General features: G+C 65.9%; 53 protein-coding genes and 1 pseudogene (2 of these 54 cut by a window edge). 28 read left to right on the top strand and 26 right to left on the bottom strand.

What is annotated here, in order from left to right:
• Window positions 1-1,788, top strand: partial view of an MMPL family transporter gene (locus tag NI2_RS04815; RefSeq protein ID WP_084475911.1) — the 3' portion only. It extends 474 nt beyond the left edge of the window; the window shows 1,788 of its 2,262 coding nt (coding positions 475-2,262); the start codon falls outside the window, past its left edge; the stop codon is at window positions 1,786-1,788.
• Window positions 1,789-1,796: 8 nt separating this feature from the next.
• Here NI2_RS04815 and NI2_RS04810 read toward each other — a convergent pair whose 3' ends face one another.
• The 3 genes from NI2_RS04810 to NI2_RS04800 all read right to left on the bottom strand — a co-directional run bounded on the left by NI2_RS04810 (window position 1,797) and on the right by NI2_RS04800 (window position 10,853).
• The gene (locus NI2_RS04810; protein ID WP_084475982.1) at window positions 1,797-2,948 is read right to left on the bottom strand and encodes a sensor histidine kinase; all 1,152 of its coding nucleotides are present in this window, start codon (window positions 2,946-2,948) and stop codon (window positions 1,797-1,799) included.
• Window positions 2,949-3,687: 739 nt separating this feature from the next.
• The gene (locus NI2_RS04805) at window positions 3,688-10,275 is read right to left on the bottom strand and encodes a helicase-like domain-containing protein (RefSeq protein WP_067486358.1); all 6,588 of its coding nucleotides are present in this window, start codon (window positions 10,273-10,275) and stop codon (window positions 3,688-3,690) included.
• Between the two features lie 65 nt (window positions 10,276-10,340).
• Entirely contained in the window at window positions 10,341-10,853 is a 513-nt protein-coding gene (locus NI2_RS04800) for a hypothetical protein (RefSeq protein ID WP_067486356.1), read from the bottom strand.
• A gap of 412 nt (window positions 10,854-11,265) precedes the next feature.
• On the opposite strand from NI2_RS04800, the gene NI2_RS04795 reads away from it, so the two are divergent.
• From NI2_RS04795 to NI2_RS04760, 8 genes are all read left to right on the top strand, one after another.
• Window positions 11,266-11,715, top strand: coding sequence for a hypothetical protein (locus tag NI2_RS04795; protein ID WP_067486353.1), 450 nt, complete (start codon window positions 11,266-11,268; stop codon window positions 11,713-11,715).
• Between the two features lie 386 nt (window positions 11,716-12,101).
• On the top strand, window positions 12,102-12,629 hold the full coding sequence (locus NI2_RS04790) for a hypothetical protein (protein WP_067486351.1): 528 nt from the start codon (window positions 12,102-12,104) through the stop codon (window positions 12,627-12,629).
• A complete protein-coding gene (locus NI2_RS04785) occupies window positions 12,626-13,045 on the top strand; it encodes a hypothetical protein (protein WP_067486349.1) in 420 nt (139 codons plus the stop codon). The genes NI2_RS04790 and NI2_RS04785 overlap by 4 nt, the downstream gene beginning before the upstream one ends.
• Before the next feature lie 108 nt (window positions 13,046-13,153).
• A complete protein-coding gene (locus tag NI2_RS04780; protein ID WP_067486346.1) occupies window positions 13,154-13,357 on the top strand; it encodes a hypothetical protein in 204 nt (67 codons plus the stop codon).
• Window positions 13,358-13,455: 98 nt separating this feature from the next.
• Window positions 13,456-15,327 carry a glutaredoxin domain-containing protein gene (locus NI2_RS35590; protein ID WP_067486344.1) on the top strand — a complete coding sequence of 624 codons (1,872 nt, stop codon included), beginning with the start codon at window positions 13,456-13,458 and terminating at the stop codon, window positions 15,325-15,327.
• A 17-nt stretch (window positions 15,328-15,344) separates the two neighbouring features.
• A complete protein-coding gene (locus NI2_RS34915) occupies window positions 15,345-16,049 on the top strand; it encodes a DUF8176 domain-containing protein (protein WP_067486342.1) in 705 nt (234 codons plus the stop codon).
• A gap of 80 nt (window positions 16,050-16,129) precedes the next feature.
• Window positions 16,130-16,405, top strand: a complete 276-nt coding sequence (locus NI2_RS04765) for a hypothetical protein (protein ID WP_133734023.1) — start codon at window positions 16,130-16,132, stop codon at window positions 16,403-16,405.
• Between the two features lie 196 nt (window positions 16,406-16,601).
• Window positions 16,602-17,315: a hypothetical protein gene (locus tag NI2_RS04760; protein ID WP_067486339.1), complete on the top strand. Its 714-nt coding sequence runs from the start codon at window positions 16,602-16,604 to the stop codon at window positions 17,313-17,315.
• 109 nt (window positions 17,316-17,424) lie between these two features.
• On the opposite strand, the gene NI2_RS04755 is transcribed toward NI2_RS04760, so the two are convergent.
• The 16 genes from NI2_RS04755 to NI2_RS04680 form a co-directional block, all read right to left on the bottom strand.
• Complete coding sequence (locus NI2_RS04755; protein ID WP_067486337.1) at window positions 17,425-19,479, bottom strand: PhoX family protein; 2,055 nt, start codon at window positions 19,477-19,479, stop codon at window positions 17,425-17,427.
• 226 nt (window positions 19,480-19,705) lie between these two features.
• Window positions 19,706-20,431: an aquaporin gene (locus tag NI2_RS04750; RefSeq protein ID WP_067486335.1), complete on the bottom strand. Its 726-nt coding sequence runs from the start codon at window positions 20,429-20,431 to the stop codon at window positions 19,706-19,708.
• A 77-nt stretch (window positions 20,432-20,508) separates the two neighbouring features.
• The gene (locus tag NI2_RS32755) at window positions 20,509-20,883 is read right to left on the bottom strand and encodes an ArsR/SmtB family transcription factor (RefSeq protein WP_084475909.1); all 375 of its coding nucleotides are present in this window, start codon (window positions 20,881-20,883) and stop codon (window positions 20,509-20,511) included.
• A 13-nt stretch (window positions 20,884-20,896) separates the two neighbouring features.
• Window positions 20,897-21,709 carry a response regulator transcription factor gene (locus NI2_RS04740; RefSeq protein ID WP_067486333.1) on the bottom strand — a complete coding sequence of 271 codons (813 nt, stop codon included), beginning with the start codon at window positions 21,707-21,709 and terminating at the stop codon, window positions 20,897-20,899.
• Complete coding sequence (gene pstB, locus NI2_RS04735; protein ID WP_067487034.1) at window positions 21,693-22,571, bottom strand: phosphate ABC transporter ATP-binding protein PstB; 879 nt, start codon at window positions 22,569-22,571, stop codon at window positions 21,693-21,695. The genes NI2_RS04740 and pstB overlap by 17 nt, the downstream gene beginning before the upstream one ends.
• Before the next feature lie 22 nt (window positions 22,572-22,593).
• A complete protein-coding gene (pstA, locus tag NI2_RS04730) occupies window positions 22,594-23,484 on the bottom strand; it encodes a phosphate ABC transporter permease PstA (protein ID WP_067486331.1) in 891 nt (296 codons plus the stop codon).
• Window positions 23,484-24,413 (bottom strand): phosphate ABC transporter permease subunit PstC, encoded by a 930-nt coding sequence (pstC, locus tag NI2_RS04725; RefSeq protein WP_243749895.1) that lies wholly within the window; start codon window positions 24,411-24,413, stop codon window positions 23,484-23,486. The genes pstA and pstC overlap by 1 nt, the downstream gene beginning before the upstream one ends.
• A 53-nt stretch (window positions 24,414-24,466) precedes the next feature.
• Window positions 24,467-25,423 (bottom strand): PstS family phosphate ABC transporter substrate-binding protein, encoded by a 957-nt coding sequence (locus tag NI2_RS04720; protein WP_067486329.1) that lies wholly within the window; start codon window positions 25,421-25,423, stop codon window positions 24,467-24,469.
• A 159-nt stretch (window positions 25,424-25,582) separates the two neighbouring features.
• On the bottom strand, window positions 25,583-27,361 hold the full coding sequence (gene arsA / locus NI2_RS04715) for an arsenical pump-driving ATPase (RefSeq protein ID WP_067486327.1): 1,779 nt from the start codon (window positions 27,359-27,361) through the stop codon (window positions 25,583-25,585).
• 5 nt (window positions 27,362-27,366) lie between these two features.
• A complete protein-coding gene (gene arsD, locus NI2_RS04710) occupies window positions 27,367-27,747 on the bottom strand; it encodes an arsenite efflux transporter metallochaperone ArsD (protein ID WP_067487028.1) in 381 nt (126 codons plus the stop codon).
• A 31-nt stretch (window positions 27,748-27,778) separates the two neighbouring features.
• Window positions 27,779-28,189 carry an arsenate reductase ArsC gene (locus NI2_RS04705; RefSeq protein ID WP_067486325.1) on the bottom strand — a complete coding sequence of 137 codons (411 nt, stop codon included), beginning with the start codon at window positions 28,187-28,189 and terminating at the stop codon, window positions 27,779-27,781.
• A 30-nt stretch (window positions 28,190-28,219) separates the two neighbouring features.
• The gene (locus NI2_RS04700; RefSeq protein ID WP_067486323.1) at window positions 28,220-28,891 is read right to left on the bottom strand and encodes an arsenate reductase ArsC; all 672 of its coding nucleotides are present in this window, start codon (window positions 28,889-28,891) and stop codon (window positions 28,220-28,222) included.
• Window positions 28,892-28,917: 26 nt separating this feature from the next.
• On the bottom strand, window positions 28,918-29,328 hold the full coding sequence (locus tag NI2_RS04695; protein ID WP_067486321.1) for an arsenate-mycothiol transferase ArsC: 411 nt from the start codon (window positions 29,326-29,328) through the stop codon (window positions 28,918-28,920).
• Window positions 29,325-30,425, bottom strand: a complete 1,101-nt coding sequence (gene arsB / locus NI2_RS04690) for an ACR3 family arsenite efflux transporter (RefSeq protein WP_067486319.1) — start codon at window positions 30,423-30,425, stop codon at window positions 29,325-29,327. The genes NI2_RS04695 and arsB overlap by 4 nt, the downstream gene beginning before the upstream one ends.
• Window positions 30,422-30,784: an ArsR/SmtB family transcription factor gene (locus NI2_RS04685; RefSeq protein WP_067486318.1), complete on the bottom strand. Its 363-nt coding sequence runs from the start codon at window positions 30,782-30,784 to the stop codon at window positions 30,422-30,424. Before NI2_RS04685 ends, arsB begins: the two co-directional genes overlap by 4 nt.
• 123 nt (window positions 30,785-30,907) lie before the next feature.
• Window positions 30,908-31,774: a helix-turn-helix domain-containing GNAT family N-acetyltransferase gene (locus NI2_RS04680; protein WP_067487025.1), complete on the bottom strand. Its 867-nt coding sequence runs from the start codon at window positions 31,772-31,774 to the stop codon at window positions 30,908-30,910.
• Between the two features lie 102 nt (window positions 31,775-31,876).
• On the opposite strand from NI2_RS04680, the gene NI2_RS04675 reads away from it, so the two are divergent.
• The 3 genes from NI2_RS04675 to NI2_RS04665 are packed head-to-tail and all read left to right on the top strand — an operon-like array spanning window position 31,877 to window position 35,538.
• A complete protein-coding gene (locus NI2_RS04675; RefSeq protein WP_067487022.1) occupies window positions 31,877-33,208 on the top strand; it encodes an FAD-dependent oxidoreductase in 1,332 nt (443 codons plus the stop codon).
• Window positions 33,209-33,211: 3 nt separating this feature from the next.
• A complete protein-coding gene (locus tag NI2_RS04670) occupies window positions 33,212-34,435 on the top strand; it encodes an MFS transporter (RefSeq protein WP_067486316.1) in 1,224 nt (407 codons plus the stop codon).
• Window positions 34,324-35,538 carry a flavin-containing monooxygenase gene (locus NI2_RS04665; protein WP_255284000.1) on the top strand — a complete coding sequence of 405 codons (1,215 nt, stop codon included), beginning with the start codon at window positions 34,324-34,326 and terminating at the stop codon, window positions 35,536-35,538. Before NI2_RS04670 ends, NI2_RS04665 begins: the two co-directional genes overlap by 112 nt.
• 31 nt (window positions 35,539-35,569) lie before the next feature.
• Here the strand turns inward: NI2_RS04665 and NI2_RS33540 are convergent, their stop codons facing one another.
• From NI2_RS33540 to NI2_RS04650, 4 genes are all read right to left on the bottom strand, one after another.
• Complete coding sequence (locus NI2_RS33540) at window positions 35,570-35,713, bottom strand: hypothetical protein (RefSeq protein ID WP_157104647.1); 144 nt, start codon at window positions 35,711-35,713, stop codon at window positions 35,570-35,572.
• 241 nt (window positions 35,714-35,954) lie between these two features.
• Entirely contained in the window at window positions 35,955-37,655 is a 1,701-nt protein-coding gene (locus NI2_RS04660; RefSeq protein ID WP_084475905.1) for a hypothetical protein, read from the bottom strand.
• Complete coding sequence (locus tag NI2_RS04655) at window positions 37,652-39,277, bottom strand: relaxase/mobilization nuclease domain-containing protein (RefSeq protein WP_067486310.1); 1,626 nt, start codon at window positions 39,275-39,277, stop codon at window positions 37,652-37,654. Before NI2_RS04655 ends, NI2_RS04660 begins: the two co-directional genes overlap by 4 nt.
• Entirely contained in the window at window positions 39,274-39,597 is a 324-nt protein-coding gene (locus NI2_RS04650) for a MobC domain-containing protein (protein WP_243749894.1), read from the bottom strand. Before NI2_RS04650 ends, NI2_RS04655 begins: the two co-directional genes overlap by 4 nt.
• 608 nt (window positions 39,598-40,205) lie before the next feature.
• Between NI2_RS04650 and NI2_RS04645 the strand changes: the two genes are divergently transcribed.
• The 4 genes from NI2_RS04645 to NI2_RS04630 all read left to right on the top strand — a co-directional run bounded on the left by NI2_RS04645 (window position 40,206) and on the right by NI2_RS04630 (window position 42,731).
• Window positions 40,206-40,736 (top strand): hypothetical protein, encoded by a 531-nt coding sequence (locus NI2_RS04645; RefSeq protein ID WP_067486306.1) that lies wholly within the window; start codon window positions 40,206-40,208, stop codon window positions 40,734-40,736.
• 88 nt (window positions 40,737-40,824) lie between these two features.
• Window positions 40,825-41,148 carry a hypothetical protein gene (locus NI2_RS04640; protein WP_067486304.1) on the top strand — a complete coding sequence of 108 codons (324 nt, stop codon included), beginning with the start codon at window positions 40,825-40,827 and terminating at the stop codon, window positions 41,146-41,148.
• A gap of 277 nt (window positions 41,149-41,425) precedes the next feature.
• Window positions 41,426-41,809, top strand: a complete 384-nt coding sequence (locus NI2_RS04635; protein ID WP_067486302.1) for a hypothetical protein — start codon at window positions 41,426-41,428, stop codon at window positions 41,807-41,809.
• A gap of 265 nt (window positions 41,810-42,074) precedes the next feature.
• Window positions 42,075-42,731: a hypothetical protein gene (locus NI2_RS04630; RefSeq protein WP_067486300.1), complete on the top strand. Its 657-nt coding sequence runs from the start codon at window positions 42,075-42,077 to the stop codon at window positions 42,729-42,731.
• Between the two features lie 48 nt (window positions 42,732-42,779).
• Here NI2_RS04630 and NI2_RS04625 read toward each other — a convergent pair whose 3' ends face one another.
• A complete protein-coding gene (locus tag NI2_RS04625; RefSeq protein ID WP_067486298.1) occupies window positions 42,780-44,285 on the bottom strand; it encodes a peptide deformylase in 1,506 nt (501 codons plus the stop codon).
• Between the two features lie 192 nt (window positions 44,286-44,477).
• Here NI2_RS04625 and NI2_RS04620 point away from each other — a divergent pair, with 192 nt between their 5' ends.
• From NI2_RS04620 to NI2_RS04565, 12 genes are all read left to right on the top strand, one after another.
• Window positions 44,478-45,677 (top strand): radical SAM/SPASM domain-containing protein, encoded by a 1,200-nt coding sequence (locus NI2_RS04620; protein WP_067486297.1) that lies wholly within the window; start codon window positions 44,478-44,480, stop codon window positions 45,675-45,677.
• An 86-nt stretch (window positions 45,678-45,763) separates the two neighbouring features.
• A complete protein-coding gene (locus NI2_RS04615; RefSeq protein WP_067486296.1) occupies window positions 45,764-46,663 on the top strand; it encodes a hypothetical protein in 900 nt (299 codons plus the stop codon).
• 48 nt (window positions 46,664-46,711) lie between these two features.
• Window positions 46,712-47,479 carry a creatininase family protein gene (locus NI2_RS04610; RefSeq protein ID WP_067486295.1) on the top strand — a complete coding sequence of 256 codons (768 nt, stop codon included), beginning with the start codon at window positions 46,712-46,714 and terminating at the stop codon, window positions 47,477-47,479.
• 5 nt (window positions 47,480-47,484) lie between these two features.
• Window positions 47,485-48,687, top strand: coding sequence for an arylsulfotransferase family protein (locus NI2_RS04605; protein WP_067487019.1), 1,203 nt, complete (start codon window positions 47,485-47,487; stop codon window positions 48,685-48,687).
• Window positions 48,684-49,613 carry a glycosyltransferase family 2 protein gene (locus tag NI2_RS04600; protein WP_067486294.1) on the top strand — a complete coding sequence of 310 codons (930 nt, stop codon included), beginning with the start codon at window positions 48,684-48,686 and terminating at the stop codon, window positions 49,611-49,613. Before NI2_RS04605 ends, NI2_RS04600 begins: the two co-directional genes overlap by 4 nt.
• Window positions 49,614-49,616: 3 nt before the next feature.
• Window positions 49,617-50,351: a class I SAM-dependent methyltransferase gene (locus NI2_RS04595; protein ID WP_067486293.1), complete on the top strand. Its 735-nt coding sequence runs from the start codon at window positions 49,617-49,619 to the stop codon at window positions 50,349-50,351.
• A gap of 1 nt (window position 50,352) precedes the next feature.
• Entirely contained in the window at window positions 50,353-50,943 is a 591-nt protein-coding gene (locus tag NI2_RS04590; RefSeq protein WP_243749892.1) for a P-loop nucleotide/nucleoside kinase family protein, read from the top strand.
• 80 nt (window positions 50,944-51,023) lie between these two features.
• Complete coding sequence (locus tag NI2_RS04585) at window positions 51,024-51,347, top strand: hypothetical protein (protein WP_067486292.1); 324 nt, start codon at window positions 51,024-51,026, stop codon at window positions 51,345-51,347.
• Between the two features lie 490 nt (window positions 51,348-51,837).
• Window positions 51,838-53,517, top strand: a complete 1,680-nt coding sequence (locus NI2_RS04580) for a DNA cytosine methyltransferase (RefSeq protein WP_067486291.1) — start codon at window positions 51,838-51,840, stop codon at window positions 53,515-53,517.
• A 431-nt stretch (window positions 53,518-53,948) separates the two neighbouring features.
• Window positions 53,949-54,395, top strand: coding sequence for a hypothetical protein (locus tag NI2_RS04575; protein WP_243749891.1), 447 nt, complete (start codon window positions 53,949-53,951; stop codon window positions 54,393-54,395).
• A gap of 289 nt (window positions 54,396-54,684) precedes the next feature.
• Window positions 54,685-55,260 carry a hypothetical protein gene (locus NI2_RS04570; protein ID WP_133734022.1) on the top strand — a complete coding sequence of 192 codons (576 nt, stop codon included), beginning with the start codon at window positions 54,685-54,687 and terminating at the stop codon, window positions 55,258-55,260.
• An 898-nt stretch (window positions 55,261-56,158) separates the two neighbouring features.
• Window positions 56,159-56,713 carry a type II toxin-antitoxin system PemK/MazF family toxin gene (locus NI2_RS04565; RefSeq protein WP_067486286.1) on the top strand — a complete coding sequence of 185 codons (555 nt, stop codon included), beginning with the start codon at window positions 56,159-56,161 and terminating at the stop codon, window positions 56,711-56,713.
• A gap of 52 nt (window positions 56,714-56,765) precedes the next feature.
• On the opposite strand, the gene NI2_RS04560 is transcribed toward NI2_RS04565, so the two are convergent.
• Both NI2_RS04560 and NI2_RS04555 read right to left on the bottom strand, forming a co-directional pair.
• Window positions 56,766-57,542, bottom strand: coding sequence for an aquaporin (locus tag NI2_RS04560; RefSeq protein WP_067487013.1), 777 nt, complete (start codon window positions 57,540-57,542; stop codon window positions 56,766-56,768).
• Between the two features lie 65 nt (window positions 57,543-57,607).
• Window positions 57,608-57,671 (bottom strand): annotated as a pseudogene (locus tag NI2_RS04555) (transglutaminase-like domain-containing protein) (its annotated part continues 563 nt past the right edge of the window); the annotation flags it as partial.

Genomic DNA, 57,671 nt, shown 5'->3' with positions numbered 1-57,671 from the left:
GAGCGCGCGAGGGTCGCCCGCGACCTGCAAGTTGCCATCACCACCACAGGCGATGACTCCGTCGAAGTGGGGCTGACTGGATACTCGGCGGTGCAGAACGCGGCCACCGAACTACAGAACGCCGATCTAGCCCGCGCCGAGGCGATCGGCATCCCGGTCGCCCTCGTACTGCTCGTCCTCGCGCTCGGAGCTCTCGCCGCCGCAGCGGTCCCGATCGGAGTCGCCATCGCGGGGTTGCTCACCGCGGTCGGAGTGTTGTTCGGTCTCACCACGGTGACCGCGTTCGATTCACTGACCGTGGCCATGGCAACCATGGTCGGCCTGGGCGTCGGCATCGACTACGCGATGTTCATCGTCAGCCGGTTCCGCGAAGAACTCGCCCACCACACCGTCGCCGACCACGCCGCGATCGCGTCCGCCGTCGGCCGCTCACTGGCCACCGCGGGCAAGACGATTCTGGTCTCGGGCCTGGTGGTGATGATCTCGCTGTGCGCGTTGATCATCATCCAGGCACCGATCTTCCGTGGCATCGCCATCGGCGTCGCCACCGCCGTCACCAGCATGCTCGTCGTCGCCATCACCTTGCTACCCGCCCTGCTCGCCGCACTGGGCCCCGCCGTCAACCGCGGTGCACTCCCGGCACGCTGGCGCCCCGCCGACAGCACCACCGACCTTCCTGGTGCCAGCCTCGGTCGCTGGGCGCGCTGGGCGTATCTCGTTATGCGCCGACCCGTCCTGTTCGGCACGGCCGCCGTCGCGGTACTGATCATCGCCGCCCTCCCGATATTCGGGATCCGCTACGGCCTCGACATGGGAACCAGCGCCCTCGACGACACCCCCACCGGACGCGCCACCACCGCATTGACCACCAGCTTCCCTGCCGGATCACTCGCACCGGTCGAAATCATCGCCACCGGCCCTGGCGGCACCCCACTCACCGGCGACGCCCCCGAACGAGTCAACCGATTCCTGACCGAGATCGCCGACGACGATCGCATCGACACCGTTCTCCCCACCCAACTCAACGACGGACGAGTGCTGGCGATGGCGATCCCGTCGGTCGCGTTCGACTCGATGCAGGCCACCGACCTCATCCGCGACCTCCGCATCGCAGCGGCTGACTCGGTCGGCGTCGAGATTCGCATCGGCGGCAGCACCGCCGAATTCGTCGACCTCTCCGACGAGATGACCACCAAACTGCCACTCGTGGTGGCGCTGGTGCTGACCGCGTCACTGATCTTCCTCATCGCCGCGTTCCGCAGCATCGCCCTGCCGATCAAGGCCATCGCGATGAATCTGCTCGCCACCGGCGCCGCCCTGGGCATCACCGTCGCCGTATTCCAATGGGGCCTCGGCGAAAGCATCCTCGACTTCACCAGTCCCGGCTTCGTGCAGGTCTACCTGCCCACCGTCGTGTTCGCGCTGCTGTTCGGGCTCTCGATGGATTACGAGGTCTTCCTCATCCGCCGCATCCGTGAATACTGGGACACCACCGGCGACAACCAGCACGCCGTCGCCGCCGGACTCACCCACACCGCGCGTCCCATCACCGCCGCCGCCGCGATCATGGTCGCCATCTTCGCCAGCTTCCTCACCGCCGATATCCTCGAACTCAAACAACTCGGCCTCGCCCTAGCCGTCGCCGTCTTCCTCGACGCCGTCCTGATCCGCCTCGTCCTCGTCCCCGCCCTCATGCGTCTGCTCGGCGACTGGAACTGGTGGCTACCGACCCGGCCCGGTAGCCACCCCGACACAAGCGCCACCGAAGCGTCAGCCGCCGCTCAGTAGTACGGCGGTCACGACAGGTTGGTGTCTTCGCGTGTACTGACCGACAGTCGGGCGCGCACAGCCCAGAGACCGTCCTCAGCGCTAACGGTCAGTGCGCCACCGGCGAGTTCAGCGCGTTCCCGCATCCCGACGAGGCCGTGACCATGGGGCACCCCATGGTCACGGCCACCGTTGATCACGACCATCTCGATACCGCCGTCATTTCTGCCGATCCGAAACACCACCGGTACATCGCGATCCGCGTGCTTCATCACATTAGTGGGCGATTCCTGCACCAACCGCAGCAACGTCAGACGGTTGACCGCATCGAGCCCGCCGAGTTCGGCGTCGATTTGCGCGTCGACCGTGAACCCAGCACTACGGACGCGGGTGATGGCCGCGGCGATCTCGGTGGCCGCCGCATCGCTGTCAACCAAGGCCACTACACCGAGCGCGGGATCGCGTAACCCGGCCAAGAGCCTGCGGATATCGGACAGCGCGTCGGCGGCGGTGGCCCGTACATCGTCGAGGACACCGACGATGCGCGAGTCAGCCTCCCGAACAACATGTCCGGCTACCGAAATCCGCAAAATGATCGAGGCCATATGATGAGCGACTACGTCGTGCAGTTCCCTGGCCATGGCTGCGCGCTCATCGACGCGCGTGCGGGCCTCGGCGTCGGCGGCCTGCCTGCGCAGGTTGTCGGCGAGGTCACGTTGACCACGTAGGTACAACCCCAGCAACAACGGCACTCCTGCATAAGCAGCCACTTCGACCGCGATATAGGCACGCCCGATGGACGTCTCATGCAAACCAACCCGACCGAGCACGACCGCAGCCGCCCACCCCGCAGTCGCGACCACTACGGTCGCCCACCGATGTGTCCGGGCGATGACGACGACCAGCGCTACCGCACCAAGGTATGGCACCAGCCCCGACACACCCCACGCTGGTGCACGCAACATCGGCACCGCCAACAACGACAGCACAACCGAGACCACCAACGGCCACCGCTCGACCGCCACGAACACCACTCCGGCGGTCAACGCCAGCAGCCAATAGTAGGTCGGCACCCGGTACTGGCCCGGATATGTGCTGGCCAACAACAGTATCGGAATCAGCATCAACGGTAGCCACCGCAACAATCGCTGCAGGTCGCGGCGTGCAGGCAAGTCGATCACACGCTCACCGTAGGCGACGCGCCGCCCTATCAGCTCCCGAGCGCCGAAGCGACACACTGCTGTGAGCAGCACAGCTCAGTCCGTGCGCCTCGTAGCTCGGTGAGCAATGGCGGTTGGATAGGAGCCACACGCAGCAGAGTCGTCGAGCAGCACTGTTATGCCGCGCCGGCCGAGCCTGCTAACTCGAAACTGTCCCCGACTTCCAGACCTTTCACAGGAATGGCGATCGGCGCCCCTTCGTAGACGCGATCGAACCCGTCACGGTCCACGTAGTGGTCAGTTCGCCTGGTGAGTGTCGATCTGCCTATACAAGTGCGAAGTCTCACTCAACTCCCCCTGACGCGCGGGGCAAGATTGATGGTGATGACGGCGCAGTCGTTCTCCTTGCTGCCAGTCAACCGGATGTCCTTCGAGCGAAAGCTGGCGAGGTGGAGTCATCTCGGTAGTCTTCGATGGCTGGCGATACAGTTGCGCACACGGAGTCGGATGTCTGGCCAAAACCGCGCAGCCAGGTCGTCCTAGCGCTCAGGCCATTCCGCGGCAGTGGTAGAGCCCCATTGGCTGATGCGGGCTTCGGACTCACCGCGGGCTCGTGCCTTCTCAGCGCCTCTATCGAGCCAGGTATCGAAGCACAGGCTAGACGTTGTCGGGAATGAAGTACCTTGCAGTGCCTCCGATATCGAGCTCAACTTCCGCAGGGAGCGGGCCGGGGTCGATGTCGAGGTACGAACCCGAAAGTTCATCGAGGTCGTCCCTGATTGGTGAGGATCGAAATTCCGTTGGCACCGTTGACGACTGCTGCACCGCCGAACTGATGAACCATCGCCGCGGCTTCGTTCTTGGCGGCTGACTGGATGAATTCGGCCTCGTCGGTGGACACCTTCGGCCCCGACGATGGCGCCTCGGGCTGGACCTCGTCGCCTCTCAAAAGTTCCTGGTTGATTGCTTTCTGCCGCTCCCGTAGCGCGTCAAGGCGCTCGGAGTGCTCGAATGGCTTGCCCAAACGTTGTTCGGAACGTTCGCGTTCCGTGCGTTCGGTAGCCAGTCGGCTGGTCGCAATGTCGAGTCGCTTATCTAGGCCGTTGACCGCATTCTCAAGCCTGAGCATCACTCCTGCTCCACCTTTTTCCAGTGTCTTCCCATCGAAGGTGACGTAGAGATCAGCGCTGACGTCGGAGAACACCACCGCGACGTGGGCGTCGCGGCCTGTGGGCACGTTACGAGCGTCAAGGGTGAAACCCGCTATCTCGGCTACGCCCTGATCGGAGAACTCCTTCCACACCGAGCGGGGGTCCTGAGTCAACTTGGACAATCGTGCGGCCAGCGCGTCGCCAGCCTCGCCGCGGTGGTCGAAGAAGCGACCGTTGACCTTGGCTGCGAAGGCGTCGCCCTTGGTCGGCGTTCGGTGCGCGATTGCATGGGTGTAGGCATCGATCTCGGCTTCGAGGCTGGGGATGGCGTTGTCAGCGTCGCGCATGCGGATATGCAGCATCGACTGGCTACGTTGGTGGGCTCGGCGCAAGCGTTCGAGTTTGGTGACCTCGATGTCGACTTCGGCCTTCTCCAGCACCAGCGGATTGCCACTGGCGATAGCGAGGGCCTCGTTGGCGTTGAGCGCCGCATCGCCGATATCGTCGATCTCCCGGGCGGTGAGCGAACCCTTCAGAAATTGGTTGACCATGGCCGCTTTTCGCGACTGAGCTGCCCACATGCGGGCGTCGAACGTCCCCTCGGTGACGGCGCGAGCAACAGCGATCTCCGCGTTTTGATTGCCCTGGCGGATGCCGCGCCCGTCACGTTGCTCGATGTCGGCTGGCCGCCAGGGGCAGTCGACATGCAGCATGGCGACCATCCGGTCCTGAATATTCACGCCGACGCCCATCTTGGACGTGGAGCCGAAAAGGAACTGGATGCTGCCGTTGCGGGCCTTGGTGAACAGCGCCGCCTTTCCCTTGTCGTTCTTCGCGTCGTGGATGTAGGCGAACAGCTCCGCCGGTGCGCCCCGCACGATGAGCTTGGTCTTGAGTTCGTCGTAGGCGTTCCAGTCCTCACCTGGCGTACCCAGGTCACAGAACGCCAGGACAAGGCCGCCGCGGCGAGGGTGTGGCTGTCCGTCGCGACCCAGGAAGACCTGGTCCTTGGCGGCTTGCCATTTGTCGAACATCCAGTCCGCCGCCGCTTCGAGCTTGAGGCCGAACTGATCCTCACCAACCTCTTCGTCCGGCTGATCGCGCGACATCGCCGAGTAGAGCGCGACATACCTCGCCGTGGCCGGACTCGGAGACTTCGCGTGGAGGTGTCTTGCGATAGAGCCTCCCGCTGCGATGTCCAACATCGGGCGATCCTCGTGCGCCGATACGGAACGAGAACCGAGTCCGAGCGACCTGACAAGGCGGAGGTCAAGAGCTGCGGCACGACCGTCGGAGGAGATTTTGAGCATGTTGTCGGTCGTCGGGTCGACCGCGCGCGACTTCACCTTCTGGGCCCGTTCACCGAGTTCCCGAACGTATTCGAGCTGAGTGTCGGTAGCCGGGACGGAGATGACCTCCGGTGCACGTTCCCCGTCGGCCCGACGGGCGAGCTTGGGCACCGGGAGCTTCAAGTCCTCCGGCAATTTCACGTCGGCAGCGACATGGAACATGCGTTGCAGCTCGACGACGTTGCGGAACCCCACCAGTCGGGTCTTGAGACTCCACGAATTGCCGTCGACCGACATCTCCAGCTCGGTCCGGGTGCGGCCGAAGGTGGCCGCCCACTCGTCGAAATTGCGGATTCCGGCGTCTTCGAGCAGGTCCGGGCGGAGGTAGCGCTGCACGACGTACGCCTCGGTGATGCTGTTCGCGAGCGGGGTCGCCGTGGCGCCGGTGATGGCGCGCCCGCCATGCTTGTCGCGCAGGTACTCCACGACCATGTGCAGCTTCTGCGCCCGCTGGCTTCCGGCGATGGCGGCTGACTCGATCTGGGTGTCGGTGGCCAGATTCTTGAAGTCGTGCAGCTCATCGACCACGAGGTAGTCGATACCGGTCTGCTCGAACGTGATGCCCGGATCGGTCGGGCCGCCGACCTTCTTTTTCAGCTTCTCCTCGGACTTGAGGATCGCGTCCTCGATACGTTTGACGGTCGTGCGTTTGGCCCCGCCCGCCATGAGTTCGGCCAGATACTCGCGGCGTGGTTGGATCTCGCGGTCGAAGTACCAGTGCGCGGTGTCGCGTGCGACCTCGAGGCGCTGGAATGACCCGCGAGTCAAGATGATCGCGTCCCAATCGCCGGTCGCTGCGCGGGCGACGAACTGTCGTCGCTTCTCCCCTGCCAGGTCCTCGGTGCCGGCGGCGAGGATGCGCGCTTGCGGATATGCCTGCAAGAACTCCCTGGCGAATTGATCGAGCATCGAGTTCGGGACCATGATCGCTGGTTTGTTGACCAGCCCGAGGCGTTTGAGTTCCATGACGCCCATCGCCATCTCGAGCGTTTTACCCGCGCCGACGGCGTGGAAAAGACCCACATTCGGCTCGGCGATCATCCTGGCGACCGCGGCGCGCTGGTGCGGACGCGGGGTGTAGACCCGGGACAGGCCCGGCAGGCTGAGCATCTTCCCGTCGGTCTCGTAGTTGCGGAGCACCAGGTTGTTGAAGCGTCGGTTGTACTCCTCGCTCAGCCGCGCTGCGCGGACCGGGTTCTCCCACACCCATTCGCTGAACCGTTCGTTGAGCTGTTCGGCCTTCTCGTTCGCGGCCTCGGTTTCGGTCGGGTTGGGGATGCGCGCCTCACCGTTCTCATCCGGGTCGAAGACGCGAACCGGAGCCTGGCGGAGCAGGGCTTGGGCGAGTTTGGGTGCCGGGACGCGGGCGGTGCCGAACTCCTGGGTCGCCAGAACGCCGCGACGGCCGCCGGTGACCTTCCACTCCCCCGCCTTGGTGTGCTCGACGGTGATCGTGTCGTCGTTGAGGACCTCGTTCAGGAATGCCTGCACGTCGGGCGCGTCGATCCAGACCGCGCCGAGTCGGGCGTCGATCTCGGCTGGTCCGAGATCGACGGGGATGACCCCGGTCAGCGCGGTGACGTTGTCGCTGTAGGTCTCCGGGTTCGTGGCGGCGGCGTCGCGGGCCTGGTCGAGCTTGAGCCTGACATTGCCCGACAGATATTCCGCCGCAGGAACGAAGCGACCATCATCGGCGGGGTCGGGGTAGATCAGACCGCGGCATTGCGCGAGAGCTTGGGCGTCGTCGCTGCCGAGCAGGCCCGCGATGACCGGCAGGTCGATGCGGCCGTGCGTATCCAGGCAAATCGCCACCGCGTCCTCGGCGGTGTCCGCTCCGGTGCGCGGGGTGCGCGGCGCGACGACGCGCTGGCGCATGATCGCCATCTTCACCGCGGCATCGGTGGTGGCGTCGTAGTCCTCGAGCGCCAGCACGATCGGGGCGTGCGGATCGTCGCGGAATACCCGCATGACCGGGGGGCGACGGACCGACATGACCGGCTCACCCGCATCATCGACGCGTCCGGTCGGATGCCATGTGCAGCGGTTGATCGGTCCGAATCGCTCGGTGTAGTGGTCGTAGCGTCGGTTGAGTCGGGTGCGCAGGGCTTCGATCTCGTCGGAGTCTTCGGCGTTGGCGGCCTCGTTCTCCAGCAGGGCGACCGCGGTGTCGCGCAGCCCCAGCAGTGCTCGCAGTTCCTCGGCCTGGGTTTTCGGGATCGTCAGTTCGCTGTAGGTGCCGTCGACGTGCAGTGCCTCGAACCCTTGTGTTGTGGCACGCAGGTGGCCAGGGAATTCGTTCGCGTCGCCGGGTGCGCTGGCCGCAGCACGTCGCTCTCCGGCGACCAGTTCACGTGGCTGATGGGCGATGCCCTCGTCCAGGGCTTGCCGCGCGATCCGATCGAGTGCCTCACGGAGTTGCTGTTCCAGGTCGCCGCGCCCGTGCACCACGACTGCCAATCCTCCGTAGATGCTGGTACCGGCCCGTAGCTCACCGAGAACCATGTCGGGGTTGTTGAGGAAATACTCGTTGACGACGACTTCTGCCTCACCGGCATCTTTAGCCAAGGGCACTTCGGTGCTGGTGGCCAGCTCGTACGGTCCACCGAGGCGGCGTGCTGCCCCATCTCGACGGCGCAGGATCAGGATGTCGGTGACCACATCCGTGCCCGCGACTCGCCGGTGTGTGCCGTTGGGCAGGCGGACCGCACCGAGGAAGTCGGCGTGAGCGGCGATTTCGCGACGGGCGGATGGATTCTTCTTGTCCAGGGTGAATGAGCTGGTCACCACCGCCACCACACCGCCCGGCTTGGTCAGTGCGAGCGATTTGAGGATGAAGTGGTCGTGCATGCTGTGCTCACCGGTGTTGTGCACCGGATCGTGGAGCCGTGTCGAGGAGAACGGCACGTTGCCGATCGCGGCGTCGAAGTGTCCTTCGGGCAGACGGGTGTCGGCGAAGGATTCGACCCGGATGTCGGCGTGCGGGTAGAGCGCCTGCGCGATTCGAGCGGTGGTGGAGTCCAGTTCCACACCGGTCACGCGCGCCGATTCCGGGGCGCGCCCGATGAATGCTCCTGCACCGCAGCCTGGTTCGAGGACTCGTCCGTCGACGAACCCGAGGGATTGGAGGTGGTCCCACATCGCCCGCACGATCATCGGATCGGTGTAGTGGGCATTGAGGACGGTGCGGTTGGCCTGCTTCCATCCGGTTTCGCCGATCAGGGTTCGTAGCGATTCGGCGTCGACGCGGAACTCTTCACGCTCGGCGTCGAAGATCGCGGCGGCGGCGCCCCACGAGGTCCATTTCGCCAACGTTTCTCGCTCGGCCGGCGTCGGGGTGCGATTGTCGCGTTCGAGGACCTGAATAGTCTGGATCGCCGCGAGGTTCGCCTCGATGCGCCGCTGTGGCGATCGGGGGATCTCCACTTCGGGTGCCGGAAGCCATTCGGCGCGGCGGAATCCCGCGTTCACGGGACCGGTCGCATTGGCCCTCTCTGTTGTGACCGGCGCGGTGGCCGCCTCGGTTCGAGATGGTGTCGCTGGTGGCTGGTCGGTGTTAACAGGAACGGCCGTCGGTGCCTGCGACTCGGACGGCGTGGGTGCAGGGTTCGGACCGTTGGAGGCTGCTGGGGGCGATGCCAGGGCGGTCGAATCCTGTTGAGCCTCCGATGATTCGATGGGTATTGCGTGTTCGGTCTGCGGTGTTGTGTCCGCGTGGGCGGAGGCGAGGGCCGCAGTGCCGGAGGTGGTCGCGGCGCCGGTCTCGGTGAAGGGCAGGCCGAGCCTGGTGAGCGAGGCTCGCAGGTACCCGACGCGGCGAGTGCGCACGGCGAAGTCGGTCGCCCGCCGTTGGTACCAGAACTTCTGGGGGCGTGACCACTGGAATTTGGCGTCGTGCAGGGCTTGGCGGAGTTGCAGGTTCGCTTTGTCGGTGTTGCGGACCAGCGTGCCTTCGGCGGTGTGCTCGATGAGGATCGGCAACGGAGTCGTCGCGTCCTCGACCAGGGCAGCGGGTTCTGGCGGATCAGTACGCGGTGTAGCGAGATGCGTTTCGGTGCCGACGATTTCAACTGCGGCGGAAGCCCCCGGTTCGGGACGCTCGGCCAGATGGGCACGAATCCGAGGCATGACTTCGCGCACGGGTAGCGCTTCGGTGATCGACGCCGCGTCGGCGTCAGCGCCGGGGTGGACGATCCACTGGCCGCGTCTGGGTTCGAGGAGGAAGGTTTGTTCACCGACGACGACGCGCGCCCGTTGTCCGTGCACTCCATCGAACCGTTCGTGGGCCGACAGCCCGAGTTTGTCGACGAATCCCGCCAGCCGCTCGATGCGCGAGCGCATCTCGACGTAGTCGGTGGCGTCGGCGGGGTTGACGAGCTGAGCCTGGTCGAGCAGCGTGCGGGCTTGCTCGAAGCGTCCGGCCCGAAGGTGTTCACCGGCCGCGTTGACCATCGGCCCTGTGGCATGTGCGCGCTCGTACTGGCGGGCTTGGACCGAGGCGGGTGTCTCGTCGTAGAGGTCCGGGTGGGCGCGCAGGTAGCACTCGACCCACAACCAGGTCGGCCCGAATCGCTCCCCCGCCGACAGCGCCTTCAGCGGCCCCTCGGTGAGGTATCGCGGCGCGGTGGAGGGGTTGAAGATCTCGGGTGGCCGGTTGTAGCCACCGTAGGTGTACGCCTCGTCCTCGATCGTGCACCGCAGCGTTGCCAGTTCGACCGGGCTGAACATCGCATCGGCCCGCGCCAGACGCTCGGCTTCGCCAACACTGGTCGCTGTGCCGACCTCCCGGAGGCGAGTCCACTGCGCGTCACCGCCAGTGGACTCGCCGCGGCCGACTTCCCACGCCTGCACACCGTCGATGAGGTAGTCCCGTCCATCGACGGTGACGATGGTGTCCTGCGTGCTGGAGCCGATTTCTAACGCGTCGGCCGCGCGGCGTCCTGCCTCTCCAAGATCAGCGCCAGCTGTTCGCGCTTCTGCTGGGCGGTCAACTCGTCGTGATCGCTCAGCATCCAGTGGACCTCCTCGACCAGATGCGGATACCGGCGATCCCACTCGCTCGCCTCCGGGCTGCCCGGCTCCATCTCCAGGCGCTGCTCCACCGCTCGCTCCTCCTGCTGCATCACCAACAGGTCGCGCTCGGTCCGGCTCGGTTCCGGGTCGTCCTGGATCTCCGGGGGCATCGAAAACAGCAGCTCGGCCAAGGCCATCTCCGTCGCCTGGGCGCGCACCGTGTTCAGCGTCCCCACCCGTTGGAGGTAGTCCTGCCCGGAGGTGATCGCGTCGGTTTCCAGCTGGGTCGAGATCTGCTCGATTCGCTGACTGATCTGCTCTGCCAGCTGTTGGAAGTGCGTCTGCGGGTCCTCCAGCAGTCGCGTCCTTCGTGGCAGGTACGTCGTGTAGTAGGTCCTGACCTGGTCGATGATCATCGCGTTCGTTGTCCTTTCGGTGGTCGACGGTCGAGGGTGCCGGGTTCGGGTCGCCCCCTAGTGCCTCCAGGCTCAGCTGGTCTTCGCTGATATGTATTCTTCGCGGTCGCCGCGCCATAGTCGCCTCCGTGTTCGACGGCGGGGCGGCGCATCTCACCAGCCCCAATGGTTCCGTTGTTGCTGATGTGTCGAGGACATCCACCTGGGACGATTGCCCAGGTGAACTCGATACACTCTAATGTATCGAAAGACTCGACAGTATCGAGAGCGTCTAAAGGGGCCCGGCATGGGCGGGGCGCTCGCCGCTTTAGATGTGATCGGGCCATTGGATACACTGGAACCATCGGAGATGCGACGGGAAGCCGACCGCGGACCGGGGATGCGCGTTCTGCCGTCGAGAGGGAGGAAACCCGTGGCCGACACACAGTCCGACGAGACGGAGATGCCGACAAAGGGCAGGACGAACTTCTCCTGTAGCAACGAGGTCTGGTCCGAGGCAAAGAAGCAGTGGCAGAAGCAGATTCGCCAGTTCCCCACCTGGGCAGGATGGCTGGACGCAGCCTTCGCCTCGAAGACTGCACGCAAGCGCGCGGAGTTGGGGTTGACCGAGTACGAACCCGCTCCTGACCGACTCCCTCCCGGTCGACGCGTTCCACCCGAGCAGGCAGGCACCCGACCGCGCCGCTCGTACAGCGGCGACACGAAGATCATGGCCGACGCACGAGCTACCTGGTGGGCCGAGGCCGAGCTCTACCCGGCGTGGTCGGACTGGGCCGAAGAGGCTCTGGCCGAGCAACTCCCCCGACGGGAGACAACGCCCGCCACCCCGACTGAGTCCGCCGACACGGTCGCGGCACCGTAGCCGCAGAACCGCACCCGCCTTACGGGCGCTCCAGGTTCTTATAAGAACTTGGAGCGCCCGTGGCGTTTCCAACCGTTGCACCATCGGATCGACACCCCCGACGAGACCGCCCGCACCGGCGAGCCGGGTAAGAGCGACGCATCGCCGACGGTCGACGCATCTGCGCGCCCGCTCGCGCATCCGAGCCCACCGGAGGCCCGACTCGCGCGACCAAGCGCGAAAACTGGCTTTCAGGCCGTTGACCTGGACAAACCTGGCGAACATCGATCGACTCGATCAATCTTTAGATCCTTTCGATACAATCGAGCCTCTAGCATCAATAGATGCTTCGGAAGCTGAGCGCGAGCCCAGCAACCGGCCAACCCTCGACAAAGGACAGAGATTCGATGCCCGATCCACTCGTCTCCCCCGACCGCAAGACGCCGGAATCGGTCACCATGACCGCGCGCTACCTCGAGGCAGTGCTAGAGCAGGCACAGACCGCCGCGAACGCCACCTCCTACATCGACATCGACCAACACGGTGCGCTCGTGCGAATCAGTCCCGATGACGGCTCCGCCGAAGCCGTGGCCCGCGCGGACAACGCACTGACGCACTACCTACGCGAGCATCGCGGCGTGCTCGGCACCGACCCACGGTGGCGTGCCCACTACGACGACTTCGATCGGGCCGACTCCCCACGCGCACAGATGGACGCCGGAGTTCAGCGAGATAGCTTGGCCGAGGGGCGATCTCGCCACCGCGGCGATCACGAATCGACTGCCCGACGCCATGCCCGCCATGTCGAGCAACTGATCGCCGATAGCGCGCGAGGGGGTGACGCGCACGCGGTCGCCCGCGGCTCGTTCGCCTTCCGCGCGGCCCCGGTCACTGCAGCCGGGGCATCGGCTGCCGTCCCGCGGCGCAGCCGATGAACGTGCGGTTGCGCAATGTCCGCTTCCTTGGCCGGGTCCTCACCACTGCGGCATGGGCTATCCACGCGGAATTGAGCTACTGCCGTGCGATCAGGCTGGCGCTGCTCGCCAGGGCGCACGGTGGCGGTTGGTGGCGGACCCTTCGAACCCTGGTGGGTACCTACGATTTCAGTGCGCTGCACATCGGGGGCCACTGGTTCCTCATCGGTCCACAGAGCCCCCGAATGCTGGACCGAAGGCCCGGCCAGGGACGCTGGGCGTGGTACATCTACGGCCCCAGCCTCCACCGGACGCCCGACCGGTCGCTGGGCCGCGAAGAATGCGCCCCCGGCTTCTCCCCGACCGCGGCATTGACCTTCTGCCAAGAGTGGTCCGATGCGGCCCGCCAGGCCCACCAGCAGCGCGACAGCGCATGATCTCGACCGATCAGCGAACCCCCGGCAATGACTTCGGATGCTTTCGATACATTAGAACCATGACCCGGCGATCGGCCGGACGATGAATGAAGGATGAGGTGGTCGGCAATGTCGATCCTGTTGATATACCCGGCCGTTGCCATCCTGATCACGGTCGTCGTGATCGCCGTGAAGTACCGACGCCCGAACCCGGGGCCACCCCGGGCACGCAGACGGACGGGCCGCGTAGCGCGGGGAGTCGCGGGCGGCCTGGCGGGCGCCGCGGCGGGGATGACCTTGGCGAGCCTGCTGGGTCGGACCACGCGCCACTGAGCCGACCGCCCGGTGGGGGCTCAGCCCTTCATGACCAGCTTTAGATGTTTTAGCCATTTTAGATACTTTCGATACTTGAGCAGTGGAGGTGGTGCGCCGTGGCCGATACATCCGCCTCGCGTGCTTCGTTCGCCCGAATCACGCGCGCTCTCGACGAGTGGGCGTTCGAGCACAACCGCCTGCCCGGCCCGGCGTCTCAGCGCGGGCAGTGGACGATGTATTGCTGCCCTGCGCACGAGGACGCAGACCCGAGCTTGGGGTTGATCCACAACAAGGACAAAGCCAAGACGGTCGTGCGGTGCTTCACCGGCTGCACCGACACGCAGGTCCTAGCGGCCATCGGACTGTCCGGTAACGCGATCTGGGACAGGCAATGGGTCCGGGAGCCTGGCACATCATCTCGACCCCGGCCCCCTCGACCCGAGTCGCAACCGGATCAGCGGAGTGCTCGTGATCCGGCGAGACCGTCGAAGAGGCAACGCCTCGGCAAAGTCGTCGGCCCCCGCTACCGGGTCGCGACCTATCTCTACACCGACCAGCGTGGCCTTCCGCTCGGCGAAGTCGTGCGGATCCATGTCCCACACGAACGGGGCATCGACAAGATGTTCTTCCAGCGCAGGGTCGACGCCGGTGGCCGGTGGCACAAGGGCGGTTTCACCCCGGCGCTCTACCGCCTTCCCGAAGTGGCGCAGGCCATCGCCGACGGTGAGGAGATCTTCCTCGTCGAGGGAGAAAAGGATGTGGAACGGGCGCGTGGGGCGGGACTGGTCGCCACCTGCAACGCGATGGGAGCGGGTGCCTTTCGGCGCGCCCACGCCCGCCAACTCGCCGGCGCGGCGCGGGTGGTGATCGTGGCCGACCGCGACGAGGCCGGCTACCACCACGCCGCCGAGGTCCAACGGCTCTTGATCGGCCTGGTGCGGGAAGTGGTGGTCGTGGAGGCTGCCACGGGCAAAGACCTCAGCGACCATTTCGACCTCGATCACGACATCGATGAACTCGTGCCGGTCACCGATACCCAGCTCGACCAGGGCTTCCCGACCGCCCAGGCAATCCTCGCCGAGGCCGAGAACACCCTGGAAGGTGCGTTTCGGCGTTCGTTCGATCCCGAGACCGGGTGGCGGTGGGTGTGGGCCCCAGAGATCGGGGCCGACTACGCGATCGAAACCGCGGCGACGCACGCGACAGACAACCAACAGATTCCGGAGCCAGCCATGCCACCGACCGAAACGCCACCACACGAGGGCGTAGAGATCACCGTCTACACCAAACCCCACTGCCCGCAGTGCGATGCCACCAAACGCACGCTCGACAACCTCGGGTTCGCCTATCGGGTCGTCGATGTCGCCCAGGACCCCGATGCGCGAGAGCGTCTGTTGAGCATGGGATTTCGTGGTGCCCCCGTGGTCGAAGCCGGAAACGTTCGATTCACCGGATTCCGCCCCGACAAGCTCAAATCGCTGTCCGGTGTGCTGCGCGCCGACGTGGTGGCAGAACAGGAGGCGGCTGCTGTGCAGCCGGGGTTTCGTCACCCCGGTGCGGCGGATCGCTTGAGCGTCGAGGCGGTGCAGATATGGGCTGCCCCGTACTTGAAGAGCGCCCAGCGGCGAGGCGAGATCCCGGAACTGGGCTCGCCGCAATGGGCTTCGCTTCCCAACGGCGATCCCCGCAAAACCGGAGCGGTGGTAGAGGCGGCCGTGCGCTACGTACGCCAAGCCAGCGCACCCGAACCGGCAGCCTCGCCATCTCGCAGTCGGGGCGCAGATGTTGCCGCAGCGCGCGGTGATGGTCGGCGGCCGACCTTTGCCGCGCTACAAGAGGCCCGCCGTGGTGAACAGTCGCTGCGGGCCGCCAGCGGACCGTTGACCCCGATCGCCACGACAACGGCTTTCACTGGCACCGCGCTGTCCCCGACAGCTTCAACCACAACCACCACCGCACCGCACCGCAGTCTCGGTCGCGGGCGTTGAACAAGGAGAAGATCAGAATGAACGCCACCACCGATCGGTCGGCCCCTCCCTCGGGGCCCTGGACACCGGTGCTCTCGCGTGTGCATGTCCCCGAAGCCGCACCGGAGCCCGAACCCGAGCAGCCCGTCGAGGCGGCGCCGGACGACAGCAACACCGACCCCGAGCCGACGCGCCGTCCCCGGCATCTGATGCTGGGGATCTCGGCGGCCGTGGGTGCGCTCGGTCTCGGCGCGCTGGGGTTGGGGCTGAGCGCAGGGCAGACGCACACCGCACTTCCTGTCCTGCCGAGTGCTCCCCCACCGGTGGTGACAACGACCCCGGCGAACTTTCTGTCAGGCGGTCCTTGCCCGAACACCGTGGAGGGCAACGTGTATCGCGGCAACGGGCCCGGCAGCACGGCTGGTGGGGTTGCGGCGGTCTTCGCCTTCCAGCACGCGTACTACGGAGCACGCTCGGGTGATCAGGTCCGGGCCATGGTGCTCCCGGAGTCCCCGGAGTACTCGGCGGCGTCGATCCAACAGGGCATCGACACCATCCCCGTCTCCACGGTCTACTGCCTGACAATCAACCAACAGCAGCCCACCCACTACCTTGTGGACGTGTTCGAGCGTAGGCCCTCCGGCGAGACGAAAACCTACCGCCAGAACGTCACGACCATCGACCGTCACGGGCGCACGTTCATCGACACCATCAGCAGCGCCGAGGCCGAGGACCCCCAGTGAAGCCGCAACCGATTCCCCTGCTCGAAGCAGCCATGAAGCCGCTCCGACACCCGTTCCGCGACCTCGAGGATACTGAGATCATGAGCAGCCCGACCTCCCTGCACGACGATGTCATCGCCTACGCGGCCACCCGTACCGTCGACTCACCCGAGAAGGTCTCCGAAGCCGTCGAAGCCCTCGTCGAGGGATGCCAAGAGCGTGCCCGCACCGCCGCAGCCGAAGAGACCACGCTGACGGGTAGCATCTTCGCCCCCACCGTCGTCGGCATCGACCACACGATCGTGCCGACGCTCGCAACAACGATCGAGTATCTGGTCAGCGTCGTGGTGACCATCGAGTTCCGCGCGATCTTGTGACCGCCCTTCGGCACGGGGTCACACCACTTCGCCGCGAAATGCCCGCCGGATTCTGAAAAGTATCCGGTGGGTATTTTTGCGTACTTATGGCTCAAGGGAGTGGCGCGTTCCGGATTAACGGTGCCAGCAGAGCTCGAGCCCATGGTCGTCTTCGCTCACGAGACCGAAGCCGCAAGGCCGTCGACGCCAGCGCCCTATGCTGGCGACCGGATTCAGCCTCACCGACCTCGAACGCGACCCCGACCAGCGCACGGTGACGCTGACAATGCTCTCGCGCCTACACGATCTGCTGCGCTCGAGCGTGGACGAGATGCTGCTGACTGATCGCGCCGCGATTGTGCTCGCCGAACACGATCCAGACATGATCGACGACATCGAGGCCGCGACGCACGCCCAGACCTTGCTCGCGGTGCTGGTCAGCCGGGACGGGATCGGCGTCGATGTCCTACTCGCGGCGACACGATGGTCGATCGCCGAGTTGGAGGCCGCCCTGACATATCTACGCGCGCAGCTGGATCAGACCGCGTTGCAGGCGGTGGCCACCGACGTCGTCCTGTATCTGGCGCTGCGCGCGGGTGCCCTGCCTGGCCCGCTACGGGCGGCGTTGGCGCGGCCGACCGCGATGCGGCGCGGCCTGGACGCCGACACCGCGATCCAATTGCTGCGATTGGTGCGCAAGGAAATCCTGCGCCCGGTCCCAGGCGAGCCGATACCACTGCTCTCGGAGGTCGACCCCGACCGCGACGTCGACACCCGCTTCTCGATGCCGAAATCGCGGTCGGGCGCGGTACCAAACGTGGCGACGAGCTCGCGATCACCTTCGACGACTACGACAGGATCACCGATCGCGAGCAGGCCGTCACGGGCCTGCGGATCCATCCGATGTGATGTTCGGTCTGGGTGTGGCTGAGCGGCCCGCCCGGCGGCGAGGCCGTACATGATGGCCGACCAGATCCTCCGGTGGTACGGGTGGACGCCTTCGCTGAGTGTCAGCTCCGGGGTCGAGGTGGCGTTGAACGTCACCGACCGATGCGACCACCGTTCTTCTTCCACACAACCACGACCGATGCGCGGGGCTGCGTGGTGCCGCCGTCGGGCCAGTGTGAGGTTGGCTTGTCGGGGGTGGCGGTGTCAGATTCGCCGGGGTGCTGCACGCAGACCAGGACGCGGTTCTCCTCGATGATCGGGCCACAGGTCTCGGCGCCGATCGGCACGGTGAGGAACTGTTTGGTCTCACCGCGGTTGGGTCCGTCGAGAACGACGGAGAACAGGCCGTCGTTGGACTTCAGCGCGTTGCCGTCGGTGGAGATCCACAAGTTGCCGTAGGGGTCGAAGGTGACGTTGTCGGGGCAGGAGATGGGGCTGACCTTGGTCTTGTCGAACCCGGCGAAGTAGGTGTCAGCGGCGGCCGGGTCACCGCAGACCAACAGCAGCGACCAGGTGAAGCTGGTGCCCTTGTGGTCGTCAGTGATCTCGAGGATCTGGCCGTTCTTGTTCTGGTTGCGTGGGTTGGCTTCGTCTGGACCGGCGTAGCCTTCCTTGCCGCGGTTGGTGTTGTTGGTCAGCGCGACGTAGACCTTGCCGGTCTTGGGGTTGGGCTGGATGTCTTCGGGCCGGTCCATCTTGGTGGCGCCGGCCTTGTCGGCGGCCAGGCGGGTGAACACGGCGACTTCGGCGGCGCTCATGCCCTCGACGAGGGACTTGCTCTGACCGTCGGCGCGGGCCTCCAGCAGGGGAATCCACTGTCCGGTGCCGGTGAATCCCTTGTCGGAGGGTACTTTTCCGGTGCCGTCGATCAAGTCGGGGTGGTCGCCGGTGACCTTGGCGACGTAGAGGGTGCCCTCGGACAGGATGGTCATGTTGTGGCGGCGGGCCGCAGCACCGGTGCCGGACTGGACCTTCTTCGAGGACACGAACTTGTACATGTATTCGAAGCGTTCGTCGTCGCCCATGTACAGCACGACAGTGCCGTCATCGGTGACATGGATTTCGGCGCACTCATGCTTGAACCGGCCCAGCGCGGTGTGCTTTACCGGGGTCGAGGACACGTCCCAGGGGTCGATCTCGAGGGTCCAGCCGAATCGGTTGGCCTCGTTGGGTTCGGAGGCGACGTCGAATCGCTTGTCGAACCGTTCCCAGTGGCGCGGGACATCGACCTTGCCGACGCCGTAACGCTTGTGGCGGGCCGCCACGGCCGGGTCGGCAGCCTCTCCGGCGAAGTAGCCGTTGAAGTTCTCCTCGCCCGAGAGCACCGTGCCCCACGGGGTGACACCGCCGCCGCAGTTGTTCAGTGTGCCGAGAACCCTTGTCCCGGTGCCATCTACAGAGGTCTTGAGCAGGTCAGTTCCCGCGGCGGGGCCGGTGAAGCCGATCTCGGTGGTCGCGGTGATGCGTCGGTTGTATTTGCCGAAGGCCGGAGTGAGCTTGCCGCTCCCGGCTTCGCCGTTGACCTCCACGACTGTCACACCGTGTGCAGCCAAGGCGATTTCGTACTGTGCCTGGGTGACGGTGTCGGGGGTGAATCCGCGGAACATCATCGGCTCGGTGGTGTACTCGTGGTTGACGACCAGCACGTATTTGTTCGGCGTGCCCTCGACCGGCAGTAACGCGGCGTAGTCGGCGTTGAAGCCGAATTGCTTGGCCTGTGCTGCCGCGGTTTGGTTGTCGAAGTCAAACTTCGGTGAATCGGCGAAAAGTGCGTCGCCCCAACGGATGACGACCTGCTGCTCGTATCCCTCGGGGATCACTACCTCATCGCGGGTGTTGGGCGCGACGGCGGTGAACTCCGTACCGGTGCCCGGCGAACCCGCGGGATTGTCGGCCGGATCGGCGGGGGTGTCGTCCCCGCAGGCGGCCAGGACGCTGCCGGCGCCGACCGCGAGGACCGCGGCAGCACCGCCCTTTAGCACGCCGCGACGCGAGAGCGCCGCGACGATATCGCCGAAGTACGCGCCGTCGGAGGTGTTGGAGACCTCATGAAAGCACGCGTTGCCGCATTTGTACTGGCACGTCATGGAAGTGCGCGACGACTGGCCGTCGTGCTTCACGAACAGGGCGAGTGGTTTGAGGTTCACGAAATCTCCCGAAATAGAGTGGTATTCGGGACGGTAGAGGGAGAAATGGATCTAAAGGAGTCCGGAAAGTGAATTTCAATCCAATTAGGCAACCCTCATCAACAGTGCGTTTGCACAGGTAGAACCCACTGTAATGCCCAGGCTGGGGCCGACAGTTCCGCGTTGCGGCAGGGCGATGATTACCGTCGGAGTTTACGTAGGAGAACAAGTTTTCATCGACGAATGTTTATCGTTGTTCCCGCCGAGGGTCGAAGCCTCCGCTCGTTTGATCGGTGAAGTATTGGGCGCCGATGAAGCCGCCTCCGAAAAGGGCTGTGAGTACGACAACAGCGGTATCGGTGGTGCCGTCTTCCCAGGATGTGTGCGGCAGGGTTGCGAGAACAAGCGCCGGGTTGGCGAACGAGTACGACCAGCCGACCACGGTGATGACGTCGAGGTATCCGCCCAATGCTGCGGCGGTCGATGAGCCTCGCGACGCGGTGGTGAAGATCATGAACAGGGCAACCAGGCCGGTCGCAGAGACGAATTCGGTGCCGACCAGCCACGCTGTCGCCGGGGTTCCGACAGCCGTGAGCTGTCGGCCGATCATTGGATCGATCGCAATCACTGCGACGAAGGCGCCTGCGCCCTGCGCTGCGAAGTAGGCGAAAACTATCCGGCCGTTGTGGCGGAAACGTCGGCCGTCGAACCAGGCGGCCAGTGTGAGAAGAGGATTGAGGTGCGCTCCATGCGCGAGAGCCAGCAGGGCGCCGGAGGCTGCGAGCACGCTCACCAAAAACGCTGCGGTCATCGAATCGCTGCTACCGACGTACCCAGACGCGTCGGTCGCCACCCGGATCATCGACAGCAGTGTCGCCAGTAGCGCGGTGCCGACGAACTCGATCGCCAAAGCGATGCCAAGCCCCCAGACCGCGCCGACAGGCGCGACTCGGCGAACGGGCTGGATCGACATATTTCGATCCTGCGGGGTGCCGACCCGGCGATCAAGGAACGGCTGGTGAACCTCAGATGGACAAGATCCTGACGGAGTCAGGCGCCGCAGTTGCTGCTTGGGTTCGCACGTAATGGGCCACCGGCGCGCAGAATCAGCTCCATTTCGTCGAGGGCTTCGTGCTCGACGCGGTACCAGCTCCACCGTCCGCGGCGGGTGCGCGAGAGCACCCCGGCGTCGACGAGAATCCGCAGGTGGTGGCTGAGTGTGGACTGGGCGAAGTCGAATTCCTCGGCTAGGTCGCAGAAGCATGCTTCACCGTCGGCGGACCGACGTACAAGGGTGAGGAGTTTGACGCGGATGGGGTCGCCGAGGGATTTGAACAGGCGAGCGGCCACAGCGGGTTCGTGACCTGCGACGGTCGCGACCGCGGTGGTGCCGTGCTGTTCGGTGTCCTTCGGTGACGCTGCCATGGTGACATCGTGCTCATGTGCGGTGAACGTTCGGTGAACGTGGCGGCACGTCGAACTGGTAGCCCAGTCGACGGATGGCTCGGATCCATTGCGGGTTGTGTTCTTCGTCACCGAGTCGTCGTCGCAATCGCAGTACGTGCACGGTCAGGCTGTTGCTCGAGGTGGGTCCTTCACCCCATAGCGCGCGGACCAGATCCTTGCGGGGAATGACCGCGCCCTTGCGTTCGGCGAGGTAGCGCAGCAGCAGGAATTCCCTCGGCGGCAGCATGATCTGCTCACCGTCGAGCCAGATCCGTGGGGCAGAACCGTCGATGCGCAGCCTGCCGAGGTCGATCACCATGGGGTGGATCGCGATCGGTTCGGAGGCGAGCGCGAGTGACTGGAGGATCGCCAGTAGTTCGCGGCTTCGATAGGGCTTGGGTATGACTGCGGTCACGCCGTGCTCGGCGGCTTGTGCGGCGAAGGCGCCGTCGCCTGAGCCGACGGCCACGAGTACCGGGATGCCAGGTTCTTCCGCCCGCAAGATCTCGAGGAAGTCGATCGGCGACAGCCGCCCGGTCGTCGGTCCGAGCAGCACCGCGTCCGGGCAGGTGCGTCCGAGCACGAGCAGTGCGTGTGCTGGGTCGCTGCATACCCGCAATTCGACCGGCTGCCCGGCTAGTTCCGCGCTCAGGGTGCGCGCGGTGTCGGTGTCGTCGACGACCAACAGGGTCATCCTGTCGCGGATGGTGCCGGTGACGCAGGCGCGGCGACGAGCTTGGAACTGCGAGTACCCCGATTCCCACGCGTCGGTGAGCGGGTCCGACATCTCAGCCGAACCGGCCACTGATGTAGTCCTCGGTTCGCGGGTCGATGGGATTGCCGAAGATCTGCTCGGTGGGTGCGTATTCGACCAAGGCGCCGGTGCGCTGGCCCTTGTCATCGGCGGCGGCGGTGAAGAACGCGGTGCGTTGGGAGACGCGGGCGGCCTGCTGCATGTTGTGGGTGACGATGATGATGGTGAACTCCGACGCGAGTTCGGTCATCAGGTCTTCGATCTTGCCGGTCGCGATCGGGTCGAGTGCTGAGCACGGCTCGTCCATCAAGATCACCTCTGGGGAGGTGGCGATCGCGCGGGCGATGCACAGGCGTTGCTGCTGGCCGCCGGACAGTCCGAACGCGTTTTCTTTGAGTTTGTCCTTGACCTCGTCCCAGAGTGCTGCCCCGCGCAGGGCCCGTTCGATGAGGTCGTCCATGCTCTCGATCTGCATGCCCGTGACGCGGGGGCCGTAGGCGACGTTGTCGTAGATCGACTTCGGGAACGGGTTGGCCTTCTGGAACACCATGCCGATGCGGCGGCGGACCTCGATGACATCGACACCGGGGCCGTAGATGTCGGCGCCGTGGTAGGCGACGCGGCCTTCGACGCGTGCTCCGGGGACGAGGTCGTTCATCCGGTTGAGGCAGCGCAGCACGGTGGATTTGCCGCAGCCCGACGGTCCGATCAGCGCGGTGATCTCCTTGCTGCTGAACGACATGTTCACATCCGAGACGGCCCGGAAGTCTTTGTAGTAGACGGCGAGGTCGCGCAGGCTGATCACGCCGTCGGGTTGCCCGGCCACGGCGGGCAGTTGTTGACTCGGCTCGATCTTGATGCGGGTGGATCGTCGGCCGCTGCCTGCGGTGAGGTGGGAATCGGCTGTGGTCATGGTCTTCTCCTTCATGACGGGGTCACCACTGGCGCTGGTAGCGGTTACGCAGCCAGATCGCGATGGCGTTCATGGCCAGCAAGACGATGAGCAGAAGCAGGATCGCGGCGTAGGCCAGATCGCGAAAAGCTTGGCGGTCCTGCGGGACGAGGTTGTAGATCTGCACGGGCAAGGTGGTGTACCGGTCGAAGACCCCATTGGGGTTGAAGGTGACGAACGTCGTCGCGCCGACCAGGATCAGCGGGGCCGCTTCACCGATCGCTCGCGACAAGGCCAGGATCGAGCCCGTCGCGATGCCGGGAATCGCCGAGGGCAGGGTCTGCTTCCAGGTGGTCTGCCACAGCGTGGCGCCCAATGCCAAGGAGCCGTCGCGGATTTCGCGTGGAACCGCACGCAGCGCTTCGCGGGTGGTGATGATGACGACCGGCAGGATCAGCAGCGCCAACGCGATTGCCCCGGCCAACACGACACCGCCGATCGCGAACGGGCCGCGCACCACGAACGCCAGGGTCAGGATGCCGTAGATCACTGTCGGCACCGCCGCCAGGTTCTGAATGTTCAACTCGATCAACCGATTCCATCGGGAGTTCGGGTCGGCGTATTCCTCGAGGTAGACCGCGGCGGCGATACCGAGGGGTAGTGCGAACGTCGCGGTCAGCACGCATACCCACAAGGTGCCGTACAGGGCTGAGGCGACGCCGGAGGTCTGCGGTGCTATCTTGGACGGCTGGTTGGTGACCAGGTCGAGGTCGAATCGGGCGATGCCCTTTTGCACGATGATCGCGAGCACGAAGAACAAGAACACGCACACGATCGCCAGGCTTGCCCACAGCAGCATCGCGAAGACTGTCCCGGGGGCCGAGCTGCGGTTCTTGCCGGTCAGATCGGGGCGGATGATGGAGGTCGAAGTCATCAGTATGCCTGCCTGTACTTGCGGACCAGACGGATGCTGATCATGTTGATCACCAGGGTGATTACGAACAGCAAGGCGCCGACCGCGAAGAGCGAGTAGTACACCGGGCTGCCCTGTGGTGCGTCGCCGCTGGCGATCTGGGCGATGAACCCGGTCATGGTTTGGGCGCCTTCGCGTGGGTCGAATGACAGGTGAGCTTTGCTGCCCGCGGCGATGGTGACGATCATGGTCTCGCCGACTGCGCGGGAGATGCCGAGCACGATCGCGGCGACGATGCCCGACAGGGCGGCCGGGAACACCACGCGCAAGGTCGTTTGCATCCGGTTCGCACCCAGTGCGTAGGAGCCCTGGCGCAAGGCCAGCGGCACGGCCGACATGGCGTCCTCGCTCAGCGATGCGACAGTGGGCACGATCATGAAGCCCATCACGATGCCCGGTGCGAGGTTGGTGTAGATCCCCTGGAACTCGAAGACGGTGCCGAGGATCGGTGTCAGGGCGGTGAGTGCGAGGAATCCGTAGACGACGGTGGGGATGCCGGCGAGGATCTCGAGCAGCGGCTTGAGTATTTTCCGTACGCGCTCGGAGGCGTATTCGCTGAGGTAGATCGCGACGCCCAGGCCCAGCGGTACGGCGACGGCGAGCGCGATCAGGGTGATCATCAGGGTCGAGACCACCAACGGCAGGACACCCCATGACTTGTCGTCCCAGGTGAACTTGTCACCGAAGGCCGCGGTCCACTCGGTGCCGAACAGGAATTCACCGAGGCCGACATGCTGGAAGAACGTGGTCAGCGGAACCATCAGTGACAGTACGATTCCTACGGTCACCACCACTGAGAACATCGCCGAGGACATCAGCAGTGCACGGATGACGCGTTCGCCGATGCGTGCCGAGCGGGCGCTCAGATCGGCGGTCTCTCCTTGCCACACGCCGGGATGGCCCCCCACGGTCGAGGGGCCATCGGTCGCGCGGTGACCAACGGTCACTTAGCGGCTGCCTTGGTCTTCAACGCCTCGAGCGCCGCGCGTGCCTTGTCCTTCTGTGCATCGGTGAGCGGCACGAAGCGGGCGGCCTCGACGATGGCGTCGTTGCGGTCGATGTAGAACTCGACGAACTTCTCCACCTGCGGCTTCTTCACACCCGTGTCGGAGGGGTAGATGAACAGCGGGCGGGCGAGCGGGGTGTAGGTGCCGTCCTGGGCGGCCTTCACCGACGGGGCGACGCAGCCGTTGCCGCCGTCGATCTGGATGGCCTTGAGCTTGGCTTCGTTCTCCTCGAAGTAGGAGAACCCGAAGTAGCCGAGTCCGCCCTTGGCGCCCGCGACGCCCTGGACGGTGATGTTGTCGTCCTCGGTGGGGTTGTAGTCCTTGCGGCTGTCGCCTTCTTTGCCGTTGATGACGCCAGTGAAGTAGTCGAAGGTGCCCGAGTCAGGGCCCGCGCCATAGAGGTTGAGCGGCTCGTTCGGGAAGGACGGGTCGACTTCGTTCCAGTTCTTGACCGTCGAGGTGGGCTCCCAGATCTTCTTCAGCTGCGCGACGGTCAGGCAGTTCACCCAGGTGTTGGCCTTGTTCACCACGACGGTGAGCGCGTCGTTGGCGACCTGGATCTCGCTGAACTGCACGTTCTTGTCGGTGCAGAGCTGCTTCTCGGCGTCCTTGATCGGACGCGAGGCATTGGAGATGTCGGTCTCGCCGACGCAGAACTTCTTGAAACCGCCACCGGTACCCGAGGTTCCGACGGTGACCTGGACATCCTTGTGGTCCTGCATGAACAGCTCGCCCGCAGCGGCGGAGAGGGGCTCGACGGTGCTCGACCCGTCGATCACCACCGGGCCCGACAGCGACGGTCCTGCGGGATCGCTACCGCATGCGGACAGGGCCAAAGTCAGTGCCGCGACAGCGCTTGCGGCGGTCAGGTGCACGCGGGTGCGCTTGATCATGGGTGGGGCCTCCAGTCATTGCCCGGATCCGGTGTAGGCCACCGGATCCCTCATCTCGGGACCCTTGAATCCAAATATTTCGATGTGACAGTGAGGTGAACGGATGGCGACTCAGCACCCTATGTATCGATAAATTTCGATCCGAGATGTTCGGTGTGACTATTCGCCTACCGGGATCGCGGCGTCGCCGGACAGCTCGGCCAGACGATCAGGGCCCGTCGGCTCGGAACTGAGCATCGGGACAATCGCATGTCGGCGGCTGTATTGCGTTGCCACAGCCCCGATGTGGGCCACCTCGGTGGCAGCGCGAGCGCGCAACAATGTGTCAGTGGGGTGGGCTGCCGCGAGGGAGTTGTTCAGGACCCATGCCCACGGTGTGATGGAAGCGCGTTCCAGGTCTGCGCAGAGTTCGACGGATTCGAGGATCGGGGTCGATTCAGGGGATGTGATGACGAGGATCTTCGTCTGAGCGGGGTCCTGCAATCGCATGAGCGGTGTGGTGAAGCTGCGATCGGCGCCGAGGTTGCGACTGATCTCGCGGTGGTAGGCGCCGGTGGCGTCGAGCAGTAGCAGGGTGTGGCCGGTCGGTGCGGTGTCGACGACGACGAAGCGGTGTCGGGATTCGTGCACTAGGCGCGAAAATGCTTGGAAGACTGCGACTTCTTCGGTGCAGGGTGAGCGCAGGTCTTCTTCGAGCGCGGCGCGTCCCTGTTCATCGAGGTCGGCTCCTCGGGTGCGCAGTATTCGCTGCCGGTATTGCTCGGTCGCTTCGTCGGGGTCGAGGCGCGAGAGCTGCATGGTGGCCAGACCTGCGCCGACGGTATCGGCCAGGTGCGCGGCGGGATCGGTGGTGCTCAGGTGCACGTCGTGTCCGCGGGCGGCCAGGGCGGTGGCTATAGCTGCGGCGATGGTTGTCTTGCCGACGCCGCCCTTGCCCATGCACATGATCAGGCCGTGGTCGTCGAGGGTCAGTTCATCAATCAACGCCGCCAGCGGTGCAGCTTCGATCTGCGGTGCCACGGCGTCGGTGAACTCGGAAACCGTTGCAGTGGAGTCAAAGAGTATGCCCAAGGCCGGTACGCCGACCATCTCGACGGGCTTGAGGGCGATCCGGTCGCACGGCAGCTGGGCCAACGACGCGGGCATCGCCGCGATTGCCGCAGACTCGCGACGGGTGATCGCGGCGGCGAGATCATCGCCTGTATCGGTGTGTGGCAGAACAGCATTGATGATCAGGTGCCCTGCTTTGACGCCGATGTCGGTGAGCTCGTCGTAGGTTCGGGCGACCTCGCGCAGCGCCGCGTCTTGGGCGCGGGTGACCAGGACCAGGCGTGTGAGCGCGGGGTCGGTCAGTGCGTGCACTGCGGCGGCGTAGGTTTCGCGTTGCGCGTCCAGGCCGGACAGCGGTCCAAGGCAGGAGGCATCGCCGCTGCCCTGGAGGTATTCGGTCCACGCTCCCGGCAGTTGCAGCAGCCGGATCGTGTGACCGGTCGGGGCGGTGTCGAAAACGATGTGGTCGAAGTGTGCGAACTGGGTGGCTGCGGGGTCGAGAAGCGCGGTGAATTCGTTGAAGGAGGCGATCTCGGTGGTGCACGAGCCCGACAGCTGTTCGGTGATGGTGTCGATCTCGGCGGCGGGTAGCAGCCCGCGTACCGGTCCGATGATCCGTTCGCGGTAGGCGGCGGCGACCTGGTGTGGATCGATCTCCAATGCCGACAGGCCGGTCACCGCGGGGATCGCGGTGACCGACGCGCCGATGGTCGTGTCGAAGACATGGCCGACGTTGGAGGCCGGATCAGTGCTGACCAGCAAAACCCGAGCACCGCCGCGGGCGAGCGCGATCGCCGAAGCGCAGGCGACCGAAGTCTTGCCGACCCCGCCCTTTCCGGTGAAGAACACAAAGCGTGGGGCGTCGGTCAAGAAAGCGGGAGTGTCCACGGTGATCAGCAGCAGCCGGGTCCGCCGCAGCTGTCCTCGGTGATGTCGAGCAACGCCACACCCTGCGGTCGCGGGCTCACCTCAACGGTGCGCGACCACAGGGTGATCTCGTCGCGGGTCGGGTACCGGCCGGTCAATGTGGTGACTCCGTCGACCAGCACGAGCGGAAGCCCCTGCGAGCCTGCGACTTCGAGAAAATTCCGGACGGCGTCGTTACCGGCGAAGGCCAGTGGTTCGGATGCCATGTTGAATCGGGTGATGTCTCCGCCCTGGCCGCGCAGCCAGTCCAGATCGGCGGAGAAACTCACCAGGGCTTGGTCGACATCGGGTCCGCACACGCCGGTGTTGCAGCATAGCGCGGGCTCGAATACCTCGATCTTGCTCATCAACATGTCGCTTTCTCGGGTAGGGCGGTTGTCAGGCGCGGGCGGGAAGCAGCTCGGCGACCAGTTCCTCGATGCGCTTTTTGATCTCGTCGCGGATCGGGCGGACGGACTCCACGCCTTTGCCCGCCGGATCTTCGAGCTTCCAGTCGCGGTAGTCCACCCCAGGGAAGTACGGGCAGGCATCGCCGCAGCCCATGGTGATCACGACCGAGGAGGTCTCGACCGCGTCGGAGGTGAGGATCTTGGGTGACTGGGCGGTGATGTCGATGCCGAGTTCGGCCATCGCCTCGACCGCGGCCGGATTCAGGGCGTTACCAGGGGCGCTGCCCGCGGAGCGGACCTCGATATCGTCGCCCGCGAGGTGGGTCAGGAAGCCTTGGGCCATCTGCGAACGTCCGGCGTTGTGGACGCAGACGAAGAGCACGCTGGGCTTGGTCGTCATGGGAGACAATCCCTTTCGGTGTGGTGCGAATCAGTGGGTGGGGATGTCGAGTTCGGCGAGCAGATGCCGGATGCGGGTTTCGATGTCGTCGCGGATCGGGCGCACGGCGGCGACGTCGTGACCGGCGGGGTCCTCGAGCTGCCATTCCTCGTAGCGGCGGCCCGGGTACAGCGGGCAGGCGTCACCACAACCCATGGTGATGATCACGTCGGCGGCCCGCAGGATCTCTTCGGTCCACGGCTTGGGGAATTCGCCGGTGATGTCGATGCCGACCTCGGCCATCGCCGCGATCGCGGCGGGGTTGATCTCGTCACCGGGTTCGGAACCACCCGACCACGCCACCGCGTTGTCACCGGCCAGATGAGTGAAGAACCCGAGCGCCATCTGCGAGCGGCCCGCGTTGTGGGTGCACAGGAACAGCACGGTCGGCTTGCCGGTGTTGGCCTTGCCTTCCACACGCGCCAGGGCGTTCAGCCGCTGGCGGGCGAACCGTTCGGCCAGCAGCGGAAGGAAGTTCACCACGGTGGCGCGACCGGCGAACTGGTCGTAGGAGGAGTGCAGGAACCGGTCGATCGTTTCGATGCCGAAGGTTCCTTCGAACTCGCGCTCCAGCCGTGTCGCGGCGGTTTTGAGGGCGTGCTGTTGATCGAGGGTGAGGTCGTCACGGTGGTAGTGGGCATGGGTAAGCGGGCTGTCGGTCATGACACTGTCCCTTGGTCGGTCCGTGGTCAGGCGGTGAGTTGTTCCAGTAGTAGGACGACGCGGTCGCGGATGTCGTCGCGCACCAGGCGCATGCGTTCGATGCCGTCGATTCCGCGATCGGAGGGTTCATCGGTGTCCCAGTTGATGATTCGCACACCGGGGACCGGTTCGACCTGCGCTTCGCGGCCGAGGGTGACCACGAGGTCGATGTCGCGCAGCAGGTCGGGGTCGATGGATTTGGGCGATTCGCCGGTGAGGTCGATGCCCAGCTCGCGCAGCGACGCTACCGACAGCTCGTTCAACGCCGAACCGGGCTGGGTGCCGGCGGAGTGAACCTCGACGTGGTCACCGGCTAGATGTCGCATCAGACCGGCTGCCATCTGCGACTTGCCGCCGTTCTTCACACAAACGAACAGCACCGAGGGCTCGTCGCTCATTTGACGTCCCCGGTGACAACCGGACTGGCGGTGGCGTCGGAGAACCGTTTTCGCAGGGCGAGCGACACGTAGACCAAGCCGACGAGTACCGGGACCTCGATCAGCGGGCCCACAACACCGGCGAGTGCTTCACCGGAGGTCGCGCCGTAGGTGGCGATCGCTACCGCGATGGCGAGTTCGAAGTTGTTGCCCGCCGCGGTGAACGCCAGCGTGGTGGTGCGGGCATAGCCCAAGCCCATGACGGCGCCGAGGGCGTAGCCACCGCCCCACATGATAGCGAAGTACGCCAGCAGGGGCAGAGCGATGCGCACGACGTCGAGGGGGTGGGAGGTGATCTGGTCACCTTGGAGGGCGAACAGGACCACGATGGTGAAGAGCAGGCCGTAGAGCGCCCACGGGCCGATGCGGGGCAGGAACTTCTGCTCGTACCACTCGCGGCCCTTGGCGCGTTCGCCGAAGCGGCGGGTGAGGTAGCCGGCCAGCAGCGGGATGCCGAGGAAGATCAGGACCGATTTCGCGATCTCCCAGGGGGAGACGTCGATCGTGGTCTGTTCCAGGCCGAGCCAACCGGGCAGGATCGAGAGGTAGAACCAGCCGAGGACGGCGAACATGAAGACCTGGAACACTGAGTTCAGGGCGACCAGTACTGCGGCGGCGTCGCGGTCACCGCACGCGAGGTCGTTCCAGATGATGACCATGGCGATGCAGCGGGCCAGGCCGACGATGATCAGGCCGGTGCGGTATTCGGGCAGGTCGGGCAAAAAGATCCAGGCCAGCGCGAACATCAGCGCGGGGCCGAGGACCCAGTTCAGAACCAGGGAGCCGATCAGGAGATTGCGGTCACCGGTGACGGAGTCGAGTCGGTCGTAGCGGACCTTGGCCAGCACCGGGTACATCATGATCAGCAGGCCGAGGGCGATCGGCAGGGAGATGCCGTCGATCTCGACCGCGCTCAACGTATCGCCGAGGCCCGGAATCATCCGCCCGAGCAGCAGTCCGGCGGCCATCGCCACGCCGATCCAGACCGGTAGGAACCGGTCGAGAGTCGACAGCTTGCCGACAACGGGCGGGTGCTCGGTGGTGGTGGTCGCGCTCATGCGTTCACGCCCTCGGCGATCAGCGCGCTCGAGACCCGCGCGAACGCTTCGGGCACGACGCGGTAGTACACCCACGACGCACGGCGCTCACTGGTGAGCAGTCCGGCTTCGCGCAACACCTTGAGGTGGTGCGAGATGGTCGGCTGGCTGACCTCGACACCGTCGGAGATGTCGCACACGCACGCTTCCCCACCGGCCCGGCTCGCGACCAGCGAGAACAGCCGAAGCCGCACCGGATCCGACAATGCCTTGAATACGGCGGCGAGTTCGACGGCCTCCGCGTGGATCAAGGGATCACGAACGACCGGCTCGGCGGCACAGGCCGCGACCGGCGTCAGGTTCAGCTCCGACTTAGACATTCCTCGATATTGACGTACATCGAATCAATACGCAAGCAAACGCCGAGTGAACAGGTGACGATACGACTCCCGCGTCGGCGCCAGCACGGGGCTGTGATGTCCGGTCTTGGCCGAGCTGATGCCTCAAGAACTCGCGTTGCGTCGTTCGAGAAGAACGGTGTCACGCCAGACGCCGTCCCGTTGGGCGATCCGCTCGCGCACCCCCACCGTCCGGAATCCCGCCGAATGGTGCAGGGCGATGCTGGCGCGGTTCTCCGGGAAGATCGCACTCTGCAACGTCCACAATCCGGCGTCGTCCGCAGCCATGACCTGGGTTCGCAACAACGACTTCCCGACCCCGCGTCCGCGCAGGCCGTCGCCGACATAGACCGAGTTCTCGACGACGCCGGCGTAGCAGTCGCGCCCGGAAACCCGGCTCAGGCTTGCCCATCCGACCACAGCGCCGTCGATCTCGGCGATCCAGCGATGAGCGGGCAACCATTGCCCGTCGAGGGCTTCCCGTGCGGGGACCTCCGTGGCGAAGGTCGCCAGACCCGTGGCGATGCCCTCGCCATAGATGCGCAGTACCGCGTCCCAGTCGTCGTCGCGCATCGCTCGAACCGTCACGTCGGCGGGGAGATCCGTTGGGCAGCAGGGCCGCGGAGCGAGGACGCCCATGACCGCGTCGGCGGCATGCGGAAGGCCGGTGCAGCAAGAAGGATTGACCGCGACGACGGTCGAGGTCCCGCTCTTGTGGGTGGTGACGAAGCCGACTTCGGCGAGTTTGCGGACGTGGTGCGACACCGTCGGCTGGGTGATGTCGAGAGCGGCGGTCAGTTCGCGCACCGTGATCCCGGCCGGGCGCGTGGCGACCAGGTGCAGCAGTTGAATCCGGGTCGGGTCGGCCAGGCAGGCGAACCATTCGGCGTAGGTCGTGGCGTCGCCGACGGCCAGCGCGTCGACGCGCGGAGCGGCTGCGTCGCGGACGACGGGCATATCCAGGGACGTCATGGCGGCCATTGTATCGACGTTCATCAATGGTTGCATTCATCGACGACTGTCGATACAGTCGCCCTTGTTAGATCGATGCGTGTCGATGAATGGAGCTTCGAAATGACCGAACTGCCCGTCGTTGTCGTAGGAGCCGGTCCCGTAGGACTGGCCGCCGCCGCCGAACTGCGCGAGCGCGGCGTGGATGTGCTGGTGCTCGAACGTGGACCCCGTGCGGGTGCCGCGGTCGCGGAGTGGAATCACGTGCGGCTGTTCTCGCGGTGGGCCGAACTGATCGCCCCCGCCGCACGCCGCGTGCTCGACGGAACCGGCTGGGTCGCCCCGGCCGACGAGGGTTACCCGACCGGACAGGAGTGGGCGCGCGACTACCTAACCCCGCTGGCCGCCGCGCTCGGCGACGCCGTGCGCTACGACGCCGAGGTCGTCGGCCTTGCCCGCCGTGGTCGTGACCGTGTCGTCGACGCCGGACGCGACAGCGAACCGTTGTCGGTGCACCTGCGCCGCACCGACGGCAGCGAGGAGCGGATCCTCGCACGCGCGGTGATCGATGCCTCCGGCACCTGGGGTGCACCGAATCCGCTGGGCGGAGAAGGGCTTCCCGCACTCGGCGAACGCGCCTGCGAGGTGGTGACCTACCGGGTACCCGATATCGACTCCCCCGCGCAAGCCGAACGTTTCGGTGGTACGCACACGGTGATCGCGGGTGGCGGGCATTCCGCACTAGGCGCGATCGTGGCGCTGGCGCAGCTGGCCGAGCATCGGCCCGGTACCCGGTTGACCTGGGTCCTGCGGCGAGGGTCCGCCGACTCGACCTTCGGTGGCGGCGATGCCGACGAACTGCCCGCGCGGGGCGCGCTCGGACTGCGAGCCAAGAAGGTCGTCGACGCAGGCCTCCTGGAAGTGGTGACCGGATTCCGTACCGGGGCAATCGAATCGGGTAAGGACGGGCGTGTCACTCTCGTAGCCGACGACGGCCGACGCATCGACGATGTCGACAACGTGGTGGCTCTCACCGGATTCCGCCCCGAACTCGGGTGGCTCTCGGAAGTGCGGCTGGAACTGGACCCGGTCCTGCAGGCACCGGTCCGGCTGGCGCCGCTGATCGACCCGAACGTGCACTCGTGCGGAACTGTCTACCCGCACGGCGTCGCCGAACTGACCCATCCCGAACTCGGCGTGTATCTGGTCGGGATGAAGAGCTACGGGCGAGCGCCGACCTTCCTCGCGATGACCGGCTACGAGCAGGTGCGCTCCATCGCCGCCGAACTCGTCGGTGACCACGAGTCCGCCGCACGGGTCGAACTCGCGCTGCCCGAGACCGGAGTCTGCGGTGGCGCAGGCATTTTCGATGATCCGGCGGGCGCGAGCTCGGGTGGTTGCTGCAGCCCGGCACCGGAAGTGCTGACCTTGTCGGCACCTTCTCTCGTCCGCTGAGCGGTGTCGACGACCACCGTTGTCGCGCAGACCGGGTCTACCGATCCCGGTCTGCGCCGACGGGTACTCATCACGCTGTGTCTGACGGAGATCACCAGCTGGGGAATCCTGTATTACGCGTTTCCTGTTCTGTCGGTGTCGATTTCGGCCGACAGCGGGTGGTCGCTGCCGATGATCACCGCCGCGTTCTCGCTCAGCCAGCTCGCTGCCGCGCTCACCGGTATCCCGATCGGTCGTGTCATCGACCGAGTCGGCCCACGGACGGTCATGACGGCCGGCTCCGCGCTGGCGGTGCCCGCACTGATCGCGGTCGCGCTCGCGCCGAACCCGCCGGTGTTCTTCGCGGGATGGGTGGCCGCCGGTGTCGCGATGGGCGCGGTGCTCTATCCCCCGGCATTCGCGGCGCTCACTCGCTGGTTCGGTACCGACCACGTCAAAGCGCTGATGATCCTCACCCTCTCCGGCGGGTTCGCCAGCACGGTATTCGCACCACTCACCGCCACGCTGGTCCAGCACACCGACTGGCGCGCAACCTATCTCACCCTCGCCGTGATCCTCGCGGCTGTCACGATCCCGGCCCACCTGTTCGGACTGACCGGACCGTGGCCTGATCCGCCGGTCGCCGCGTCACCCGCCGACGACGATCACGCGGCGGTGTCGCGCAGTCCCGCCTTCCTGATACTCGTGCTCGCCTCCAGCCTGGGCGCATTCGCCGCGTTCGCCGGGGTATTCAACCTCGTACCTCTCCTGATCGAACGCGGATTCTCCCCAACGTTGGCCGCTCTGACTCTCGGCTTGGGCGGTGCCGGACAGGTCCTCGGACGGATCGGCTACCTACCCCTGATCACCCGCACCACCGCTCGCGGCCGCATCGTCGGAACCTTCGCCTTGACCGCCGTCGCAACCGCCCTGACAGGCTGGGCGACAACAGTATTCGCTCTCATCGCGATCTCGATCGGCGCCGGTGTGGTCCGCGGCATCATGACCCTGGTCAAGGCCACCGCCGTCACCGACCGCTGGGGCGCAACCCACTACGGCCGCCTCAACGGACTGATGTCCGCGCCGGTCGTCATCGTGATGGCGCTGGCCCCGTGGGCCGGAACAGTGCTGATGACATGGACCGGCAGCTATGCCCGCACCTACTTCGTCCTCGCCGCCATCGCCGCCGTGGCCGCCCTCGCAGCCACCGCGAGCATGCCCCGATCGCCGAAACTCTCTGTCTCATAAAGGATTTCTTCATGCATTCGAGCTATGGCGCCGTCGTCGTCGGCGCAGGCCAATCCGGTCTCGCAGCCGCCCACCACCTCCGCAAACGCGGCCTGAGCACCGTTGTCGTGGAATCCGGGCCCGAGCCGGTGGGGTCCTGGCCCCACTACTACGAAAGCCTGACCCTGTTCTCGCCCACCAAATACAGTGCACTGCCTGGTCTTGAGTTCCCCGGCGATCCCGACCACTACCCCCATCGCAACGAAGTGGTCGCCTACCTACGCCAGTACGCCGCAACGCTGGACGCCGACATCCACACTTCACAACGCGTTACAGACGTCGACTACGACGGACAGCTGTTCACCGCCCACACCGACACCGGCCAGAGATATACTGCACCACGGCTGATCGCCGCGACCGGCGGCTTCGGAACACCGACCATCCCACAATTACCAGGCCAGGCCGACTTCACCGGAAATATTCTGCACGCCAGCCGATATCGGTCACCAGCGGACTTCGCCGGTCAGAGCGTGATCGTGGTCGGCGCCGGAAACTCCGCGGTCCAGATCGCGACCGAACTCGCCGAAACCTCTACGGTCACGCTGGCGAGCCGCACCCCGGTCAAGTTCGTCCCCCAACGACCGTTCGGTCGCGACATGCATTTCTGGTTCACCGTCAGCGGCCTGGACACGTTGCCAGTCGGCCACCTGATCGGTGACCCACCCACCGCACCGGTATTCGACTCCGGCCGCTATCGTGCAGCGCTGTCGGCGGGAAAACCTCTGGCACGGGAGATGTTCACCGGCCTCGAGGCCGACACAGCGATATGGCCGGACGCTACTCGCTGCAGAGTGGACACGATCATTCTCGCCACCGGCTACCACCCGAACCTCGGCTATCTCGCCGGCCTGGGCGCGCTCGACGACACCGGCAAACCCTTGCACCGCCAGGGAGCCTCGACCACTCACCCGGGTCTGGGATATCTCGGGTTGGAATGGCAACGCAGTTTGTCCTCGGCGTCCCTGCGCGGTGTGGGCCGCGATGCTCGTCGTCTTTCCGCACATCTGGACACGGTCGTGAGCCGAAAATCGTCGGCAAGAAACGAGATACGCCAGCGTCGATAGACGCGGGTCTCGATCGCGACGGGATAAGGGGTCACGCGCAGCGGACGTGGCGCGCCAGGCTCTCGACCCGCTTGGCGATGTCGGCGTAGGCGGTGTCGAACGCGATCTTCTTCGCCGGATCCGACCGGGTCGGGGATCGACCAGTGCAGTGTCGGAACACCAGGGAGTTCCTCATATAGGCACGGTCGCATACCGTCACCACAAGGTCACCGTCGGTGAGGACGTCAGCGATTCGCTGTGTGGGGAGCCCGGGACCAACGCCAGCTCGTGGCGCTGCGCGACGCGGACCGCGCCCGGGTTGATTCGGTCAGCCGGATTAGTTCCCGCCGATGCCACGGGGAGCTCGTAGCCGCAGCACCACAACGCCGCGGCCACGTCCCACTTGACGCGCGCGCCGAGTCCTCGACGCGCGCGACCTAGTGACTCCGGCCTCTGTTAAGGGTGGGCGCCGGAGCAGGTTTGGCTGGCGGTGGGGTGCGTCGATGGGACCTAGCGTTCGTCTTGTCCACCTCGGGCGGGATCAGCGGAGCTTGGGCCGCCGCTGACGCGGCAAGCACCACCTCGTGCTGTTGGTCGTCGATCACGGTGTCGTCCCGCGCGGCACCGCCGCTATGGTCGGCCGCGTGGGGCGTCCCAGCCTGCCGTTTCGGTGCCTCGGCAAACTTGACGGTGATGGCGGTGCCCTCCCCGTCGACGGCGAACACCCTGCTGCCGTTCGCGTCGGCGAACTGCGTAGCAGTTGCGTCGTGACGGGAATGCTCGTGATCGTCGGTGGAGGTTGCGCCGTACTGATCCGCCTGTGCCCGCGCCTGGTCGGCGTCGCCGTCGAGGATGCCTGGATACTTGCGTGCCAGCAGGGCATCGAATTCGTCGTTGATCTCGCCCACCAATTGGGCCGCGCGCGCTCGATCGAACGGCGACTCGGGGTCAGCGGTGGTGAGCCATTCCTCGGCGACCAAACGGCGGGCGTCGTCCTCGCTGCGAGCGTGTGTGCTGGAGGCATTGCCCTTCTTCGCGGCTTCCCGCATCGTCCACGCGGCGAACCCGCTCGGTGCGCGGACCTGTCCACTGCCGAAGTCGATAGCGGCGACCGACTCGATCAGCATCTCCGGGTCGGCCCCCTGCGCGGTGAGCACGGTGTACTGGTCCTCGGCGACCTGCCAGCGTGGGTCATCGAGAATCTGGTCGGGCACACGGCCGCGCAGTCGGTCCGCCAGAGGTGTTGCGGTGCGCTGATTCTGCCGATCGCTGTCTTGTTCACCGGACTCGGTTGTCGCCTTGCCGCTGCCGGTTCCGCGCCCGGGGGCCGTGCGAGATTGCGAGCGCCAGCGTCGGACTACGTCGTCCTCGAGACTGCGGCGGCCTTCGGGGGTGTCGCAGTTCGCGTACTCGGTCTCCCAGTTGTGGGCCCATTCGGGGTCGTGCTGCTTGAGCCATCGCCGTGCCACTCCCACGGCTGTACCGGTCCTGCCGCCCGTGGCGTCGACCCATTTGCGGATGATCTCGTTCTCATCGAGGCGTCGACCGTCGATGGTGTCGGCGGCGGCATAACTCTGCTCCCACCAGCGGTACCAGTCCGGTTCGTGTTCCTTGGCCCACGTGCGCGCCTGGGCCAGCTCGACGTCTCGCAGGGTCTGGTATCGGCGAGGCCGGGAGGTGGCGTGTAGTTCGTCGGTGTTGCGCCGCAGATCGTCGACCGCTTCGGCCGAGCCGTTCTTGCGCAGCCAGTCGACGATTCGGTCGGCGAGTTCTTCGGACCCGAACACGGCCTCGGTGTGGTTGTCCGTCCAGCCGGCCTGTACGCCGAAACGCCCGTGCGAGAGCGGGGCTACGCGGATAGTCATTCCGGTATCGGGGTGGCGTTCGGCGCGAATTCGCCCCTCCCTCTCCGCGGTGTTCCATTCGTCGGCATCGAGGTGGCTGAACTTGGTGACCGCGTGGCGATCGAGGACCGCGTTCTTGCGGGCAACGTTCTCGGCGTCGTCCCACGCGGAGCGGCCGCGCTGCTCGCGCAGTTGGCGGAGTACTCCGGACAGCGTGCGTGCTGCCAAGGCGATACGCATGGTGTCCTCGCGGGGGATGCCCATCACGGGCGGTTCAATGACTGGCTGGTTCATCGTCGGTGTTCCTTTCTTGTTGGGTGGCGCGGTGATTCACGGACCCCGCGTCCTGCGGGATGTTCGGGGCGGACGCCCGGTCGAGCAGCGGGGCCGGGCTGTGGCGCGGTGGAGGTGTGCGAGGTGCTCGCCGGTACGCGCTGCGGTGGGAGTTGACCGGGGACGGTGCCGGTGGCTTCACCGTGGGCGCGGACGAGGTCTGCGGCTTGGCGGGCGCTGCGGGCGGCGGTGATGCGCCGGTTCTGTTGATGCCATGCCGCGATCTCGAGCAGCAGGTCGGCGACGGCGAGGCCGAGCTGGACAGTCGGGTCTCGTTGCAGACCACGCCCGGACAGCATCCGAACTGCTGCGAGGTCGCGCGAGATCGCACGGAGTTCGGCGGCGAGTCGCCCGGCGGGGACGGCGGTCAACCCATGCCGAGTGCGCGCCGCGCGGTCGAAGGCCCATGCTGCCTGCGAGAGCGGGCCCTGGCGCGCGGCACCATCGGCGATGGAGGCCCAACTGCCGATGACGTCGTGCAATTCGCGGGCCACCGTCGCGATATCGGATCGCTCGGCGCGCACGGCAGTGGTGACCTCCCGCACGCGTTCGGCGCTGTCGGCCAGCACCGTGTGCGCCTCGCGGGCTGTCGCGGTGATGGCTGCGGCGTCTGCGATGCCGGAGGGTGCGGGCGGGGTCGTCGACCAGCGGGCGGTGACTCGTGGCCAGGACATGTCCGCTCCGAGATGTCGGCTGGGCGCGAAGTAGATGGGCTCCCCGGTCTTGGCCGACACGTCGCCGGGAGCCGCGACTGCCCATCCCGTGATCTGCCCGGTGCCGTCGTGCTTGAGGTCGACGAGTACGCCCGCGTCGCGGAGCCGGGCGAGGAACTCGTCGGTGGTGGTCGCGACAGCGGCCGACTCGGTGATCATCTGGCGTAACTGGGTCCGCGCCGCGGCACCAGGTGTGGCGCGCAGCATGCCCTCGTCGCCGGCGGACTGACGACGCTGGGCCTTCTCCTGTTCGCCGCGCGTCGGGGTCGGTACCGCCATCGGGTCGTTGATGGCGGTCAGCCGCAACCCGAGCGCCTCTTCCCAGCGACGGGCGACTCGGCGCACGGCTTTCCAGTCGTTGTCGGGATAGAACCGTTTGCCGGTGTCGGCTCTGACCATCACGGCCGCGATATGGATGTGGTCGTTGCCGTCGACAGATTTTCCGTGGTGCACCGCGATCCACCGGCACGCCCCGGCGGCGCCCGCTTTCGCGATGCCGGTCTCGTGCAGCATGTCCTCGGCGATGCGACGCCAGGTCTGTTGGTCGAGTTCGCCGTCCTCGGCACCGATCGCGACGGGCAGGTGCCAGATGTAGCCGTGCTTGGTGTAGCCCGGTTGGCCGGGCTCGGGCTGTTGGGTGGGCAGCCCGATCGCCTCCGAGAGCGCGGTGACCTGTCCGGCGAGCTTGCCGATCTCGCCCGGCGCGAAGTCGCAGTCGCCGGGCCCGACCCACAGCGGTTGTAGGGCGTCGGGGTCGGACTGCCACGCCGCGATTACCCGGGGGTTGGTGTGCTCGTTGTGCGTGCCTGGCGAGAACAGATACCGGACAAGTCGCCGCCCGTCCCATCCCCGGATCGCTTTGCCGATCACACCGCACCGTGCCGAAGTTGTTCGACCAACCAGACATCGATGCGGCTGTTGATCTTGCGGGTGTAGGTCAGCACGGCGTCAGCGTTGTCGCCGAGTTCGCCGGTGGAGTTCGCGTGCTTGGCGACATCGTTCACGTTGCCCGCGACGTTGCCGAGCAACCGGCGTAGCTCGCGCACCTCGGCGATGAGGATCTCCACTTGGCCGCTGGTGCGAACTATCGCTCCATTGCGCTTCGCGGCGAACACCCGCGCCGCTCCGACGGCGGCCTTGGCGATGAACGCGCCGGGCCGCAGTCCGACCGTGGCCGCCGCCGCGGTCACCAGCGCCCATTCGGCCGGCGCGTACGTCGACCGTCGACTTATCGACCGCGGCTTCGCCGCGTGGGGCCGATGGCCCTGCCCACTCTTCGGAGGCACTTCTCGTCCCTTCGCCTACCGAGCGCCCAGCGGCGCTCTCCGGTCCGGCAGCCCCCTGCCGGACCCGCCGATGTCTTCACCCCGCAGGGATGGAGACATCCGAGCCTCTAGATCCTCTAGAGGCTTTCGATACATTCAACCACTTTGAGTGTGTCTTGCGCCCACCCCTGGGCGCAACCCAAAAGTGGCCACTTTTGGGATATCTTGCTCACCCGAATCGCCGGCCGGGGGGCTTGCGGTTCACGATGTTCGCCCCAGCGAACGCATCGACGCTCGCGCGCGGGACCGGTGCGCGACAGGACTGCCCGCCTGAGCGCTCGGCCAGGTCAACCCACGCCGCCCGGTTCCGACTGCACACCAGTCCCCCAACCGAACAGGCGGCAAAACCGACCATCGACGCACATCCTCCGAGTAACTTTTCGCCTGTGACAGCCCGCTTTCATCTTTCGATACTTTCGATACACTAGGGGTCATCGGTCCATTAGCAATCACCAAGCAAGGAGACACCGCCCATGGTGAAGAAGACAGCCACCCACGCCTTGACCGCGTATCGACGCGTGGTCATCGACGACGACATGGAGACCCGCATCGGCGAACTCGCGGTAAAGGTCGGCGAATGGCAGCGCGCATCCGAGAACCGCGAGGCGGAGACGGCACGGCTGATCGCCGACGAGGAGTCCGCCGAAGCCGCCGTGGCAGCCGCCTACGCGGCGGCTACGAACGCTGGCGCCGAACCGGACGCCCTGGAACGGATCGGCCTCAAGCCCACCGCCGCACTCCGCGCAGTGGCCAAGCGAGCAAAGACCAGACCTCAACCCCGCCCGTCCCAGACATCAACCACCGCCGCCAAGGCACCCTTGACTCCGCCGTCGCCAGAGAAGGTCGACGCCGAGGCCGCCTCACTGGAGGTCTCGGCCGCGCCGCGCGCCACACCGCAATCCGATCCGGCTCCCAGCGGTTCTGGGGGTCGGTCCGCCGACACCAAGACGACGAGGGGCGCTGCCGACACGAAAACAGCGTCCGGCACCCGGACACGGAGTTGACGAACGCGCCGTACCGGCACCCGCGCCCAGGCGGTCCAGTACGGCGCATTCGAGCGCTCGACACTCACCAAGAAGGAGAACCCTCGTCATGGCGCGCATCACCTACACCCACTACACCGACGACGGGACCAAGCTGTTCGGGATGTTCCACAGCGAGCAGGCCGACGAGTTCGAAGCGCTCACACCGCTCGCGGATGGCCGAATCCACAACGAGTACCTGTATCGCACCGATACCGTCGGCTGGATACTGAATCGCGTTCTGACCGACGAAGGCGGCGCGGACCACAGCGTCTACGAAACCGTCTCCGAGGGTTTCGCGCGCCGGTGGCTCGCCGACAACGACCTCCACGACGAAGCGACGCGCCGGTTCGGCCCCGAATCAGGGGACGGCCCTCAGTCGTTCCCTCGATGAGAAGGTCGGCCTCCCACGCCCCGGTCCGAGTTGACGCTCCGCCTCACGCGGCGACGCCCGGGCGCTCTCGATCGACGAGCATGCGGTATCAATCCCTCCGCGCCGCCCGCGATCGGCGCGATTGCGACTGACTCTCCGGCCAGACCAGAAGGAATCAGATCCACCTCCGTGCAGCAGCCCGACCGACTCACCTTGCATTCGCCAGAATATCGGGTAATATATGACATAGAGGATTCGGGCCCGGACACCCCGACCTCTTCGATCCCACTCGCACAGCATGAAAGGCATTCCGATGTACCCACCCCTGGCAGTAGTCGCGAATCACGATCGCTTCTACGTGAACTTTTCCAGCGTCCCGCCCGGCCAGAGCCGGTGGCAGATCGAGGAAATCGACTTCACTTCCGAGGACGAAGCACGTGCCTGGGCGGCAGAGGAGGTCAGCTCCTCGGCGCGGGTTTCCGGTTCCGCGTGGGACTTCCGCGCCGAACTCTGGCTCATCCCGGCAGGCGTTCACCTCGACAAGAACGACGAAACCGAGCGCGTGCAGGCTCTCGCGCACGCGACCTGGGACCACCTCGCCAAGGCCGTGGTGTGGACCGATGGCGTCCCCGACGACTGGGACAACGACGACGAGACGGACGAGCCCGAGACCGGTCGCTGATGCTCGCGCACCCCACCACGCCGGGACGGAAACAGGACACTTCCGTCCCGGCGTTCTTCCACTCGCAGTCCTGGAGGGCTCTATGTCTGCTTTCATCACCGCACGACTGGCGTGCGCCACGGATATCGACGCTCTGCTCGACCTGCTCGATGAGGCCGAACCGCGCGAGCGCAGATGAGCACCGCAACACCGTGAAGTCCCGGCAGGACCGGACACCCCGCCGCTGCACCACCCCCACTCGCACTCCCAGACGAAGGGAACAGCTATGCCCTCCGCCAACTTCGACGCCCTCGTCGCTGAAGCACGGACACGATACGCACCCGAGTTGTTCGCCCTGGCCGCGCTCGGCTACGACGCACAGATCCGCGTCGTCGGCCACGTGAACATCTCCCTGCCCGGCGGCGAAGTGCGGGGCGTGCCGGTCGAACTGCTCGTGTGCAACGGCGACGGACTGGTGCTCGACGAGGACAACGCCGCTGACAGCACCGACTGGTGCGCTGCGGTCTACTCCCGCCTCGACGGCTCTCCGCTCGACATCTTCTGCTACGGCAATACCGCCGTAGCAGCCGTGCAGGCCGCCACCGCACTGTTGGACGATCCAGTCCGCATCGCGGCTCGCTCCCTCACCGGCAGCTGGCACTTCGCGATGCTGCCCGCCGCAGCACTGGGCGACCCGAACCGCGAGGCAACCTTGCTCGCACCGCTCACCTCCGACGGGCTGATACCGACCAACGTGATAGTCCTCGAGGACACGCCCGCCTGGACTCAGGGCTGCTCGACGCATTCAGACTGCCACCCGGTCGAACGCGACGCGGCAGCGTTCACTCATCGCGATTGCGCGCACGACCGACTCACGCACTGGAGTAAGTACGGCCTCGTCGACGACTGGTGGGCCAGCTGGACCGGTGGAGGGCCGGTGTGATGTCCGGCAACACCGATAGTGCGCGGGCGTGGTTGTCCTGCCCGATGGTCAGTAGGCCCAGGCTGTGCCGGTGCCCCGGTACTGCTCAACAGAGATCGGCTCCACACCAGGCTTCATATGGTCGAGGTAGAGCGTTGCGTGCAGGTGGTCGACTTCGTGCGCGACCAGGCGTGCGACTCCGCGCTCGAACACCGCGATTCGGGTGTTGCCGTCGATGTCGGTGTGCTCGACGTGGATTGTCAACGGGCGCGGTACCCGTCCGCGCAAGTCGAAGAAACTCAGGCACCCCTCGTACTGTTCGTCCTCGCCGCCGCCGGTCTCCACGATGCGTGGATTGAACAGGGTGATCGTGTCGCCATTGGGGGTGCGGACGATCGCCGCGGCCCTGCTGATGCCGATCTGCGGGGCGGCGATGCCCATCCCTTTGCCGAACACGTGGGCTTGGGCAACTCGCTGTGCGGCTGAGTTGAGTTCGGCGATGACACGGCGTGCGTCTTCGGCCTCGGCGGGTAGATCGAACGGGCGCGCGACCTCGCGCAGGATCTCGTCGCCTTCCTGCGCGATGCCCAGGCCGGCCATCACCTTGCTCGGCGGCGTGCGTTCGTCGTCGCTACGTCCCCGGAAGTCCCACTCGAGGCGGTAGCGAGCATGCAGTGGCGGGTGGTCGGTGGACCAGGAGTACATGTGTCGTCCCTGTTCGACCTGGTGGGTGATGGGTGTGCGGAACGGCTGACCTTCAGCGGTCATCGAGGTCTCGAGTCCCCAGACCGACGGTTCGAGCGCGGCCGGGAAATCGAGCCGGACCGACAAGCGGTTGGTCGGCAGCCGGACCGCACGCTGAAACCAGTTGCCCCAGTGGGTCGCCGAGACGGTGTATTCGTAGTCGATCCAGCACGCTTGGCCGGGGTAAAGCGGAAAGTGGCGTCCGCTGTCGGGTTCGCTGAACATCAGCCAGACCTCTTTGAACGCGTCACGGTCGTGGTGGGCCGTCCACGTCATCGGCTCGGTTCTGTTTTCGCCGTACCACGCGTGTAGGTCGATCTCTTCCCAGGTCAATGGGTTTTCCTGGTAGAGCTGGTTGGACCGTTCGGGGTCACCGGGGTAGCGGTCTACCGAGATCCTGATCAGGTAACGGGTGATGGGGTCGGCCCCACCGTTGATCAGACGCCGCCGCTGGCGCAGCCGGTAGTTGAGCCCATCGAAGGACAAGCTCGCGTCGTCGTGGTCGACCACGAGCGACCCTGCCGAGTCGCTCGGGTCGACAGCGATGGGAGCGCGGACCGTGCCTGGTCGGGCAGCGACGAACTCAGCGAACGCGGCTCGCAGCGCACCGCCGGCTTGCAGTGCCGATTCGGCGCGCCCAGCGAATCCCTCCGAGGGCTTCTCGGTGCCGGACTCGATCTTGGACACGTACGGGCGGCTGTAGCCCAGCTTGGTGGCTAGCGCACGCCGCGACAGTCCACGGACATCGCGCCAGCGGCGCAACTCGAGCGCGAAGACGTTGACGTGCGTGTCCGCGGGTTCGTTGGCGGGCGAAGTTCCGGCCGAGGTCACTGTCGGGCGCTCCTGTTCGCGGGGGTGTGCGTGTGCGTGAGTACCCCGTGAGTATGAGCCCACTCTGTCGAAACAGCCTGCACCCGTGGGGAAATTGAACGCACTTCGACACGGCGATCGGTTCCCGCTTCGGCGGACAGCTGATGTCGGAACGGCCAGCCTCGCGTGGCACAACCAGACAGGTGCGCTCACATGACTCCACTCCCCAACTCGGTACAGACCTCGCCATATCTGACTCGCGTCGACCCCCGCGCGCCCTCACCGGTGCGCTACTTTTCCGATACGTTCGGCCCGACCTCCCCCGACAACGGGACTCCGACCGAGGGCGCGGTGTTCGGGATCGTCGGCCTGGACCGCCGCATCGACTGGCACACCGACCCCCGCATGCTCGAACTGCTGATCGCCAGCGCCCGTCAGCCCCTCGGCACCGCGGAGCTCGCGCACCGGTTCGGCGCGGACCTGGTCGCCGAAGCCGCAGCACGGCACTGGATTCAACCGCCAGAACAGTTGTGCCGGGACTACCGGCTGGTGTCGGGGGAGATCGAAGTGACCGCCCACTGCAACTGGGGCTGCCGCAGCTGCCCGGTGGCCGTGGACCCGAAACCCCGGCAGACGATGCCGATGGACCTGTTCACCGAGATCATCGTCAAGCTGGTCGAGCACGGCTCGATCGACTACGTGACCTTCCAGTTCTTCAACGAACCCACCCTCGACCGCTACTTCACTGACCGCATCGAGGTGTTGGCCCGCTACGGGATGCCGTTGGCGCTCTACACCAACGCTTCCGCGCTCACCGGCGACAAGATCGAGACCCTGCGCCGCTCGGGGGTGCTGCGCACGATGGTGGTCAACCTACCCAGCGACGACCCGGCCGAGTTCGCCGATCTGACCGGTTCGGCCAGCTACGCCCACAGCACACGAAACGTGGAAGCCGCACTGGCAGCGGGCCTTCCGGTGCAGATCGGCGTCAACGGCGTCGGCGAGCGCCTGGCGCTCAACCTCGACGGGGTGGCGCGGCGCTACCTCCCGCTCGGCGCGCAGGTCACCGCGAATCTGATGTGTGACCGGGCCGGTGACGTCGGGGGCGAGTTCGCACAGAACCTGCTGATCGACGGACCGCTCACCGGGTGCGGGTATCCGGTTCATCACGCCAGCTTCAGCGTCGGCGGGGACCTGTTCTTGTGCTGCAACGACTACTACCAGCGCGAACGGTTCGCCAACATCGGCGAGGGCTCGATCCACGAGCTGATGACCAGCGATGCCGCGGTCACCGCGCGGCGCAAGGTGTTCGGCGTCGCCGTCGCCGAAGACGACTTCGTGTGCAGGCGGTGCCACAACCAGACCCTCGACTTCGCTTGCCGCGACTTCCGTCCGATCGCGACATTCGGATGAGCGGGCCAACGACGAGTTCTCAACGGCCGGTGCGGATCTGGTACGTCGCCGCACAAAGACTGTGCAACTTTGGCTGCACCTATTGCGTGTCGACCGGCGACTGGGCCAAGAGCAATCGTGAGGACTGGCGGGCTCCGCAAGACCGCGACACCTTCGCCGCCGTCGTCGACTGGATCGGCACCCGCCCGTTTCCGGTCGACGTCCGCCTCGGCACCCTCGGCGAACCATTCGCCTCACCGGTATTCCTCGACCGCGCCGCCTGGCTCACCCACCAATCCGGCGTGCGGTTCGTCGAACTGCTGTCCAACGCCTCACTGATCGAACGCCGTCTGCCGAAACTGGAACCCCACGCCAACCTCGGCAAGCTCTCACTCTGGCTGACCTGGCACGACGGACAAATACCGTTGGAGAAGTTCATCGCCGCCGCCGCGTTCGCCCAAGAAACCTACGGCTGCTTCGTCGTCGTGAACGCCCTGTTATTCGCCAACCACGACACCACCACCATCGCCCGCGTCAAAGCCGCCGCCGAAGCGGCCGGGCTCCGGTTCAACCTCGACCTCGGCTACGACCCGTCTGTGCCCTCGGACAACTCCACCAGCAACGATGCCGCGGCCGCGGTGCCGGTGCTGCGCGGCGGCGGCAACGTCCTGGACGTGGTCGCTGCCTGTGGTGGCGATACCGAACTCACCCGTGTCGCCCTGACCGGGCTGACCTCGCCCCAGCACCGGGCGTGCCGGGCCGGCTCGGACTACGTGTTCCTCGACATCCACGGCGATGTCTACCGGTGCTCGCGCTACGCCACCCTCGGCAAGCACCGCTACGGCAACATCCTCGACCCCGACTTCGAGCTGCACCTGCGCGAGAACATCTGGGCCCCGTGCGAAGCAGCCTCCGGGTGCGCCAACAAAGAGGACTTCCTCAACCTGCGCCTGGCCGAGCACCTACGCCCGTCGGTCGTGCCCAGCCTCGGCTGGACCGACGCCTAGCACCCACCGATCACCCTCGATATCCGCTCTTATGCAAGGAGATTCACAATGCTGCTCGCCGAGATGACCTGGCCCGACTTCGACGACCGCGTACAGCGGGGTCGCGCGATCCTGCCGATCGGGGCCATCGAACCCCACGGTCCGCACCTGCCATTGGGCGCGGACACGATGATCAGCGACTACTTCGCCGACCGCCTGGCCGCCGACATCGATGCCTGGATCGCCCCGTCGATCGGCTACGGCGTCGCCACCCCGTCTCAACGCCTCGGTGGAACCTTCCCCGGTGTCATCGCCGTCAGCGGCTCGACATTCACCTTGCTCGTCACCGAGATCGCGTCCGCGCTGGCCGAACACGGTGTGCGACAACTCGTCATCGTCAACTCCGCCATCGACAACCTCAGCTTCCTGTGCGAAGCCGCCCGCATCGTGACCGCCGCACACCCGGGTACCCGGGTCATCATCGTGCACTGGTGGGACGTCGTCGGCGAAGGATTCCGCAACGCCCTCGCCACAGAAACCGGAGTCGCCCGCAGCGACGACCACCACGCGGGCATGGTCGAATCCAGCCTGGTCATGCACGTCGCACCCGATACCACTCGCCCCGAACTCATCGACACCGACTCAGCGGGGCCAGGAGCGCGCCGGTTCAGCTACGACGTGTTCCCACTGCCCGCCGACGCCGCGACACCGTCGGGCATCGTCTACACCGCCCACAATGCCAGCGCCGAGATCGGCGCCCGGGTCGCTGACCAGGTCGCCCGCGAGATGGCGGCCGCAGTACGGCTCGAATTCGGCATCGACGGGGCGGGGGCGTGACCACGATGCCCGCACCCGACACCCATTTCCTGTTCTCCCCGTCGGCGACCTACCCGAACCCCGTGGCATGCCTGATCAATCGCGACGCCGAGATCGTCCACGCGTGGAGCAGCGACCTCGACCAACCCGACCCCTCGGCCGGGCCACCGGGATACCTGCGTGGTTGGAACCACGTCGAACTCGGCACCGACGGTGCCTTGTATGCCACGGTGCCGTTGCACTCGCTGGTGAAGCTGGCGCCGGACTCTTCGCTGATCTGGCGGGCCGAACTGCCCGTTCACCACGACCTCGACATCACCGACACCGGCCAGGTCTATGTCCTCACCGAGCAACCCCGCCTCCTCGATGGGCCCGGTGATCCGTTCGTCTTACTCGACAACTCGATCACGATCGTCGACGACGCCACCGGCACGACCACCGCGACTCACTCGCTGTTCGACCTACTGATGAGCGACGTCAACCTGTCGGTGGCGGTCACCAGGCATATCGATCGCCGTCGCCGATCCCCGCACCACCATAGGGCTCTGGCGATCTATCACGGCCTCGCCTCGCCCGGTTCGGTCCAACCGGGGCGCAACGCATCCCGGCGGCTGCGCGATCTGCCGGGTTCTCCGGCAGATCTTCTGCACGCCAACACTATCGAGGTATTGCGAGCGCATCCGGCCGGATTGTGGAGCGAGGGCGATGTGCTGGTGTCGATGCGCGAACTGGACACCATCGCGGTCGTGGACCTGTCTGTCAACAGGGTGCGGTGGTGGTGGGGACCCGGCGATCTGTCAGGCCAACACCAGCCGACGATGCTGGCAGACGGGCACCTGCTGGTGTTCGACAACGGCCAACGCCGCGGATACTCCCGCGTCCTCGCGGTTGATCCAACACGACCCGCGATCAGCTGGGAGCACCTCGCCGACCCACCACGGAACCTGTTCTGTGCCGTGGCCGGAGGCGCCGAACCGCTCGCGGGCGGCAACATCCTCATCAGCGACGCCCAAGCCGGTCAAGCGCTCGAAGTGACCCGCGACGGTCACACCGCGTGGGCAGTGCGGACCCTGACCGCCGCCGGTGAACGCGCCCAGTTCTACCGAATGGCGGCTGTCGCGCCCACGACCGCCGCATCGGTCGTCGGACCGAGCGATGGTCCCGCCACCGGATCTGCCCGCGATCTGGTGCGCTGCGAACTACTCGACCTCGTCAGGACGACACCATGATCAGCGTCATCATCCCCACCCGCAATCGGCCAGGCCCGTTGAACCGGGCTCTGCGCAGCCTCGCACGCCAGGAATTCACCGATTTCGAAGTCATCGTCGTCGACGACGGCGGTACGTCACCCGTCCGTTCGGTCACCGGCAACTGGCGCACGGCGCTGCCGATCCGCTTGATCGAGACGGACCACTGCGGCGTCTCGGCCGCCCGCAACACCGCGATGGTCGCAGCCAACGGCGAATACGTCGCATTCCTCGACGATGACGACGTCGTGCTCCCCCGGCACCTGCGCGCCGCACACACCGTGCTGGACCGCGGCACCGCCGATGCCGTCTACGGCGGCGCGCTCGTCAGCTCCCGATGGATCGAATCCATCCCCCGCAAAGCCCGCTGGATGCCACGCAAGGACTACGAGTTCGACAGCCGATTCCTGCTGTGCGCCAACTTCATTCACACGGGCTCGCTCGTGTGCCGCAACTTCACCGATACCGCCGCCGAGTTCACCGAGTCGATGACCCACTGCGAAGACTGGGACCTGTGGCTGACCTTGCACCGCAGCCTCGGCTACCGGTTCGCCTACCTCGGCGAAACCACCAGCGTCTATCACCAGGTGCCGCAGTGTCGCGGCGCGGTCTCGTCGGCCTACCTGTCGAGCCCTACGCCGTTCACTCTCGCCCGCCGCAATCTGTTTCGGACGTGGCCGAGCACTGACCCGCAGATTGCCGACTACCGCACCTGGTTCACCGAGTTCGACGCCCGTCTCGACCGACTCATCGAAGACAGCCGACCGGCCCCGGCCCATATCTACGAGTCAGCGGTGCGCACGCTGCATCACCGCTTCGTCACCGGCCGTCGCGCCGATCACACCGTGCTGGATTCTCTTCTGCCCGAACACCACTCACCCAGCCGTCAACCAGCAAGGGTCAGGTAACCGATGCACACCGATGACGCCGTCACCACTTCCTACGACCAGCACGCCGCCGCGTTCGCCGCCGAAGCCGCCCACAGCCCCTACAACGCCCACTACGACCGCCCCGCTGTCTTGGACCTGTTGGGAGAGCTCACCGAGCGCGTCGTCCTCGACGCCGGGTGCGGCCCCGGCCTCTACGTCACCGACCTGCTCGCTCGCGGCGCCCATGTCATTGCCATCGATGCCTCCGCGAGCATGATCGACCTCGCCCGCCGACATGCCGCTGGACAGATCACCCTGCGCCAGCACGACCTCACCCAACCCCTGTACTGGCTGTCCAACAACACTGTCGACATCGTCCTACTCGCCCTGGTCATCCACTACATCGACGACCGGATCGCGCTGCTGCGCGAACTCCACCGCGTCCTGCGCCCAGGCGGCCACCTCATCGTGTCCACCAGCCACCCGACCGCGGACTGGCTCACCGCCGAGGGCAGCTACTTCGACACCGGATGGGTGCAACAACGGTGGTCGTGCGGCATCACGCACCGCTTCTGGCGTCAACCATTGCAGACATGGTGCGCGGAGTTCACCGCAGCCGGTTTCACCATCGACGCGATCACCGAGCACCAGCCCGCCTCCGAGATGGCCCGAACCCACCCGGCCGAATACGACACCCTCACCCATCAGCCGGGTTTCATCGCCTACCGACTCTCCAAAGCGGCCACCAGCGACGGTGGGATCGACGGCGTTGCCTGACATGCCAAAATTCGTCATGGCCAATTCGCCGAATTTTCCAGTGCTCGTCGTTGTCAGCGGGCCTCCGGGATCGGGCAAATCCACCCTCGCTCACGCCCTCGCCACGGAAATCGGTGTCCCAGCGATCATCCGCGATGAGATCAAACAGGGCATGGTCCTTGCTACCCCGGCGCGCGACACCGATTACGACGACCTCAACATTCCCGTACTGCACACCTTCTTCGACGTCTTGACCGTGCTGGCCCGCGCCGGGGTCAGCGCGGTGGCAGAAGCAGCGTTCCAGGATAGGTTGTGGCGTCCCGGCCTGATCCCGCTGGCCGAACTCGCTGAGATCCGCATCATCCACTGCACCGCACCGCAATCGGTTCTGCATGAACGCATCGCCCGCCGCGCGGAGAGCGATCCCCATCGACAAGCCCACAACGACCAGGGTCTCCTCGCAGCGATCGCCGCTGGTGGCCAACCTGTCGGCGCGTTCGTCCCGGTGAGTATGGACGTCGCGGAACTGGTGGTCGACACCACCGATGGGTACCAGCCCAGCCTCGATGCGATCACCCAGTTCGCCGCCCACCCGGCTCCGAGCAATGCCTGATCGTCGCGGCGTAGCTTCGCTGGATCTTCGAGCCCGAAAGCCGCGACCTCGATCTGAGGGAATTGGTTATCGTCACCGCCATGATGGGCGACGAGTGGGAAGACACCGCCCGTGACGTGAGCCAGGTCGTGCTCCCGCTGCTCGCACGGCATCGAATTCTGTTCATCCAGATCGGACGGCCTGCTCGCCGGGCGCGCACCGACGGGACAGGCGTGGGCGTGTTCGAAGATTCACGTTCGCCGCAACGGCTCTACATCGAGGGTCCACAGCCGCAGGTGGGCGGCAGCCTGCGGTGCAGCATGTCGACCAAGGGCCGAGGAGTGCCATGCCGCACTGCGTTTCGGCTCCCCATTCCAACCTGGCCACGACGACCGATCGACATCCTCCCCACCCTTGAACTCTGACGCCCTCGGGCCCGATCCCGACGACAGCGGCGACCCGCAGTCGCGTGTCGGGGGCAGCCCTGCAGGTTCGCGGGCATGGGCGATACCTAGAAAAGCCCTCACCTGCCAGGCGGGTGAGGGCTTTCTGGGGTATCGGAAGGCTCGACGCTGGTTGATTGCTTTCCGACGCGGAGTGTACGACAGCCGGGACGTGAAGCCCAGTCCAGGACCCACCTGTGCGCCGACTGACTGAAACCACAGGCACGCAGACGCCGCGCTCGACACCGCCGATCAGTTGCTCTCCCAGCCGACCGCATTCACGTCCCCACAGCCAGAACCAAGAGCACTCATTCCCGACGCGATCACCGCTGAAATCTGCTGCTGCACAGTGGGTTTCAGTGCAACAATCTTGACCTCGAACCAATTAACGGGTAATATATGACATAGAAGTTTGCGGGACCGGACACCCCGCCCTCTTCGACCCCACTCGCAAGTCACGAAGGGATTTCCCATGCTCGAATTGATGGATTGGTTTTGCGGCGCTGGCGGCTCTACGCAGGGCGCGGCAAAGGTGCCCGGTGTGCGCATCACCCGTGCGGCGAATCACTGGGGCAAGGCTGTCGAGACCCACATGGCCAACTACCCCGAAGCCGATCACTTCCTCGGCGACCTGAGCACCGAAGAGGCCAAAGAGAAGGTCGCGAAATGGCCTGCCGCCGACCTGTTCTGGGCCAGCCCGGAATGCCCCCAGTGGTCCTCGGCGCGTGGCAAGAAGCGCGACTTCCACAACACCATGCAAGGCGACCTACTCGACCTCCAGCGCGACGAGGAAGCCGACCGCTCACGTGCGTTGATGGAAGAGGTTCCGATGTATTTGCGCGGCGTCATCGAGCGCGGCGGCCGGGTCCGCGCCGGAGTCGTGGAGAACGTGGTCGAAGTCCGCCAGTGGGACCAGTGGAACCGCTGGATCAGCGAGATCCGAGCCCTGGGCTACGGAGTCAAAATCATCGCCCTGAACTCCAGCCACGCCCAGCCGGTCCGCACCCCGGCAGCCCCGCAGAGCCGCGACCGGCTCTACGTCGCCTACTGGGATCTCACGCTCGGCCGCGAGCCCAACTGGAACAAGTGGTTGCGCCCACGAGCCTTTTGCGTGGCCTGCGATGAATGGATCAACGCCCTTCAGGTCTTCAAGAAACCCAACGCCGACATGGGCCGCTACCGCACCCAATACGTGTACCGCTGCCCACGGGTCAGCTGCCGCAACTCGATCGTCGAGCCGCCCGTCCTTCCGGCAGCCGCCGCGATCGACTGGACCCTGCCGGGCACATGCATCGGCGACCGGGCCAAGCCCCTGGCCGACAAGACCATGGAGCGCATCCGCGTCGGCATGCGCCGCTACGCCTCGGCCATGCCGATGATGGTTCCCGCCGGAGGTACCTGGCGCGACGACGCCACCCAGGTCACCGGACCGATGGCCGCCCGCACCACCCGTGAGAACGACGGCCTGGCGATCCCGCAGCCGTTTCTCTCACTTCTGCGCTCAGACCAGCCCCGCACGATCGGTCCGCACGAGCCCCTGTCCACCATCGTCGCCGACGGCTCCAACCACGGCCTCGTCGTCCCACCGCCGCTGATGGTCCCGATGGAGGGCCGCGACGGCAAAGAAGCCCAGCTGGCCTCACAGCCTTTACGCACCCAGACCACCCGCAACGAAACTGCCGTGGCATTCTTGCCATTCATCGCCGAAATGCGCGGCGGCGCCTCGGACGCACGCGCCGTGATCGACCCGCTCGCCACCGTTACCGCCAGCGGCAACCACCACGGCCTGGTCATTCCGCCGACGGGGATGTCAACTCAGCTGTGGAACTCGATGCTGCTGCCCTACTACGGCACCGGCACCGCGCGCCCGGTCGCGGACCCGATCGGTGCCATCACCACCCGCGATCGGTTCGCTCTCGTCGACACGATCACCGAACGCGACATCGACAACGTGCGCTTCCGCATGCTGGAGCCAGAAGAAATCCAGAACGCCATGGCATTCCGTTCCGACTACATCGTCCTAGGCAACAAACGCCAGCGAGTGCGGCAACTCGGCAACGCAGTTACCCCGCCCGCCGCCGAAATCCTCATCTCCGCGCTGGTGGAAGCCATCACCGGCGAAGAACTAGACCGCTACGGGCTGGCTGCTTAGGCGGCTGGGGAGGGCCCGACGCCCTCGGTCCTCCCCAAGCCCCCCTTCCGTTTCGTCCACTTGCGCAACCACTTCCCGAGCCGACCTCCGATCGCCAACGTGACCAGCAGCCATCCCAACGGAGTGCACACGGCCTCGCGGCCAGCCGAGTGGGAAGGCTCAGTACAAGTGCTCCTCACCCCCGTTTTCGGGGAGCCACAGACAGAGGTCGGGCGGCTTGGCGAAGCCACGATCGCGAGACCGCAGCTCGGACACGCCAGGCCGCCCGAAAGTGCCCCACTCGCAAAAGGAAGGGCAGGAACGAGTTTAGCAACCCAGTACCGTCCGGCGCGCCCCTCTCCGCTACTCGCCTCGAAAAGAGGTCATTCATGGTGCCCGCCGTATCCGACGTCGGCTTGAGCCCTGCGGGAGTGACCGGCGACAATCAGGGTGTGGGAACACTGATCACACTGAAGGAATGGGCCGCCCTACACGGACGCAGCTACGGCTCGATCCGCAACACCTGGGTAGGCGACCCTGACTTCCCAAAGCCGAAACAGCCCCGCTCACGAACAGGTCTGGGCGCAGGCACCCCAGCCCTTGAGTACGACAGCGACGAACTAGACGACTTCGCAGTACGCTGGGAAGCCGCCAAGCGCCCTGCATCGTTGCCCATGCCCGACGAACCTGAGGAATACCGAACCCTAGGCGCGATCGCCCGTTTGCTCGGCGTCGACGGCAAAACTGTGACCCAGTACCGCGACACCCTCAACGAACAGGTTGACCACACCGACCGCGGCGCACGCACTCTCTTCCACACCCGAGGCGTAGTAGAGGTGCTCAACCAGCGACGCGGTATGGGCATGGCCCGCCCACGCAATGCTCAGCCTCCCGAGTAGCAATCTCTCATTTTTACCCCGACAGCAGGTGACAGCGCCTCCGCGCAGTCAGCAAAATCAAGGCTCCTGGACAAGACGGTTTCACCCCGCCCCAGGGCGACCGACAGTTTCTTCGATCGACCACAGACTGGGGGGACCTATCAATATCGACGGCCAGGCAGAATTCGAACACACCGGAAACACCTACCTACAGGTGCGCGACTGCCTTCGAGTGATGGGCAACCAGCTGTTCGTCCATAGGCACTGGTACGAAAGGTCGCTAGCGAAGGATCTCAAGAACCCTGCCGCTGTGTTCGACGTTCTGATCGAGCAGGATTACCTGGAGGCGGAGGGAACCACCTCGGTCTCAGTCTGGAATCCCGAAACCCGTGATCACGAACAGATTGTTGAGACGACATATCACCCAACGAGCAAAGCCTATGCTTTGGCGAATGCTAGCGCGACGACACCCGTGCACCGCGCCACGGCGGAAAAGGCACTTGCGGGCTTCCTACAGCGAGTGGGGCAAGCCACAGCCGATCCGATGAACTTGGTAGTCGTTGATCGCGTGGTGCTGTTCGGCTCGATGATGGACCCAAATCGGCAGCGTGTGAGCGATGTCGACTTGGCCGTGAGCTTCATTGAGAACGGGGCAGTCTTTGAGGCCGCTGGTGGTTACGCGCTGTCCGGGTCCGTCTTCCTCGCTGAGATGAACGGCGCCCGGCACCCCTCCGGGTACCGGGGGGAATTCGGGGTGCGGAAATTTCTCAAGAACCGTTCCCGAGTGTTGAGCCTTGCCCGCCTTTCAGAGGATGGGGCGATTGCTGGACTGCCACCCGAGACCACCTCGCACCGGGTTCTGTATGAACGGCCGCGCGTGGTTTAGCGATGCCGGCGCAACGGCCGCATCGACACGTCCCCGGCGCGAGCCTTCCGTTCACGACCACACCAAATGGTTCGACGCCGCGGTAACCGTCCGAGCGGGCGGCAGAGCCTGGGGCACCACTGCCATCTCGACTACTTGCTCGGTCCACCAGATGTAGCGTGTCGCCCCATGTCCCGAGTGGCAGAGGAGCACATCCTCAGCCTGTGTGCCCCCGTGGAATCGAATGGCAGCCGGTTCCACACCCAGGCGCCGTGTTCAAGGCCAGTTCAGCGCGGGAGGAACTGATGTCCAAGGCAGAGGAAGGCCTGGACGCACTGCAGTACTCCGACGGACAGCTTGAGTAGACATCAGTGCTCGAGCCGCCCCATCAGCCAGCAGCCCGAGAGGGGCGGATCGCGACCTCAACGATCCAGGCAGGCGAAGACAACCCTCGTAGTTCCCGCCGATTCGGCCGACCGAGCCTGAGGTAGCTACAAGATTGCCGACCTGGAAAACTCGTCGGCGTGTCGGGTTGCGACACGCCGACGAGTCCAGGTGCTACATGTCGCGGCGCCAGCTCGCCGCTCGGGCAAGCCTGCAGCCGATCTCATCCCATTCTCATCCCATCGCCCAACACAACACCACGGGAAACACCAGGTCGCGCCGGGAAGCGTTGGGAAGTATGAAAAATAGGCGACTACCAGGCCAAACCCAGCCCTACCGGGCGACCCGAGAATCCCTCTGCGCGATGATGCAGAAGTTCCTGATCCGCGACGGATCGGTGAACGTCGTATCGGCAAAGCTGGAAGCCACTCCACTCCTCGAGGGGTATCGGCGAACTGGGTCCATCGTCCCATGGCCACACGCGCGGCTCTGTCACCGGTGCACCGGAGCCGGGTCAGTCGTTATATTTCCAAGCATGGCCAGCAGTTGGAACACTCTCGGCAAGCAGCTCGGCGTGATCGCCAAGGAGCAGGGGCCGAAGATCGTGCGCAAGCAGGGACCTCGGCTGCTCGAGAAGCTGGCGGGTGCGTTGGGCGGCGCCAAGCCCGGCCCCGTCGTGCCGGTGCGCCCGACCGCCTCCACCCCCGTGCCGACCGCGCATCGGGCCCGCCAGATCGTCTACTGCCCGCAATTGGACGGGCGCGCCGACCCGGGTGAGGTGGTGTGGACCTGGGTGCCGTTCGAGGAGGACCCGACCAACGGCAAGGACCGCCCGGTCCTGGTAGTCGGTCGCGACCGCAAGACGCTGCTCGGGCTGATGCTGTCGTCGAAACCCGAACGCGCGCACGACCACAACTGGGTGGGCATCGGCTCGGGTCCCTGGGACCACGCGGGCCGGGCGAGCTGGGTGCGGCTGGACCGGGTGCTCGATGTGCCCGAGGACGGCATCCGGCGTGAAGGCGCGATCGTCGAACGCAAGACCTTCGACCTGGTCGCGCACCGGCTGGTCGCCGAATACAGCTGGAGCTGACGCGACGACCCCCGATCCGGACATACCGGATCGGGGGTCGTGAAAGCCCGGCTCAGCTCAGAACATCCCGGGAACGACCGAAGATCATGCCGTACACCAACGCCCCGAGCACGCCACCGATCAGCGGGAACACGAAGAACGCCCACACCTGACCCATCGCGCCGTCCTGGTACGGGGCGACCGCGAGGCTGCGCGCCGGATTGACCGAGGTGTTGTCGACCGGGATCGAGATCAGGTGGATCACGGCGAGCGTGAAGCCGATCGACATACCGGCCAGCGGCACATCCGAGAGGCGGTCGGTCGAAGCGAGCACGACGAAGACCAGCACCGCGGTGAGCATCACCTCGATGATGATCATGGCCGCCATGCCGTACCCGTTCTGCACCACGACCTCACCGAGCGGGCCGGTGGCCGCCGACGGACTGTGCTTGCCCCAGCCGTTGGCACCGAGGCCGTCGACCGGCCGGTCGTAGCTCGGCAGGTTCTTGGCCACCGCGAACAGCACCAGCCCGGCCAGGAGACCACCGATGAGCTGGGCGACCCAGTAGCCGACCGCCGAGACGACCGTGACCCGCCCGAGTAACAGCTGGCCGAGCGTGACCGCGGGATTGACGTGGCAGCCCGAGATCGGCCCGATGGAGTACACGAGAAACAGCAAGGTGAGACCGAAGGCCAGCGCCACACCGAGCGCACCCACCCGATCACCGGCGAGCACCGCGGTGCCGACACCGCCCATGACGAGCAGGAACGTGCCGAGCGCTTCCGCCGCCCATTTCTTGGGCTCGGGGATGACTTCGGGTTCAGTGAGTTCTTGTGCTGTGAGCGACATCTGCGACCACCTCTCCGGGAGAATGATCCCCGCGACGAGCGGGGTCCGCACGAGCGTTTCGGACATTACGCCAGGCGAGTGACCTCTACAACGACCGCGAGGTCTGTCGAGCCGCCGCCGGAGAACACC

Origin of the sequence: Nocardia ignorata NBRC 108230 (assembly GCF_001612905.1) — a bacterium.
Classification (GTDB): domain Bacteria; phylum Actinomycetota; class Actinomycetes; order Mycobacteriales; family Mycobacteriaceae; genus Nocardia; species Nocardia ignorata.
The sequence above is the reverse complement of the archived record's forward strand: the minus strand, read 5'-3'. Positions and strand labels throughout refer to the sequence as shown.

What these genes read in the sequence shown, in the direction of transcription:
- NI2_RS04800 (WP_067486356.1), bottom strand. Translation starts at nt 10,853, where the DNA reads ATGATCATCGACCAGGTCAGGACCTACTACACGACGTACCTGCCACGA.
- NI2_RS04790 (WP_067486351.1), top strand. Translation starts at nt 12,102, where the DNA reads ATGCCCGATCCACTCGTCTCCCCCGACCGCAAGACGCCGGAATCGGTC.
- NI2_RS04785 (WP_067486349.1), top strand. Translation starts at nt 12,626, where the DNA reads ATGAACGTGCGGTTGCGCAATGTCCGCTTCCTTGGCCGGGTCCTCACC.
- NI2_RS04780 (WP_067486346.1), top strand. Translation starts at nt 13,154, where the DNA reads ATGTCGATCCTGTTGATATACCCGGCCGTTGCCATCCTGATCACGGTC.
- NI2_RS34915 (WP_067486342.1), top strand. Translation starts at nt 15,345, where the DNA reads ATGAACGCCACCACCGATCGGTCGGCCCCTCCCTCGGGGCCCTGGACA.
- NI2_RS04765 (WP_133734023.1), top strand. Translation starts at nt 16,130, where the DNA reads ATGAGCAGCCCGACCTCCCTGCACGACGATGTCATCGCCTACGCGGCC.
- NI2_RS04760 (WP_067486339.1), top strand. Translation starts at nt 16,602, where the DNA reads ATGCTGGCGACCGGATTCAGCCTCACCGACCTCGAACGCGACCCCGAC.
- NI2_RS04750 (WP_067486335.1), bottom strand. Translation starts at nt 20,431, where the DNA reads ATGTCGATCCAGCCCGTTCGCCGAGTCGCGCCTGTCGGCGCGGTCTGG.
- NI2_RS32755 (WP_084475909.1), bottom strand. Translation starts at nt 20,883, where the DNA reads ATGGCAGCGTCACCGAAGGACACCGAACAGCACGGCACCACCGCGGTC.
- pstB (WP_067487034.1), bottom strand. Translation starts at nt 22,571, where the DNA reads ATGACCACAGCCGATTCCCACCTCACCGCAGGCAGCGGCCGACGATCC.
- pstA (WP_067486331.1), bottom strand. Translation starts at nt 23,484, where the DNA reads ATGACTTCGACCTCCATCATCCGCCCCGATCTGACCGGCAAGAACCGC.
- NI2_RS04720 (WP_067486329.1), bottom strand. Translation starts at nt 25,423, where the DNA reads ATGATCAAGCGCACCCGCGTGCACCTGACCGCCGCAAGCGCTGTCGCG.
- arsD (WP_067487028.1), bottom strand. Translation starts at nt 27,747, where the DNA reads ATGAGCAAGATCGAGGTATTCGAGCCCGCGCTATGCTGCAACACCGGC.
- NI2_RS04705 (WP_067486325.1), bottom strand. Translation starts at nt 28,189, where the DNA reads ATGACGACCAAGCCCAGCGTGCTCTTCGTCTGCGTCCACAACGCCGGA.
- NI2_RS04700 (WP_067486323.1), bottom strand. Translation starts at nt 28,891, where the DNA reads ATGACCGACAGCCCGCTTACCCATGCCCACTACCACCGTGACGACCTC.
- NI2_RS04695 (WP_067486321.1), bottom strand. Translation starts at nt 29,328, where the DNA reads ATGAGCGACGAGCCCTCGGTGCTGTTCGTTTGTGTGAAGAACGGCGGC.
- arsB (WP_067486319.1), bottom strand. Translation starts at nt 30,425, where the DNA reads ATGAGCGCGACCACCACCACCGAGCACCCGCCCGTTGTCGGCAAGCTG.
- NI2_RS04685 (WP_067486318.1), bottom strand. Translation starts at nt 30,784, where the DNA reads ATGTCTAAGTCGGAGCTGAACCTGACGCCGGTCGCGGCCTGTGCCGCC.
- NI2_RS04680 (WP_067487025.1), bottom strand. Translation starts at nt 31,774, where the DNA reads ATGACGTCCCTGGATATGCCCGTCGTCCGCGACGCAGCCGCTCCGCGC.
- NI2_RS04675 (WP_067487022.1), top strand. Translation starts at nt 31,877, where the DNA reads ATGACCGAACTGCCCGTCGTTGTCGTAGGAGCCGGTCCCGTAGGACTG.
- NI2_RS04665 (WP_255284000.1), top strand. Translation starts at nt 34,324, where the DNA reads ATGGACCGGCAGCTATGCCCGCACCTACTTCGTCCTCGCCGCCATCGC.
- NI2_RS33540 (WP_157104647.1), bottom strand. Translation starts at nt 35,713, where the DNA reads ATGAGGAACTCCCTGGTGTTCCGACACTGCACTGGTCGATCCCCGACC.
- NI2_RS04660 (WP_084475905.1), bottom strand. Translation starts at nt 37,655, where the DNA reads ATGAACCAGCCAGTCATTGAACCGCCCGTGATGGGCATCCCCCGCGAG.
- NI2_RS04645 (WP_067486306.1), top strand. Translation starts at nt 40,206, where the DNA reads ATGGTGAAGAAGACAGCCACCCACGCCTTGACCGCGTATCGACGCGTG.
- NI2_RS04640 (WP_067486304.1), top strand. Translation starts at nt 40,825, where the DNA reads ATGGCGCGCATCACCTACACCCACTACACCGACGACGGGACCAAGCTG.
- NI2_RS04635 (WP_067486302.1), top strand. Translation starts at nt 41,426, where the DNA reads ATGAAAGGCATTCCGATGTACCCACCCCTGGCAGTAGTCGCGAATCAC.
- NI2_RS04630 (WP_067486300.1), top strand. Translation starts at nt 42,075, where the DNA reads ATGCCCTCCGCCAACTTCGACGCCCTCGTCGCTGAAGCACGGACACGA.
- NI2_RS04620 (WP_067486297.1), top strand. Translation starts at nt 44,478, where the DNA reads ATGACTCCACTCCCCAACTCGGTACAGACCTCGCCATATCTGACTCGC.
- NI2_RS04610 (WP_067486295.1), top strand. Translation starts at nt 46,712, where the DNA reads ATGCTGCTCGCCGAGATGACCTGGCCCGACTTCGACGACCGCGTACAG.
- NI2_RS04605 (WP_067487019.1), top strand. Translation starts at nt 47,485, where the DNA reads ATGCCCGCACCCGACACCCATTTCCTGTTCTCCCCGTCGGCGACCTAC.
- NI2_RS04600 (WP_067486294.1), top strand. Translation starts at nt 48,684, where the DNA reads ATGATCAGCGTCATCATCCCCACCCGCAATCGGCCAGGCCCGTTGAAC.
- NI2_RS04595 (WP_067486293.1), top strand. Translation starts at nt 49,617, where the DNA reads ATGCACACCGATGACGCCGTCACCACTTCCTACGACCAGCACGCCGCC.
- NI2_RS04590 (WP_243749892.1), top strand. Translation starts at nt 50,353, where the DNA reads ATGCCAAAATTCGTCATGGCCAATTCGCCGAATTTTCCAGTGCTCGTC.
- NI2_RS04585 (WP_067486292.1), top strand. Translation starts at nt 51,024, where the DNA reads ATGATGGGCGACGAGTGGGAAGACACCGCCCGTGACGTGAGCCAGGTC.
- NI2_RS04580 (WP_067486291.1), top strand. Translation starts at nt 51,838, where the DNA reads ATGCTCGAATTGATGGATTGGTTTTGCGGCGCTGGCGGCTCTACGCAG.
- NI2_RS04565 (WP_067486286.1), top strand. Translation starts at nt 56,159, where the DNA reads ATGGCCAGCAGTTGGAACACTCTCGGCAAGCAGCTCGGCGTGATCGCC.
- NI2_RS04560 (WP_067487013.1), bottom strand. Translation starts at nt 57,542, where the DNA reads ATGTCGCTCACAGCACAAGAACTCACTGAACCCGAAGTCATCCCCGAG.